Here is a 54,608-nt window from a genome sequence, read left to right on the forward strand (position 1 = left end):
GATGTCGTCCTGGTGGGGCACAGCTACGGCGGAATGGTGGTGGCCGGTGTCGCAGGCCGTGTTCCGGAGCGGATCGCGGGGATCGTGTATGTGGATGCATTCGTCCCAAAGCCGGGGCAGTCCGCCCTGGACATCTTGCCGTCGCTCCGCGACGCCTTTGCGAGCCTGGCTCTGCCCGAGCGTCCATGGCTGTTTGCGCCATTCCCGCTCGAGGCACTCGGAGTCGAGGACCCGCAGGTACGGGAGTGGGCCGCGCCGCTGCTCACACCCATGCTGTGGAAGGCCGTCGACGAAAAGCTTCCCGACGATGCAGGAGATCTGAGCACCGTGCGAATCGTCTTTGTGCACTGCGCGCGCGGGCAGTTCTTCGATGACACCGCCATCGACTTACGGTCCCAGGGGATCCCCGTCCTGACCCTGGACGAGGGGCACATGGTACACCTCACGAACCCAGGGCGCCTTGCCGCAACGCTCATGGAGGCAGAGCATGAGCTCGGCAGCCTGACGGAGTGAGGTGGTCCCGCTCGTCGTTGAATTCGGTGGACCGGGTGGGCCCTAGAAACACTGGCTAACTCATGACACGGGGTCCGGTCGGGCCCCACAGCGCGCGGTCGCATGTCGGGAGTCGCGTGGGCGAACAAGCGTGTGCAGTCGGGGACGCAAAAAAGAGCCCCGGGAAATCTGAACTGGTCCCCGGAAGTTGGACTGGTTTAGATAAAGCCTAGGCCGCGAGAGCCTGAGTTCGGTATTGCACCGGGCTCAGGCCCTCGAGCTTTGTCGAGATCCGTTCGGTGTTGTACCAACGGATGTACTCGTGCAGCGCTGATTCAAGTGCATCGGTGCTGAGGAACCTGACGTGGTGGAAGAGCTCTTCCTAGAGGTGGCCAAAGAAATTCTCCATCACCGCGTTGTCATAGCAGTTGCCCTTGCGGGACATTGACTGGACCGCGCCGGCGGGCGCTGCTCAGTCCTCGAGGTAGGCCGGTGTGAACAGCAATGTCAGGCCCTCGGCCATGGTGGGGTGGGTGATGATGGCGTCGCGCACGGCGGTGTATTCGGCTCCGGCGAGCATCGCCATCTGGATCACGGCAATGGTTTCGCTGGCTTCGGTGCCCAGCAGCGCCGCACCAAGAATCCGGTTGGTGTCCTTGTCGATCACCGCCTTCCAGATCCCGTCGAGATGTCCCACGGTCCGGGCCCGGGGAATGGCCGTGACGGGCATTTTCGCGAGGCGCACGCTGTACCCGGCATCCCGGGCCTGCCGCTCGCTCAGACCCACGCGGCCCAGCTCAGGGGTGGTGAAGACGCAGTAGGGGATGAGTCGCCCGGCGGTGCTCCGCAGCTGCCCCACGCCCCGGTGGGCCTCGAGGTTGGTCTGCAGCACCCGGTAGTCGTCGTAGGAGGCATGCGTAAACTGCGGGCTGCCGGCGGCGTCCCCGGCGGCCCACACGCTCCCGGCGGTGGTGCGAAGCGAGTCGTCGACCTTGATAAATCCCCGGTCGTCGAGTTCCACGCCGGCAGCCTCGAGGTTCAGGCCGTCGGTCATGGGCCTGCGGCCTACCGCCACCAGAATGTCATCGGCATACACGGTCTCCCCCGAGGAGAGCGTGAGCATGACGGTGCCGTCGGTGGCGCGCGTGACCGCTTGCGCCCTGTCCCCGAGCCGCACGGTGATGCCGGCGCGGGTGAAGTTCTGTTCGATGGCAGCGGCGATGTCCGCGTCCTCGCGGGCCAGCAACTGGGCGCCGGACTGGACGATGGTGACTTTGACGCCGATGGTGTTGAGCAGGTCCGCGAATTCGCAGCCGACGTAGCCGCCGCCGAGGATGATGATGCTCTCCGGCAGGGATTCCAGCTCCAGCAGGGTGTTGCTGGTCTGCACGCCGGACGCCGCCAGGCCCTTGAGCGGCGGCAGCAGCGGTTCGGTGCCCAGGTTCAGCACGACGTCGGTGCCGCGCAGGGCGCGCAGCCCGCCGTCGTTCAGGGTCACCTCCACAGTCCGGGGTCCGGTGAACTTCGCCTCGCCGAGGATGAAGTCCATGCCCGAACCGGTGAAGGCGGCGAACTGGCCCTTCACCATGGTCTCCACGACGTCCTCCTTGCGGTGGCGCAGCAGTTTGAGGTCCATCCGCGGATCTTTGGCCCCGGAGATGCCGAATTCAGCAGCCCTGCGGACAGCGTTCAGGACCCGGCCACTGTTGATGAGGGTCTTGGTGGGGATGCACGCCACGTTGATGCAGGTCCCGCCGATCATCGAGCGTTCCACCATCGCGACTTTCCGGCCGGATCTGGCCAGGTCCATCGCCAGGGTCTTCCCGGCCTTCCCGCCGCCGATGACGAGCAGGTCAACATCCTCTATCTCCATGCGTTCCTCCTGTAGACGGTGCCCGGACCTGGCGGCCGGGTTCGTGCCTGATTCCCTGGCCACGACCGCAATACGGCCGTCGGATTCAGGGTACCGCCGAGGGCGCGGACTCGGTCCCGCATGGCCGGACCGCTGGCGGCTCCCGCTCCCGGTGCCCGGGGTCCAGGCTATCTGGCCGCCGGGGACACGGCAGCCAGGTGCTCTGGCCGTACCGGTGTCGTGTGCTGCCGGGGTGCTGCGGCCTCACCGATCGAGAGCGCCGCCCGCTCGAGATCCGTGAAGAGTTCCGTTTCCCGCCACACCGGCATGCTCTATATAGGATCCAACGTCCGCAAAACCCCATGACCCACCCCCCGACTCGAATTTCGTACAGACCGTCCAGCTAGCGCACTACCTCTCGGACGGTGATTCGACCGTCAGTGCAAAGGACTTCCGGCAATGACCTCGTCCTTTACCCGCCGGGGCCTGGGCGGCGCTGCCGCTGGACTCTGTCCATTCCCCTGGGCCGCCGGTAGACTCCCGGCGTCAGGACACCGACCCTGACCGAGAGTCCCAGGGCCGGGCCAAACGCTGTTAATACACAGAACGGAGGGGCTCATGGCAGAGGACCAGGTCCAACGCAACCTCAAGGGCATGGACGATCTCGACTTCACCGGCTGGAACAACGCCGACTGGAACGGGGTCTTCGCCCATCACCACACCGACGACGTCCTGGTGGACTGGAAGGGCCAGCAACCCACCCACGGCATCCAGGAACACATCGACGCCATGAAGGCCTATGTCGAATCCGCCGGCGGCACCCCGCCACAGATCACGTCCCACCCGATCGCCTTCGGATCCGGCGACTGGACCTGCGTCATCGGCGAATTCGAAGGCGGCGGCCGCATGGTCACCGTCGCCAAATGGAAGGACGGAGCAATCGCCGAGGAATACATCTGGGCCTAGCCCGGCCTAGACCGCGTCTCCAGCGAGTCACGGTGTCGGCCATTCCATCCTCTCCGTCTCATCAAAAGGGTCTTCTCTGCGCTGTCGACAACACGGTGAGACAAATTGATGAGACGGAGCAGGACCCGCGGCCCCGAGGCGGGGCTGTGAACTGCAACGCTATCTGGCCCTGATTTGGCGACGCTATGTGGCCTGGAAACCTCGTTAGAGGATTCCATCACCGCAAGCTTGTACCGGTCCAGGTAAGGTCCCTGCGATTCACAGTCCACGGAACCCGGGGAGACTGTCTTTTTCGATCGTTTGGGATCTGCGCCAGGCGCCATCCGTCAGGTATTTACTCCTTCGAGGGAGCGTCCATCGGGGTTTGACGGAATTGGCTGATCATGACCTGTTCAGCGGCGGTGGCCTGCCGGGTGGCGGAGCGGGCCAGTTGGATGCGCCACATCAGGGTCGTGGGAATGGCCCGGATGTCTTCCCCATGGTCGTGCTGCAGGGCCGACGCGGGCAGGAAGGCGACGCCCAGGCCTTCCCGAACCAGTTCGATGGCCATGGTGAAGGACACGACTTCGGTGTGGACTGTTCGGTTCAGTCCGGCCGCGGCGAAGGCTGCGTCCACGGTGGTGCGGTTTCCCCAGCCTTCGGGAAAGTCGATGAAAGGCTCGTCCGCGAGCTCAGCCAGGCTGACTCGCTTCCTGCCTGCCAGATGGTGGGTGTCCGGGCAAACAAAGACGATTCCCTCGGTGTGCAGCGGGTACAGCTCGAGGCCGGGCGCTGCCTCTTCGGGCACGGACACCAAGGCCAGATCCAGGGCGCCCGAGCGGACGTCGGCCAGGCTGGTGCGGGTTCCCTGAACGGTCTGGCGCAGCTTGATGACGATGCCCGGATAGTCCCGCCGGACCGTCCGCAGGATCTGCGGCACGTCGACGGAGGCGGAGTGGGCCAGCGTGCCCACGGCGACCGTCCCGCGGACCGTCCCGCGGACAGCGTCGACGGCGTCCCGCGCGGCCTGCACCTCGGCAAGGATGGCGCGGGCGCGCGGGAGCATGGCCTCCCCCGCGGGGGTGAGGCGAATACTGCGGCCCTGACGGATGAACAGATCGGAGCCCAGATCGTGTTCGAGCAGGCGGATTCCCGCGGAGACGGCGGACTGGACGATATTGACCCGCTGGGCCCCCCTGGTAAAGCTGAGCGCCTCGGCCACCGCGATGAAGTACTCAACCTGAAAAAGCTGCATAAACTCTAGTATCGCCGATGACGATGGTTATCAGCGTCAATAAACGTTGGACGCGATGTTTCCGGAAGCCAATACTGAAGCAATGACGCAGACTACAACTTCCCCCTCCCTTCGGGCCGACGCATCCCGCCAGGCGCACCGGCGCCGGCATGGACGCGGGTTCTGGATCGTCACGTTCGTCTTCATGATCACCATGGCGTTTGCTGCCGCGCCGGCCCCGCTCTATGTGCTTTACCAGCAGCGGGGCGGGTTCAGTGCCTTCACCATCACGGTCATCTTCGCTGCCTATGCTGTGGGTGTGGTGGTGAGCCTGTTCCTGGCCGGGCACATTTCCGACAGGTTCGGCCGCCGCCGCGTGATCGCGCCGGCCGTGCTGCTCAACGTCGTCGCGGCGCTCATCTTCCTGGTCTGGCCCAACCTGCCCGGCCTGATGCTGGCCCGTTTCATTTCCGGTCTCGGCATCGGCATGCTGACCGCCACCGCCACCGCCCACATGACCGAACTGCACAGTGCGGCACGCCCCGGCACAGGCTCCCGGCGCGCGGAAGTCATCTCCACCGCAGCCAATATCGGCGGACTGGGCCTGGGCCCGCTCATCACGGGCTTCCTCGCCGAGTATGTGCCGATGCCGCTGTACACCCCGTACGTGGTGTTCGCGTTCCTGCTGCTCGCCGGTCTTATGCTGATCGTCACCGTCCCCGAAACCGTCAACAACGCCGACGAAACCTGGGTCTACTGGCCGCAGCGCGTCGTCGTCCCCCACGCCGCACGCGGACAGTATGTGGCCGCGGCCATGATGGCCTTCGTCGGGTTCGCCATGTTCGGCTTCTTCACCTCCCTCGCACCGTCCTTCGTGGCCCGGCAACTGGGCATCACCTCCCATCTGATGGCCGGATTTGTAGCCTTCGTCGTCTTCGCCTCCTCGGCAGCGTTCCAGGTGCTGTCCTCCCGATGGGCACGCACCACGCAGTTCGTCGTCGGCCTGATCCTGCTGGGCGCAGGACTGGTCCTGGTCACCATATCCATCGCCGCATCCTCGTTGCCCCTGCTGATCGCCGGCGGCATCGTCGCCGGGTCCGGGGTCGGCGTGAGCTTCAAGTCCGCGATCGGCACCGTCATCGCCATCTCCGCTCCGGAGACCCGCGGCGAGGCTCTGGCCGGACTGTTCCTGGTCGGGTATGTGGGCATGGCAGTGCCGGTTGTGCTGCTGGGGCTGATCCTGCAGACGACCGCCCTGGTGCCGTCCGTAGTGATGTTCGGCGTGGTCATGCTGGCACTGATCGTCATCACCGCCCTGACCCTGGCGCGCACTTACGGCCGGGATCGGTCCCTGCCCGCCGGTTCGCCCGTATCCTCGAAGTAGCGATCCAAAGGAGAACGCATCATGGCTGACTGGCAGGACACCCTCCCTCTCTGGGCCGCCGCCTTGGCCGCCGTCCGCGGGCAAACCTCAGCGCCGAAGGACTCCGGAGTGGTCACCGCAGCGGCGGTGGAACACGCCCATCCGGAGTACATCCTCGCCTGGCCTGGCGCCAGCGCGGACCGTGCGGCGGAGACTGTCCGACAGCACCCCGGGGCGGTCCTGACCCTGGTCACCGCCGACTCCGGAGCTGCTCTGAGCTACGCCGCCGCCCAAGGCCTGACTCCCGTGGGCCAAGCCGTGTTGCTCACCGCCCCCACGGACGAGCTGAACGCTGCGCCGAATCTGCCCGAGAACGCCGAACTTGCCCAGGCACCCCTGGAGCTTTACGACGTCGTGGAAATATCCGTTTTCGACCATCCGGTCGCCAGCGGCCGCATCAGGATCGGGGACGGCGTGGCCTTCGTCGGCAGCCTGAGGACCGAGGCGCCGGCAGCCGGGAAAGGCTTCGAATCGGCAGTTCTGGCGGCGCTGGCCGACGAGGCCTACGTGCACGGCGCGGACACCCTATACACGGTCCTCGACCCGCAGGAGGTGGAACCCTTCACCGCGTCGGGATGGACAGTGGCCGCCCATATCGTCAGCCTCGGTGCCCCCAACTGAACCTTGAATCCCGACGGCCCGGCCCGCACCGGAAGACGCGAGCCGGAAACCCGACGAGTGCAGGGCCGCCCCCTACCGGCGTCGGGTAACGATCGTTGGTCGAGGTCTGTCGCGCTGTGGATGCTCAGGTCCGTGCCTTTCGGGAAGTACTGACGCAGCAGGCCATTCGTGTTTTCGTTGATGCCGCGCTGCCAGGGTGAGTGCGGGTCGCAGAAGTAGATGTCGATGCCGGCGTCTACTTTCACGCTCTTCCAGTCCTGCATTTCGATGCCTTGGTCCCAGGTGAGGGAATGCCTCAGCGCGTCGCGGAGCGTCTTGATCTTTGCTGCCAGGGCGTCGCGCATTTGTTCTGCTTTGTATCCATCCGGCAGATGAACGAGCATCGTGTAGTTGGTGGTTCTCTCCACGAGGGTCCCGATCGCGGACTGGTTGCCCTTGCCGATGATGAGGTCGCCCTCCCAATGCCCCGGCACCGCACGGTCCTGAACCTCGGCGGGACGCTCGGAGATATTGATCATCCCCGGGATCCGGTTCTTCCGCTGGCCGGCCTTCCTGCAGGGCTGCCTGAGTGCACGTCCGGTGCGTAAACACGCGGCCAGATCGCGGTTCAGCGCTCCGCGGGACTGAACGCAGAGGGACTGGTAAATGGTCTCAGGTGACACCCGCATCTCCGGCTCATCGGGAAACTCGACCCGCAGTCGTCCTGCAATCTGCTCCGGCGAGTACTTCTTTTTCAGGTCCTCTTCCACCTTCGCACGCAACACCCTGTTCGTGTGCAGTTTCGACGGTTTCGGCCGCGAAGCCCGCTCATACGCCAGCGCGTGAGCCGACGTCGCCCGGTAAGGCAACCCGGCCACCGAATTGCGCCGCAGCTCCCGGGACACCGTCGAGGCAGATCGGTCGATCACGACCCCGATCCGGCGCAGCGAGAGTCCTTGGGCGCGCATCACCGCGATCTCTTCACGCTGGGCGAAGGTCAGGCACCTGCCCTTCAGATCCCGGCCCCGGCGTGGCCTGACACCCCGGCCTCGACCAGGACCCGGCGCCCGGTCCGCCTGCTCGTATTGATCGGCACAACGGCATCGGTGATTAAATTACCGGCCTGCATCCCGGCCCAAAACAGCTGCAGAAGATCCGGTCTTACGTAAATTGAATACCGCGCCACGACAACACCCATCCGCTAAGTGTTGCAATCAGCGCAAGAACCCAAGGATCCGCTAACGGGACGGGCTAAAATAGCGCGTACGCCAAATAGCGCTGTGAAATACGAGCCATATAACCCTGCGACTCACGCGTTCACAGGATTGGCAGCCCCCGGCTTTTGTAGCGAAAACTCAGTGCTGGATTCTATCTGTGACTGTTGTCCCGGAATGGCGACTAAATCACGGTTTGAAATGGCGGTTCTGCCGTTCCGTTCTTGCGGATGAGTTCAGGTACTGCGTTCTCCTGTGTGTGCTGTGAGGTGCGGTGTCTCGACCGGGGTGTCGGGGCGAAGGCCCCATTCGGCCCAGGATCCGTCGTAGACCCGGATACGCTCGCGTCCGAGAATTTCGGTTAGCACGTACCATGCGGTGGCGGCGCGGCCCCCGACGGTGCAGTAGGTGATCAGCTCGTCGTCTCCTTCGAGCTCCGGCACGGGCATCGCCCGGCGCAGCTCGTCGACCGGGCGGAATGCGCCTTTCTGGTCGTAGAGATTGCTGAACGGCCGGTGGACAGCCGTCGGGATGCGGCCGGCGCGCCCTCCCGGCTCCATTCCGCCGGAGGGCCAGAACCGCTCACCGGCGTACTCGGACTCGGAGCGGACATCCAGAATCGTTGTTCCGGCGCGCCCGATGGCTTGCCGCACGGCCCTCATGTCGGCGAACAGCCGCTGGTCCCGTTCGTTGAGCTGGTACGGTGCCGCCTCCACAGGGATTGGTGACGTGCCGTGGGGATGTCCTTCGACGCACCAGGCGTCGCGGGAGCAGTTCAGGATGCGGACGTCGGCGTGCCCGTACAGCTTGAGCAGCCAGTAGCCGAGTGCCGGGGCGTAACCGTAGAAAACGACCGTCGATGCCGGGCCGATGCCTGACCGAGCCAACAGCCGTTCGATGGTTTGTCTGCCGACCGGGCGATACCGGTCGTCTTTAAGGTCGGCGTAGACGTTCCACAGCACGGCTCCGTCGATGTGCCATTGATTGAAGGCGGCCGCGGAAACATCCACTTCGACGACGCGGACCGCAGGATCGTACAGGTGATTTGCCAGCCAGATGGGTTCGATGAGCATGTCCACAGTCTGCCCGCTCGTCGTTGGAGCAGAGTTGGCACAACGTTGGCGCTACATTGGCGTCGGAGCGTCTGCCTATTCCACCTGGATCCAGCCCAGCAGATCCTCGCGGCTGACGGACCGGAGGAGCGCCGGGTGGTCGCTGGCGATGTGGCCGCGGATCCCTCCGATCACTTCCTCGTCGGTGTCGCCGCGGACGACGAACCCGCATTCGCACCGGATGAGCTTCGCCATAACGACCTCCCAAAACCTGGTGGGGCCCACTCCGGAATGAGGACCCATGCGATCATGGTGTCATGACCGGGCAGTCAGCGCTGCGTCTCCAGATCTGCGGGCCGCTGGTTGTGGAGCGGGACGGGCTCAGGCTCGATCACGGCCTGCCCGGCCGTCAAGGGCGCCTGCTGTTCACCTACCTCGTCGTCAACCGGCACCGTCAGGTGGCCCGCGACGAACTCGTCGAGGCGCTCTGGCGCTCCCCCGATTCCGTCGGGATCGACGCGCGCCTCAACTCGTTGATCTCTAAGCTTCGCCACGTTTTCGGCCCGGACGCGGTGGGTGGACGCGTCACTGTCCAGCTTCACCTTCCCGACGCGTGGATCGACCTCGAAGCTGCCGTGGAGGCAATTCACCGTGCCGAGTCCGCCGTTGCTCAGCAGGACTGGACCCGTGCCTGGGGACCGGTTCTGGTCGCCTTGTTCGTCGCCGAACGCGGATTCCTGCCTGGGGAGGATGCCGATTGGATCGACCAGACCCGCAACCAGCTCGCCGAGATCCGGCTGCGGGCCCTGGAATGTTACGCCGCCACCGAGCTCGGCATCGGCGGCGCCGAACTCACCGGTGCGCTGCGTGCCGGCCGCCGGCTCATCGCCCTGGACCCTCTGCGCGAAAGCGGCCATCGCTACCTGATGCAGGCTCACGCAGCCCAGGGCAACCTGGCCGAGGCGCTGACCGTGTACGGCCTGCTGTCCGACCTTCTCCGCGACCAGCTCGGCGTCTCGCCCAGTCCGAGGACCCGAGCGCTCTACCAGCAACTCCTCGAACAGACTTGACTTCCGGGGAAACCCTCCACTTTAGGACACCTTAGGACAGGCGTTCACCGAATACGGCCGAGGCTAGGAGAAGGGTGCCCCCTAGTGGCGCGGTGCCGAATGCGACCCACGTTGTGGCCAAAGGTTCGTCAAGTGCCACTTATTAGGCAATCGACATGTGCCCCGGTCAGGGATTCTTTACCGGACACAACCTGAACCGTAAATCAAACCGAAGCCCGCGATGCTCAACCGGTGCTCCTATTCCGGGTAAGGGTCTGCCCCGGCAACGTGGGATCGGGCCGGTTCCGCGGCGGCGTAAAGGGCGTTGAGCTGACGGTAGAGCGTTCGGGCGATGTAGCGCTTGAGGGATCTGCGGATTTCGCGGTAGCTTCGGCCTTCTTGGGTGCGTTTGGTCACGTAGTCCCGTGTTCCGGGGTCGTGGGTCATCCGGGTCATGGTGATGGTGTGCAGAGCTCGGTTAAGGCGTCTATCACCGCCCCGGTTGAGCCTGTGCCGGACAGTGTTGCCGCTTGAGGCTGGCAAGGGATTCACCCCTGCCAGTGAGGCGAAGGCAGCTTCGCTGCGAACCCTTCCTGGATGCGACCATGCTGTCAGGACGGTGGCGACTGTGACAGCCCCGGCGCCCACCATCTCCAGCAGCGGCGCCGCGGGGCTTGCTGGATCAGCTCTGTCATGCGCTTCTGGTTCGCAGCCAGCTGGATGGTCACTTCGAGAACGCGGCGCGCCAACCGAACTGCTTCCTCGCGCGCGATCGATAGTTCGATCTGCTTCTGTCGTTCCCGCCATCTCGTGATCGTGGCGATCTGGGCGGGAACCAGCGGTTTACGAGCATCGATTCCGAGATCGTGTGCCCGGAGTAAGGCGATGAGTGCATTGACATTGGCTGCCGGCAGGGATGGCCAACGAGGATTTGATCCCAAGTCGCAGCAAGTCATGCAGTTCCAAGCGCCCCCGGCCATGAAGGAGTACCCAGCAACACCGCTGTCCAAGCCAAGAGAAGGAGCCGCCAAACCGTAACGGCCACCAACAAATATGGGCCCATAAGGGAGATTTGTACACATTCAGAGGCCAACAAGCCCCTGAACAGGGAAAACACGTGCCCGAGGTGGGACTCGAACTGCATTCCCTCCCCCGCAAGCACTGGGCTCCCCCGGAAACATGCGGAATACGGGCCGATCCGGCACCAGTACGACCGAGTCCGAAGCCCAAAGTGTGTACTTTGTACACACCCCGAAATCAGCCAGTTCAACTCGTTGCGATCACCACCGACACGACCGTGGCGTCAAGCTAGCCGCAGCACGCCGCGCATCTGTAGTGGCCACGGAGAGGGCCTTTGCGGAAGTCAAGGGTGCCCCCTCGTGCGCGGCGGCCTAAGCCCGCCTGACCACGGGCAGGCTCAGACGGCAACGCTACAGGACTGCACAATCAGTGGTCGGCGCCCTGGAAGTCAGCATCGGCGCCCAGTTGGCTTTCCAGGCCCATGATGATCGTGTCCAGCGTCAGGCGGAAGACGCGGACGTCGTGGCCTGGAGGGGTGAGCCCGTCTTCGCCGACAGTGGGGGGTTTGAGGCTCGACCACCGGTGGAGCGCTCCGTTGAGTTCGGCCGTGACCACACCGGTGATGACGACACCCCCGAGAGCGGTGAACTGCGGGAGCTCCGAGTGCGGCACCCCTGCGGCGTCCAGGATCGCGGTGAGCGCAACCAGGAACGGGTCTTCGGGCTGGATGAAGTCCGCCTGGTGGCTGAACGAGTAGCCCATGAGCTTGGGGTGGCGGTGCGCCAGCGTCCGGAAATCCGTGGCGAGCTGGCGGATGCGCTCCTGCCAGGGAGCGTCCTCGAGCGTCACGGTGCGGAACTGGGTGCCGACCGTCCTGGCCACGCCGCGCAGCACGGCGGCCTTGTTCGGCACATGGTGATACAGCGACATCGGGTTCGCATCGACCGCCGTCGCGAGTTTGCGCATGGTGAGCGCCTCGACCCCGTCCGCGTCGATAAGCCGCAGGGCGGCGGCATAGATCCCGGCCTCGGTCAGAGGCACCTCCCTCTTCCTGGTGCCCCGCGGGGAGCTCTTCATCTTGTCCATACGGGGACGCTATCAGATTCATACGTTGTATGAAAAACGGCCTCGGTCGCAGGGTCGAATGGCAGTCGGCCGCACGGCTACCGATTGCGGTCAACTTTCATACACTGTATGTTTAAGCTTCCATACACCGTATGTTTCGGTGGCGCACCCCGCATCGGGGGCGCCGTCGCCCGTACTGCCTGTACCCAAGGAGCACCCATGACCGTACACACCACCGACCCGCCAACCAGCCCCTCTCCGCGCATCCACGGCATAGCCACCCCGTCGCCTCGAAAGAACCCCGTCAAAGCGCTGCTGTGTGTCGCCTGCGGCCAACTGCCCCATCCGTCGAAAGCCCGTCTTGCCCTGGCTAACGTCACAGCGATGCTGCCGATTGAGCTTTTGGTGCATGCCGCTGTGGTGAACGCGACACTCCCTTATGTTCTGAAGGTACTGATCCTGACGCTGACGGCCACAGTACTGGTGATCTGGGTCGCCGAGCCCTCCGTCCGGCGCGCATTGCGGGGCTGGCTGCACGCACCTGCCCTGCGCCACCGGCGCCGGCTGCACAACTCTGCTGCCCTGTGGCGGGTCCGCACTCTAATCGATTACAGCAACGAAGCCCAGGAGAAACTCGTAGAGGCCATCTCCCGTGTCGACGCCGAGATCCTCGTGTGCCGGAATCACACCGTCGCCGGCGGGATGCTGGACGAGCTGGTTGTCTCCGCGCCCGATCATGTCACCCACGCGGAACTGCTCGCTGCGGCCGCGGGCGGCGGAGGACGGGATGTCCGAGCGTGGCCGGCGGCAGCCCCGACCGTGGCGGACGGGCAGACCGAGGCCCTTGCGCTGGCCCTGCAGGTCGTGGAGGACCCGGGCGAACTCCAACTCGCGGTCGCCGAACTGCTCGACGCCGAACCCGTCGCGGCTCCCACGGGCGACAGCACCTCACCGGCGGCCAGCAAACCGGCATGTGATGGGACCGTCCTGAAAATACCATCCCCGCGGCATGGACCCCTCGGCTTCTCCCGCCCCAGGGCGCCGTTCACTCCGGCCGAATCCGCCCGGGCGCATCGGCTAGCCGAGCTCGCCGAGCTCACTGAATTGACCCGAAAACACCCAGTAAGGCCCCGGCAATAGAAAACCGGGAGGTGTCGTCCCCGCAGCGGGAACCGCATCGAAAGGAGTCAACCATGGAGACAGCCCAGTCCTCGCTTATCCGCTCATGCTCGGAACTTTCCTACGGAGACGAGATCGAAGCCTGGTGCTTCGGCAAGCTCCTGCACCGAGGAAGGGTGAACCGGACCCTGCCGTCCGTGGAGATGTTCTGGATCATTTGCTCAAGGACCGGAACATGCAAGCTTGTGGACATGGAGGGCGCCGCCATTCTCCGGATTCCGGCAGCGCCCCGAGATGCGAGATCCGCGGGACCGCCGTCGTCATCAACCTGGCGTGAGCCCCCCAGATCGGGCCGCAATATGTGCCAGCGAGCGCAAACAGACACCGTTGGGGCCAGCCAAAAGGCGATCCATGGGCAGATACAGGACGGAAATGACAATCTGCGGTATCCAGCCTCGCAGGAAAGGGCAGGAGACAACGTCCAATGTTAATCCACAAGAAGCCTTGCGGTGCCCAGTCGGCTCTTGGGCTGTATGGGAGCTCTGTTGCTCCGTGAATCATTCCCAACACCACCGTTCCAGCTCCTACTTTCCCCACTCGTCCCACAGGGATCTGCGGCTCAACGTAGTCGTCCGACTAGACGCCGTCGACGAGACAGCCAAAGTCAACGTTCGAGGCGTCGTGACGCACACCAACCTCCGGGCCCTCTACGTCGTCTGCCGCCGGGTCGTCACCAGGTTTCCGGGGTATGAGGTGGTGGTTAATCTCGCGCATGCCGGGGTGACGGCCGCGGCCTTCGATGAACTCCGCGAGCATGCCCGCCAGTCCAGTCTTTCCTCTGGCATCGACCCCTCGGCGACTCCCTGCCGGCTGCGGATCGTGGAGCCACCGGTCACCCTCAAAGTCCACGAACACGCCTATGCATTACCGAGCGCCTGATCACGGGCCACGCATTGCCGATATACAGCGACCGTTCGTCAGCTCCCTGATCAGAGGTACGGCTAAAGGGTTTCGCGGCTGCTGCCGAACTCCCCCAGCCATGCCGGCCTTGTGCCCCCTATCCCGCAGCTCCTCCGCCTGGCCCCGGGGCGGGTCCTTCGCCGAAGGCAGGCCACCGTCCCGATCAAGCAATCGGCGGTGCAATCAAGGGTGTCCATCGAGGCCACGAGCACCCGCAGACTTAGCCTCTTCGGCTTCTCCGCAGCCAGCCGGTAGATCTGGATGGCCGACAGGTGGACGACATGTTCGTTCAGGAGCGGGATCATCTTCGTGGTGCTGAAGAGTCCGCGCGAGGCCATGACCCCCTGCAGCCTTCCATTCCTAACGAGTTGCCGCCTGGGCTCGGCCAACCCACGGGCGCCCTCAGGCCGGAACGCTACAGGACCGCGCAATCAATGGCCGGCACCCTGGCTCTCAACAAAGGCGGCAAGTTGGCCTTCCAGACCCATGATGATCGTGTCCAGCGCCAGGTGGAAGACGCGGTTCTCGTCACGGTCTGGAGGGGTGAGCCCGTCTTCGCCGGCACTGGGCGGGTTAAGGCTCGACCACCGGTAGAGCGCGCCAGTGAGTTCGGCGGTGAGGACACCGTTCATGGCGAAGCCCACGAGAGCGGTGAAATGAGAGAGCTCCGAGTGCGGCACCCCTGCGGCGTCGAGGATCGCGGTGAGCTCACTCCAGAACGGGTCGTCGGGCTGAATGAAGTCCGACTGGAGGCTGAACGAGTAGCCCATGAACCGGGGGTGCCTATGGGCCAGCGTTCGGAATTCCGTGGCGAGCAGGCGGATGCGCTCCTGCCAGGGAGCGTCCTCCAGCGTCACGGTGCGGAACTGGGCGCCGACCATTCTCGCCACACCACGCAGCACGGCGTCCTTGTTCGGCACATGGTAGTAGAGCGACATCGGGTTCGCATCGAGCGCGGTGGCAAGTTTGCGCATCGTGAGCGCCTCAACTCCGTCCGCGTCGATGAGCCGCAGGGCTGCGGCGTAGATCCCGGCCTCGGTCAGAGGCACCTCTCTCTTCCTGGTCCCCCGCGGGGAACTCTTCGTCTTTTCCATACTCGGACACTATCAAATTCGTACAGCGTATGGAAATAACTTCGGCTTTGCGGCGGATTGAAGCCACCCGACATTCAGGGTTGCAATCGATCTTCCGTACGCTGTATGGTTACATTTCCGTACAGCGTATGTTTCGCCGGTGCATCTCCGCATCGCCGGTGCAACAGCCCATCCACGCCCTGCACAAAGGAACAAACTCATGACCACTCAGTTCAAGAACGAATCGCGACCCATCAGGTCTCCGCGCGGGGTTCCGCTCTTCGGCCACACGCCGCAAATCCCCAGCACCAACCCGGTGGAGTACTTCGGCGAACTGTCCAAGCAGTTCCCCGAGGGGCTCTACAGCATGGAGATCGCCGGCATCGAGCAGGTCTTCGTCTGGGACCCGGACCTGGTGGCCGAGGTTTGCGACGAGTCGCGGTTCTTCAAGCAGATCGACAAGACACCGCTGGCCCATGTCCGGGACTTCACTGGCGCCGGCCTGTTCACGGCCCACCAGCACGAGGAGGAATGGGGCATGGCGCACCGAGTCCTTCTCCCGGCCTTCAGCCAGCGGGCAATGAAGGGCTACTACGGGCAGATGCTGGAGATAGCCCAGAATCTTGTGGGCAAGTGGGAACGCAGGGAGGGCCAGCCGGTCAACATCACCGACGACTACACCCGGCTGACCCTGGACACCATCGCCCTGTCTGGGTTCGGTTACCGGTTCGACTCTTTCGCCAAGGAGGATCTGCACCCCTTCCTCAATGCGCTGCTGGAGTCGCTGGTTGAGTCGCTGCGGCGCACGCAGGAGCTGCCGATGATGACCAAATTGCGCAAGGCCGATGACAAGAAGTACCGCGCGAACATTCAGCAGATGCGGGACCTGGTCGAGAGTGTGATCAGGGAGCGTCGTGAGGGGAAGGGCACTGCTGAGGATGACCTGCTGGGTCTGATGCTGGAGGCTACCGACCCGGAGTCCGGCAAGGGGCTGGAAGATGACAACGTCCGTGACCAGGTGGTGACGTTCCTGATCGCCGGTCACGAGACCACCAGCGGCCTGCTGGCGTTCGCCACGTACTCGCTGATGCGCAACCCGCACGTGCTGGCCCAGGCCTACGCCGAAGTGGACCGACTGCTGCCGGGCGACACGGTCCCGGACTACGACACGATCATGCAGATGGACGTGATCCCGCGCATCCTCGAAGAGACCCTGCGCCTGTGGGCTCCCATCCCCATGATCGGCAAGTCCCCTCTGGAGGACACCGTCATCGGCGGGTGCTACGAGCTGAAGAAGGGAGCGAGGGTCAACATCCTCGAGGGCCCGCTGCACACCCACCCTAAGGCGTGGGACCGGCCGGAAGAGTTCGACATCAACCGGTGGCTGCCGCAGAACCGGGTCAACCATCACCCGCACGCCTACAAGCCGTTCGGCAATGGTGTGCGTGCGTGTATCGGCCGGCAGTTTGCGCTCACCGAGGCCCGTCTGGCCCTGGCGCTGGCGCTGCAGAAGTTTAAGTTCGCCGACACCAACGACTACAAGATGGACGTCAAGGAGGCGCTGACGCGCAAGCCCGGGGGCTTCGAACTGGAAGTGCGGTCCCGTCAGGAGCACGAGCGGACCGTGTTCGGCGCAGTAGACCTGCAGACCGGCGACACGCGGGCGCCGGCCGCGGTCAGCGGTGTCGGGGTGAACCTGACCGTCGCCTACGGCTCCAGCCTCGGCTCGTGCGAGGACCTGGCGCGCACTATCGCCGACCGCAGTGAGCGCTCCGGCTTCGGCACCACGCTGGTCGGTCTGGACGAGCTGGGCGACAACCTGCCCACCGAGGGACTGCTTGTCGTGGTGGCCTCCAGCTACAACGGCAAGGCCCCGGACAACGCGCAGCGTTTCGACGACCTTCTCGCCGCCGGACTCCCGGAGGGTTCGCTGTCGGACGTGCGGTTCGCGCTGCTGGGGGCCGGCAACACCCAGTGGGTGGCCACATACCAGGGCTTCCCCAAGCGGATCGAAGGAGGCCTGCTGGCCGCCGGCGCCACCCCCGTCATCGAGCGCGGCGCCGCGGATGCCGCCGGTGACTTCGACGGCATGGCCACCCGCTGGATGGAAACCCTGTGGGCCACGCTGGCAGAGGAGTACGCCGCCGACACCTCCGAGGCGAGCAGCCCGCGCTTCCAGGTGCAGTTGCTCACCGAGGCGGACGTGCGCCCCGCGATCGTCTCCGAGCAGGCCTACGCCCTCCCGGTGGTGGCCAACGAGGAACTCGTGGCCGACGCCACCGGCCTGTGGGACTTCAACCTCGAGCCACCGCGCCCGTCGGCGAAGTCCATCACCATCGGCCTGCCAGAGGGTGTCACCTACGAGACCGGCAACCACCTGGCCGTCTTCGCCAAGAACGAACCGGCCCTGGTGAACCGCGCCCTCGCGGCGCTCGGCGTCGACCGCGATCAGGTCCTGCGCCTGGAGCTGCCCGCCGGCGGCCGCACCCACCTCCCTGTGGGCACCCCTGTGACGGCAGGACTGCTGCTCACCGATTTCCTGGAGCTGCAGGACGTGGCCACCCGCTCTCAGATGCAGACGCTTGCTGAGCACACGGAGTGCCCGTGGACCCGACCGCAGCTGCAGGCCTACACGGCCGATACCGCCGAAGCCGAGGAGCGCTATCAGACTGAGATCCTGGGCAAGCGGGTCTCCGTACTGGGCCTGCTGGAGCGCTTCCGGGCGGTCGAGCTGCCGCTGGCGGTCTTCCTGGACATGATGGGCCCGATCCGCCCGCGGTTCTACTCCATCTCCTCCGCCCCGCTGGCCAACCCCCGCCACGTGCGCCTGACCGTGGGCCTGCTGGAAGGCCCGGCCCTGTCCGGTGACGGCCAGTACCGGGGCACCTGCTCGTCCTACATCGGCGGCCTTGAGCCCGGGGACGTCTTCTACGGCTACGTGCGCGTGCCCTCCCCGACCTTCGCCCCGCCGGCCGACCCCGCCACGCCGCTGATCCTCATCGGTCCCGGCACCGGCATCGCGCCACTGCGCGGCTTCCTGGAGGAACGCGCGGCGCAGCACGAGAACGGCACCGAGGTGGGTCTGTCGCAGGTCTTCGTCGGCTGCCGCCACCCGGAACACGACTACTTCTACCGGCAGGAGATGCAGGACTGGGAGCAGGCCGGGATCGCCCAAGTGCACACCGCCTACTCCGCGGTGACAGGCCACCCGGCCCGGTTCGTCCAGAACGCCATCGCCAACGCCGCCGACACAGTGTGGCAAGCCATCGAAGACGGCGCGCACATCTACGTCTGCGGCGACGGCCGCCGCATGGCGCCCGCCGTCCGCGAGGCCCTCGCAGCGATCTACCGCGAGCGGACCGACAGCGACGACGAGGCCGCCCAGCATTGGCTCGCCCAGCTCGAGGCCGATGCGCGCTACCAGCAGGACGTCTTCGCCTGATCCGCCAGACGCCGGAGGGTGCGGCGGTCCCAACAACCCCGCACCCTCCCGGCCACCACCCAGCAAACCAACAAAGGAGTCACCATGGCGACGGAAACCCAGGCCGCGGCCGCCTCTCAAGGCGGCATCCTGACAGCCACCGGCAAAACCGATGCAACGACATTACCGCCACCGCAACTTCCGCCTGCTCACCTTGAGCACCGGACGTGCGAGCTGACCCATACCCCATGGGCCGGCTGGTACTGCGAGACCGCAACTGACTGAACTCGCGGCGGTGCCCACACATTCGACTGAACCCCCACACGCCGGGAGTGCGGCCGACCCGACACCGCGCCCTCCGGCACCACCCGCTTGCGAAACACCACAACCACACGGCAGCCATTGGCCCGAACCGCCAGGAAATGCCGCTTAGAGAAAGCAGATCCCCATGAATACCATGCTCGCCGCACGCTTCCACTTGAACAGCAAGAAGTTCGCCGTGGAGGAGGTCCCCATCCCCGTTCCCGGTCCGGGTGAAATCCTGATTGAGGTGAAGGCCGCAGGCGTCTGCCTATCGGACGTCCACCTGCTCGACGGTTCACTCGTCCCGCTGTTCGCCACCTCCGACGCGGTCACCGTCGGCCACGAGGTCGCCGGTGTGATCCACACCCTCGGCCCGGACCTCAAGCGCGGCCTGACCGTCGGCACCCGCGTTACCCTAGAGGCCGGCAAGACCTGCGGCCAGTGCGCCGGCTGCGTACGCCGCCGCCCCTGTACCCAGATGCTCACCGCCGGCATCGACTACGACGGCGGCTGGGCCCAGTACACCCTCGCCCGCGAGGACACGCTCATCCCCATCCCCGACAACCTCCCCTTCGACCAGGCAGCGATCATCCCCGACGCGGTTTCCACCCCCTACGCCGCCGTCGTTGCCACCGCAGGGGTGCGCCCCGCACAGTCCGTCGGCATCTGGGGCGTCGGCGGAGTCGGCGCCCACAACGTCCGCGTCGCCCGCATGGCCGGCGCCGCGCCGGTCATCGCCGTCGACCCGCTGCCCAGCGCCCGCGAACGTGCGCTGGCCTTCGGTGCGGACTTCGCGTTGGACCCCGCCGCCGACGACTTCGCCGACCACATCCGCACGGCAACGGGCGGACGAGGCCTGGACTTCGCCTTCGACTGCGCCGGCGTGCCCGCCGTCCGGGAGCAGGCCGCCTCCGTACTCGGCCTCAACGGCGCCCTCATCCTCGTCGGCATCAGCCCCAGGCCCCTCACCATCACCGAGGGCCTGACCTTCAACTACCTCGGCAAGCAAGTGCGCGGCCACTACGGCGGCACGCCCGAGTCCGTCAGCGAACTTGTCCGGCTGGCCGAGGTTGGCCGTCTCGACCTCGCGCCCTCGATCACCGACCACTTCCCGCTCGCCGAAGCCGCTGACGCGGTGAATCGGCTGGCGAACAAGATCGGCGACCCGATCCGCTTCATCCTGGTGCCCTGACACCTGAACAGAAGTTCATCAAGACCACCTCGGTAGGAGCGAGTGGGCGCCAGTGCTTGAGGGAGCACTGGCGCCGGCCTGTCGTGGACTGTCAGTTTCATTCCGGGTCTTCGGACTCACACAAGCGTCACTGACGCACCAACGAACCTTGTTCAGCGCACCTATTAACCTTGTGATCTAGGTCGGCATCCCTAGATCGGGCAATTCAGCGGACAGCCCCGTTCGCTGTCACCTCGTCGTCACCGCGCAACCCTGCAGTACGGAGTTCGGGGAGTGGACTGCGACATATTGCACGCGCCTCGTCGGCAGACACACCCAGCATTCGCAGCATCGCCTCGGTCGCCTGATCCGTCGTCTCGGCGTCGTCGCGGTCCGGTTCGGCATGGATGAGCTGTCCGAGAAAGGTTGCCGCCCCGACGGCGCACACCACGGCGACGTCGACGTCTGTCATTGTGAACCGACCGGATTCGACGCCAACCTCGATGTCACGCCGGACACGCGGCGTCAGTCCTTTCTGCGCGCCAAGGAGGTCAAGGGCGCTGTGCAGGATTACTTTGCTGAGCTGAGGTTCACGGCGGTGGAAGCGACCGGTCAACCGGAAGCTGGTCGCAAACGCGACGGCGGGGTCGTCGACGTCCGTGGTGAGCCCGTCGAGGACCGCGCCTAGGAGATCCATGACGTGCTCGACCGCTGCCTCGAACAGCTGGTCTTTCGACTCAAAGTGGTTATAGAAGGAGCCGATCCCAACATCCGCGGCCTGAGTGATCTCCAGCACCGGCGTGTTGGTCTGTCCTTGAGCCAGGAAGGACTGTGCCGCGCGGACCAACGCGGCCCGAGTCTGCGCCTTCCGTCGATGCGACCGGGTTGGTTCCGGGGACGAGGGTGGGGCTTGGGTCATCGCTGGCTCCTTGAAGTCATCCGGTCATAGGAATCTTACCAGCGCCCCATCAAGACTGAAGAAATCTTCAACTGCCCTTGACTGACGATATCTTCATAACCGAATATATATTCAGAAAGTGAGGCCATCCATGAACGACCACCATGACCACCCTGGGACCCACGGCGACCTGCACACTGACCTGCACAGCGAGCAAGGGGCGCTGCGAGGCGAGCACCGCGGACGGGCGGCGAACCCGATCATCAAGGTGCATGACATCGCCTGGCTCGAGTTCCAGAAGCCAGACCTGCTAGCTGCAGAGACCTTCGCGCACGCCTTCGGCTTCGCCACGAGCCTGCGCACCACTGACGAGCTGCACCTCCGGGGCACCGACACCGGAGCGCCGTGCGTGATCGTACGGCGCGGACCGAGATCGAAATACCTGGGGGCTGCGTTCACCGCGGCCGAGGCCTCGGACGTCCTTCGCCTGGCTAACGCGACAGGCAAGACCCCGAAAAAACTACCGGAGACCATCGGGGGCATAGGAGTCGACCTCGTGGATCCGAGCGGCGCCGCGATTCGCGTCGTCGCAGACACGCACAAACTTCCTTCGCTGCCGGCCCAGACGCCCCTCACGTTCAACGTCGGCCACGAGCTGACGCGGACCAACCAGACCCAGCGGCCACTGCTTCAACCCGCGACGGTTCAGCGCCTCGGTCACGTCGTGCTGCAGAGCACCAAGTACCGTGAAACGCTCGACTGGTACCTGGAGCACCTCGGCCTGATCGTCAGCGACTTCCTCTACTACCCCGGCCAGCGCGAGCGCGGTCCGACAATGAGCTTCATCCGCTGCGACCGGGGTTCCACACCAACCGATCATCACACCATCGCCATGACGCTGGGCCCGACGAATCGCTACGTGCACTCGGCGTATCAGGTCGCTGATATCGATGCCCTCGCCGCCGGCGGTGAACTTCTGCACGACCTTGGCTACCACCGTTCGTGGGGGATCGGCCGCCATATCCAGGGCAGCCAAATCTTCGACTACTGGCGCGATCCCAACGGCTTCCTGGTCGAACACTTCACCGATGGGGACATGTTCGACTGCACCCTCGAGCCCGGTTGGGCACAAATGTCCGCCTCCAATCTCGCCCAGTGGGGCCCTCCGGCGAGCAAGGACTTCCTCGGTATCTCCCCTGGCCGAGAGTCGCTGCGTGAGCTGGCCGCGATGGTCACCGCCCTCCGCGACGACAACGAGTTCGATTTCGCGCGCCTGCGCGGCCTGATGAAAGTAGTTTCCTCATGACCGTCTCCATCCTGCGTACCGCCGACGATTGGTGGGTCCACACGCCCACCGGTGCCGCCCGTATCGCCACTCCTGCGACTACCACGGGCGAGCTGATCGCCGATCGGGCGGCCATCCAAGCCGCGATCGGCGGCAGCGAAACTGTGCCGGTGGAAAACCTGGACCTCATCTCGCCGATCACAGTGCCGTGCCGCGTGGTGGCCCAGATGACGAACTTCGCCTCGCACGTGAAGGACGCCGGCATGGATCCCAAGAAAATCCCACTGACCTTCTTCCGCAAGTCCTCGGGCTCGATCAGCGGGCCCCATGACGACATCGTCCGGCCCGCGCACGTGCGGTTCCTCGACTACGAGGCTGAGATCGGCCTCGTGTTGGGCCAAGAGACCCCGGTCGGCTCGGTCATCACCGATGAGACGATCGCCGACTACGTCGCTGGGCTCGTGATCACCAACGACGTCTCGGCCCGCGACCTGCAACTCCCAAAGACCCAGTTCTACGAGTCCAAGTCCTACCCGAGCTTTACGCCCACCGGACCGACGCTCGTGCTCTTCGACGCCGAGGACTGGAACCGCTTTGGTGAGCTTCGGTTACGGCTGTGGGTAAACGGCGAGATCCGTCAGGACATGACGGTGGCCGACATGATCTACCTGCCCGTCGAGGCGTTGCGGGCACTCACCCGCTTCCAGCACCTCTCCCCCGGCGATCTGCTCCTGACGGGCACCCCTGTCGGCACCGCACTGAGCGCACCACCGAAGCCAGTCGAGATCATCAGCAATCTGCTCCCCCGGGCTACTAAGTGGCGCCTGTTCTTCAAGGCCCAGGGCCGCAATCGGAAGTACCTCAAGAGCGGTGACGTCATCGAGATCGCCATCAGCACCGACGACGGGAAGATCGACCTGGGGCGCCAGCGCACGACGGTGAGGGAAGCCCGGTGAACGGCATGCCTCTCTGGCCGCGGTACTCGAGCCCAGATGACGTCGTCGACATCGAGAGGACCCCCCTCTCCGAACGCGGACTTCCGGCGTCGACGTACGAGTTGCTGTGTCGAGCCGCCCGGCTCTGGCCGGACCGGACGGCGGCGGCCGTACTTGCAAACACCGAGCGCTGGCAGGAACCCGTCAAGCTGACGTTCGCTGAGCTTCTCGCCAATGTGAACCGGATAGCGAACCTGCTGAGAGAAATCGGGGTCGGCCGCCAGGACACCGTGGCCTTGCTCTCGCCCAACTGCCAGGAGCTCATCTGCGCGACCCTGGCCGCCCAGGCTGCCGGAATCGCCGTCCCGATCAACCCCGGTTTGTCCGAGGACCACATCGCCGAGTTGCTTCAGCGCTCAGGGGCGCGTGTGCTGGTGGCGGCCGGGCCCGATCTCGATCCCGTCGTCACCGAGGCCGCTTTCAGCCTCGCGAAGAAGGGCCTGGTGGACCATGTGCTTCTCATGTCACCGACCGGGCAGGCACCCGCCGGCCCGGCCTCGACCGTCGGATACGCAAGCGTGGACTACCTGGCACGCCGGGCAGCAAACGCGTCGTCCGAGCAGTTCCACGGCCATCGGTCCGGACCAGGCGATCTGGCGGCACTCTTCCACACTGGCGGCACGACAGGCACCCCCAAGCTGGCGGCACACACCCAGGCCAACGAGGTCGCCGACGCCTGGATGCTGGCAGCCAACGACCTCGTCGACGAGAACGCCGTGTACTTCGCCGCCCTGCCGCTGTTCCACGTCAATGCCCTCGTGGTAACCGTCCTCGCTCCCCTTTTCAAGGGCCAGACGGTCGTGTGGTCCGGACCGCTGGGCTACCGCGACCCTGCCCTCTACGGCGTCTTCTGGAAGCTGGTCGAGCACCACCGGCTTACCGCCATGAGCGCCGTCCCTACCGTCTACGCCACGCTCGCCGCGTCTCCCGTGAACGCCGACATCAGCAGCCTGCGCCACGCCATGGTCGGAGCCAGCCCCTTGCCCGCGGCCGTGCGTGCCTGCTTCGAGACAGCCACCGGCGTCACCCTGATCGAAGGGTACGGACTGACGGAAGCGACGTGCGTAAGCGTCCGGAGCTTCCCAGGCGCCACTAACAGTTCGCTCGGCTGCCGACTGCCCTACCAACAGATCAAGGCGGTGCACGTCGACGACGCCGGACACTGGCATGATGTCGGACCAGGCGTAACAGGCCGGCTGGTGATCAAGGGCCCGACGGTCTTTCCGGGCTATGTCATCGGTAACGGCCCCGACGGCCTCTTGCTCGACGGCCTCGGCAAAGTGCGGGACGGCTGGCTCGACACCGGCGACCTCGGGCAGGTTGATGAGGACGGATTCGTCCAGCTCACCGGTCGTGCCAAGGATCTGATCATCCGAGGCGGCCACAACATCGACCCGGCAATCGTCGAGGATGCCCTCCTCACCCACCCGGACGTAACGGGAGCAGCGGCGGTCGGCAGACCCGACCGGTATGCGGGAGAGGTACCTGTGGCCTACGTAACGTTGGCTGAGGGTGCGACCACCAGGACCGAGGACCTGATCCGGTGGGCGGAGGACCGGGTCGGGGAACGGGCGTCCTCGCCGAAATCGGTCACAATCGTCGACCAGCTTCCGGTCACTGCCGTCGGCAAACTCTACAAGCTCGCGCTTCGGGCGGACGCCACCAGGGTAGCGCTGAGCGCGGCCCTGCGGGAGATGGCCGCAGTCCACGCCGTGGAGACCGATATCGAGGACGGCACGATAGTCGTCACCGTGCGTGCTGACGAGGCGTCGCATGCAGCCGTCAAGTGCGCCCTCGACGAGTACGGCGTCCGATGGCGGATCACGCATAGGCCAGCACGAAAGGCGGAACGATGATCATCGTCCTCACGATAGCGCTGGTTGGATGCTTCACGATGCTCGGCCTGGCAAAAGTGGTCGGCGCAGCGGGGATGCCGGCCCGCGCCGCAGCTGTGGGCTTCACCAGCGACGCCTACAAGCGCATCGGCGCCTTGGAGCTTCTTGCCGTCCTCGGCCTCCTGCTCGGGCTGGTCTTGCCGTGGATCGGCCTAGCCGCGGCCGTCGGTCTCCTGCTTCTAATGACGGGAGCCTGCATTACCCATCTCAGGAAGGGCGACGGTCCACGTGAGATCGCCCCGGCGGTGGTCATGATGGCTGGACTCGTCGGCTATCTTGTTCTCGTTACGGCGGCAATAGTATGAGCGCCCACAACGACGGCACGGCGCCGGTGGTCGTGGTCGGCGCTGGCCCGTCCGGGCTGGCTGTCGCCACCCTACTCGGCCAGTACGGCGTCGAGTGCCTCGTCCTGGACCGCTGGGAGGGTGTCTACCCGCTACCACGGGCGGTGCATCTCGACGACGAGGTCTATCGCATCCTCAACCGTCTAGGCGTGGGGACGCAATTCGCTGGGCTCAGCCGCCCTGCACACGGGCTACGTTTGCTCGCCCCCGACCACCGGGTGCTCGCGGAGTTCCAGCGACCGGCCGATGGCGGCGCCCACGGTTATCCCCTAGCGAACATGTTTGACCAGCCGGACCTCGAGCAGCTCATGCGCAACAACCTCCGGAACATGCCTTCGGTGACCCTGCGCGGAAATATCGAGGTTCTCCGTGTGACCCAAGGCAACGCGGCAGTCCAGGTGGACTTCACGGATCGTGCCACGGGGGCACGCGAGTCGGTCCATGCCAGCCACGTCCTCGGCTGCGACGGCGCCAACAGCATGGTGAGGGGGGCCATCGGCGCGGAGATGGAGGACCTGGGCTTCGAACAGCGCTGGCTGGTTGTCGACGTCGACACTTCGGCGCAACTGAACCAGTGGGAAGGCATCCACCAACTGTGCGACTCCCACCGCGCCGGTACCTACATGCGCGTCGGAGAGGTCCGCTACCGCTGGGAGTTTCGACTGCTGCCCGACGAGACCGCCGCCGACTTTGCGACGATAGATGCCCTCCATCCGCTGATCAAGCCGTGGACCGGCGACGTCCCGTTGGACGATCTGCGCGTGATCCGGGTCGCCGACTACACCTTCCGCGCCCAAGTCGCCAACAAATGGCGCGACCGCCGGGTCTTTCTCCTCGGCGACGCCGCTCACCTGAGCCCTCCCTTTATAGGTCAGGGCATGGGGGCGGGACTCCGAGACGCGATGAACCTGGCCTGGAAGCTCGCCGGTGTGCTTGCCGGCGACCTCCCCGCAACCACGCTGGCCAGCTACCAGACCGAGCGCAAGCGGCACGCGAGAAGAACCATCACCGTCGCAAAACTGTTCGGCCTCACCATGACCGCGGGTGGTCGCGTCGGTATGGCCCTGCGGAGGTTCCTCGCACCGGGCCTGCACCTCGTGGCAGGCCTTCCCGCACAGTCAGGGACAGCCACACCCCTCGGCTCTCGGCGCTCGGCGCTCGTCCGCACCTCCGCCGTCGGACGTCTCTGCCCCAACTCCCGCACCTCCGTCACCCCGGACGCCAGGCGATTCGATGACGTCGCCAGAGACGGATTCGCGCTGCTAGCTCTCGCGATCACTCCCGAGGAGCACGAACAGATCCTGCACATGGGCGCGGCGCCGATCGCCCCCGAGCCCGGGTCTGAGCTCCACCAGTGGCTCGTCCGGCATCGGATCGCTGCAGCGGTCATCCGCCCTGATCGCGTCGTTATGTTCACCTCCGACACCGTCGCCGGAAGCCTGACCCGCCTGCCGTCGTTCAACTCAACCGCCTCCCATACCCGAAAACTAAAGGAACACCATGAGCCCCACGACAACTCAAGCCAGGATCGACGACATTCTCGCCATCGACTCCGACAGCACCCAAGGGCTGTTCCTCGAAGCGCGAACCGCCAATAGCTTCGCCTCCACACCGGTCTCAGCCGACACGTTGGCCGCGATCTACGAGTTGACGAAGATGAGCCCCACGATGATGAACAACCAGCCGCTGCGCATCACCTGGGTCCAGTCACCCGAAGCCCGCGAACGCCTCACCTCACATCTGGCCGAAGGCAACCAGGAGAAGACCCGCACCGCCCCGGCAGTCGCGGTGCTGTCCTATGACAGCGACTGGCACGAACATTTCCCGACGTTCTTCCCACCCTCACCCGAACGCAAAGCAATGTTCGACGGCGACAGAATCACACGCGCCGAAATCGGCAAGAACAACGTCTGGCTCCAATCCGGGATTTTCATCATGGCGGTACGCGCAGTCGGACTCCATGCAGGCCCCATGGGTGGATTCGACGCCGCCGGCGTCGACGCTGACTTCAACGCCGGCACGACACACCGGGCGTTCATGGTGGTCAACGTCGGGAAACCAGGCGAGGACGCCTGGTTCCCACGCCTGCCCCGCCTCTCCGCCGACATCGCCGTACGAACCATCTAACAGACCGCATGCCACAACAGGCAGGGTTTCCTCCTTCGACTCAGCGAAGGAGGAAACCCTGCCTTTTGCCGTGAATAGGTCCCCTCGGGGAGCACGTGCTTTGCCGCAGGACGTGCCTCTCGCCTTAAACCGGTGGCTCCTCACAGGCATCCTGCAAAAAGAATCGCGCTTGCGCGGAGCCGTCATCTCGGACTGGTGCGCCGTCAGCAACCGCATAGCCGCCTTGAAGGCGGGACTTGACCTGGAAATGCCCGGCACCGACGGCACGGCGCTTACCTGGCGGCTCCCCCGCCGGCCAAGCGATACGACTCCTGCAGCAGCTCGTCCAGTTCCTCGACGTCGATCCTTTCCAAGCGGACCAGCACCAGTTTCGGGGACCGTTCGTGGTGGGGCGTCCAGAAGTAGGTGTCGGGGCTGGTCCCTACGAGTGCTTCCCGTTCCTCGGTTTTCACGGTGAGGACGCCATCTTCCCAGATGCGTGCCATCAGGGTTTTCCCGAACCATGCCGGCTGGCCCCAACTGGGCCGCTCGCTGACCCCCGGCAGTCCACGGCAGATCTGCCGGACATCTTCCTCTGTGGCCATGGTTCACTGTGGCACCGGAGCCCCGACCAGGCAACGGCTGTCCTCCCTCGCGAGACTTCCAAAAATTGCTTCGACCACACGCGGTCGGTATTGCGGACGACCTTCCATACGTTGTATGGTTTAACTTCCATACGGCGTATGTTTCTGCGGTGCATCCCGCATCGTCGTTGCCCACACCCCCTGAACAGAGGAGCAACCCATGACCGTGCACTCCACGGACAACCTGCCAGCCAGCCCGGCTGACATCGACCCAGTCAAACCCCAAAGACACGGCGCCGGTCGACGTTCGCGCTTGGACCTCAGCACTCTGCGCGAGCTGTGGCGCTTCAAGGACTACGGCCGGCCCGAGCGGAAGTCGCTGGTCCTGGGTGTACTCATGAATGGTGGGCAAATGGCCGCCAATCTTGCCGCCCCCTGGCCGCTGGCGCTGGTCATCAACGACCTACTCCAGGACAAGGGACAAGGCAACGGCCAGGGCCAAGGCAAGAGCGGGATCCTGCACGCCGTCGCCGGGTGGTTCGGCGGTTCGTCGATGGCGATGCTCCTGGTCGCGGCGAGCGCCGTGGTGGTGATCACCGCTGCCGCTGGGATGTTCTCCTACCTGGGCGACATGTACATGAACGGGTCCGGCCAGCGGATCACCTCGCGCATCCGCGCGGATGTGTTCGCCTACACCCAGCGGCTGCCCATGGCCTTCCACGACCGGCAGAACGTCGGCGAGCTGACCAGCAGGGTTGTCTCCGACACGTCAACGGTGGAATCGACCCTGCGGGATGTGGGCACCGACCTCGTCCCGTCCGTGCTCACCCTGGCCGGTACCGCCGCCGTGATGGTCACTGTGGACTGGCGCCTCGGGCTGATCGGGCTCGTCGTCGCCCCGCTGGTATTCCTGACCGCCAACCACTTCGCCGGCCTGACCCGGCAGTACGCCCGTCGCAAGCGCGCCGCCACCGGATACCTGACCGGACTCGTCACTGAGTCCCTGATGGGCATCCGCACCGTGCACGCGTTCGGCAGCCAGCGGGTGCAGGACCAGCGGTTCGCCACGCAGAATGACAACGTGCTCAGCCTGTCGCTGCGCTCGGTCAAGGTCAGCGCCAAGTTCTCCCCCACCCTGCAGCTGGTCGCCGCCGTGGGCACCGCGCTGGTGTTGTTCGTCGGCGGATACGGAGCGCTGAACGGCTGGTGGCAGGTCGGGGTGCTGGTGGTCGTCACCAGCTACCTCAAGACCATGCTCTCGCCGATGAAGTCCCTGGCCAAGCTTGCACCTAGCTTCACCCAGGGCGCCGCCTCCGCCCAACGGATCGCCGACATCCTCGACCAGCCCACCGACCACCAGGGCACCGGGGAGCCGCTGCCGGCCCGCGTTGACGGCCGCATTGAGCTGCGCAAGGTCATGTTGGACTACGGCACCGGTCGCGGCCCGGTCTTCACCGACGTCGACCTGACGGTCACCCCTGGCGAGCGGATCGCCTTGGTCGGTGACAACGGCGCCGGCAAGTCGACCCTCCTGTCCGTGATCGGCGGCCTCTACCGTCCCACCACCGGCCAGGTCCTGCTCGACGGGCTCTCGGTCCCCGACGTCCCGGAGCACTGGCTGCACCAGCAGGTGGCCATGGTTCTGCAGGACACCTTCCTGTTCTCCGGCACACTGGTCGACAACATCCGTTACGGCCGCCCAGACGCCACGGACGCCGAGGTGGCTGCCGCCGCCGAGGCTGCCCTGGTCAGCGAGTTCGCCGATGACCTCCCCGACGGGCTCGACACGCCAGTCGGTACCGGCGGGACCGGGCTGTCCGGCGGGCAGCGCCAACGCGTCGGCATCGCCCGCGCACTGCTCGTCGACGCCCCCGTCGTGCTCCTCGACGAACCCACCGCCGGACTGGACGTTCACGCCGAGGAACTCGTTGTCCAGGCGCTGGGCCGGCTCGTCGAAGGTCGCACGATCATCGCAACGACGCATCGGCCCGCGGTCACTGCGCTGGCCACCCGCACCGTCTACCTGCGCCAGGGTGGCGTCCTTGACACCGAGCTGCCCGAGATCGTTCCGGCAGACTCTTCCGCCGACCGCACCCGCCTAACCACCATCGGAGCCTTCTAATGTCCATCACCGCGACGAACACCCGAGAGACGTCCAGCCGCTGCACCAAGTCGTCGAAGAACCAGACGGCGACCGCGGCCCCGCCCACGGCCGGCGAGGTGGTGCTGCAGGCCCTCCTCACCCAAACCAAGGCGCTTCGGGAGGCCGAGCGCAAGGTGCGGGACGGCGACCCGAAGGGGGTCACCAAGATGCGGGTCACCATCCGCCAGCTACGTTCCACACTTCGCGGCTTCTCCCGCATCCTCGATCGGCAGGTCACTCGACCGGTCTGCGCCGAGCTGGCCTGGCTGGGCCGCCAGCTTGGTGAGGAGAACGACACCCAGAGGACGCTCATCGAGCTGAAACGACAGCACGATGCCCTGCCGTCGGAGTTGATCGTAGGCCCGGTGGTCGACGACGCCAGGACCCAGCTGGACCAGCTCGCCGTCAGTAGCAGCCAGACCACCTATGCCACGCTTGACAGCGATCGCTACGCCGCGCTCCGTCAGGTGCTGGATTGGCCGCCGGCCGACCCGCCCTTCACCGAGCGCGCGGTGCGGCCCGCGGCGGAGGAGCTGCCAAAGAGCATCGCCAAGGCGCTGCGCACGCTCGACCGTCACCTCGTGGCCGCCCAGGCGCTTCCGGCGGGGACGGAGCTGGATGAGGCGCTGCACGACGCCCGCAAGGCCGACAAGCAACTCCGCTACTTGATCGACGTCGCCGCCCCCGTAGTTGGCAAACCCGCCCGGCGGCTGGGCCGGCAGGCCAAGAAGCTCCAGGACCTGCTCGGCGATTACCAGGACGCGGTCGTGACCCGCCCAGTGGTGCAGGAGCTCGGGTCCGCCGCGTCGGCCAAAGGTCATCCGGCCAGCACGTACTACCTGGTGGACGCTCTGGAGCAGGTCCGCACCGACCGTGTTCTGGAGAAGCTTCCGCATCGGCTAATCAGCCTCTACGACGAGGCCGACTGGCTGCCCAACGCCGACTTCCTCCAGTACCACCCGGGGACGTCAGCCGCGCGGACCGGGAGCGGGAACTGACACGCACCAGAGCTGCCAAAGCTCCGGTCGCGTAGCCTGACCCCGCGACGCGGCCAGAACCGGGGCGCCCTGTCTGGGGTTCAGAAATCGTCGTCGAACGAGACGGGACCGGTGATTCCGACCTGGTAGGCCCGTCGACCAGAGCGTTACCGGCAGGAGAGGGCACGGCCCGGACTGAACGAAAGTCAGGCAGTTCCAAGCGCTCCCGGCCATGAAGAAGTAAGCAGCTACACCGCTGTCCCAGTCAAGAGAAGGAGCCGCCAGACCGCAACGGCCACTAAAAAATGGGCCCCTAGGGGCCCATAAAGGAGATTTGTACACACAGTCAGTGGCTCACAAGCCCCTGAACAGGGAAAACACGTGCCCGAGGTGGGACTCGAACTGCATTCCAGGCCTCGAAAACACAAAGAACTCCAGAAAACATAGGCAATCCGAGCCGGTCCGGCCGATGTACGACCCAATCCGGCGCCCAAAGTGTTGACACTGTCAACACTTCTACTTTTGCCTCCTCGTTCGGCTATCTCGCCCCCTTACGCACTGCCTCGCTTGAGCGCCCTCCAGAGTCAGGCCCGCACGAGCCCGTGTGCACCTGTCACCATTCAGTGACATGGACTGGATGGATGTTGTCCTCCCGGCATCCCTGACCCTCCAGTAGGCAGCAGGAGATGCAATGTCGCGCCCTAGTTGTGCCAGTCGTACTTCAGGTCGCCGGTCAGGAAGCCGGTCTCCAGGGCAATGCCCACCGTCTCCTTCTTCAAGTAAGCCATTTCCCGTCGTGACTCCTTGACGGCGGGTCGGCTCGTGAGGATCATCTGGGAGCAGGGGGTCGCCAGCTGATCACTCTCAACGCAAGCCAGGGGGCAGGCCATGTCGCATTCGATCCGCCTTATCTACCGCAATATGAAGGGCCGGTCACGGCAAAACTACAACTGGGACTCCATCAACCGGAGATCGTCAGTCATCATTACCGCAGCCGAATGGATGCCAGTAAGTCCACCAAATCCGGAGGACGTCATCGGCCGGCCCCACCTGGGTGAGGCTAATGTTTATGTCACGAACATCGGACCCCATGACGACGAGGGCGGCGGTGGCGGCGTCGAGTTTCACCTCCATGTCGACTACGACACTCCCCTGAATGTTCAGGTCACGATCACCGTTCTCGACGAGTTCGAAGACTTCAAGGTCGTCAACTAGGCAGCATGAACCAAGTGTGCCGTTTGTCCGTCGACCGAATCCTGAGCGCGTGACCCAGGCGGAAGCGGCCTGGCCAGTTGCTCGGAATCTTAGCCGTTCGGGAACTCCTGAGAGTACCAGTCGTCAACGACGCCGTGTCCATCATTGATCTACGATCCCCTGCCCTCTACAGCGCAGCTCAGGCGCTAACGCCCAGGCAAGTCGTGAACGCGCTTAACTCGAGCCTGGCATCGCCGTGCTACTTCAGTTGTCCTTGAGCCGTCGACCCCCGGGAATGCTCTCGGCCCAGGACGGGTACATCACCCCGTCATTGTGTTCGGCTTCGCGGCGGTCCGACTCTGCTTTGATGGCTTTCGCCACGAAGTGACTTCAGGTGTTGTCCCCTTCGGCGTAATTGGTCGCCTTGTACGCGGCCCGCGCCCGGTTGCCCTCGGGGCAACGGGGCGGATCCGCCGGGGCGACGGCAGCCATGTCCGGCTCCTCGTAGGCCCTGTCGGTCGGCCCCTCGGTGTCCAGGTCGCCTGTGAGATTCTCAGCGGTGGCGGAAGCGGCGCCGGTCAAGGCAATGAGGGCGGCGGCCGGCAGCAGGAGGGCCAGGGCCGCTGCCTTGCGTAGCGGATTCATGATGTTCTTCATGGCTGCGCGGCAGCCGGGACGGACCGGCCAAAGTCCCCGGGCCACGTCATGCCGCGCACCCGGGGAAGCCGTTAGTCAGCGGCCTGTATCATCGTGCGATGGTCACTGTGCGATGCGCGCCGCGCTGGTTGTGGTGACGGTCGTGTAGCCAAGCCGGGAGCCCGTGACGCGGACGGTGAGCTTGGTGCCCTTGTCGGCGGTCCGGACCTTGTAGGTCGGCTCCGTGGCTCCTGAGATCGGGACGCCGTTGCGCAGCCAGCGGTACGTGAAGGCAGTACCCCAAGTCCAGGTGCCCCGCTTCACGGTCAGGAATTTCCCGGCCAGTACGGTGCCGGCTATCGTCGGCGTGGCCGAAATCAAGGGCAGACCCGCCACCCTCGCCGTAGGCGAGCTCTTCTGGGCCTTCAGGATCCTGCCGTCCAGCGAGGGGGTGACTTTCATCGAGATTTTCTTGCCGACGTCGGCGCCCACGAGGGTGTACTCCAAGCCGGTGGCCCCGGGAATCGGGACGTCGTCGCGCAGCCACTGGACTGCCCTTTTCACCTCCTGGTCACGATAGGACCAGGAGCCGGTCTTGGCGGTTAGCTTCATCTTCACAGTCGCTGTCCCGTAAACGGTCGGCAATGCGAGCAGGGTCGGGGAATTTCCGTAGATGGGCTTGGGCGCCGTGACCCGCACCCGGGCCGGGGCGTAGCCCGGAGCCGAGGCGGTCACGACGACCGTGGCGGTCTCACCGACGTAGGTCGGGCCGACGTAGGCCGCGGGGCGGGGCGTGAAGGTCCGGCCGCTGCCCCACACCCCGTCTTTGGACAGCCAGTCGTAGGTGAACGTCAGCTTCTCGACCGGTTCAGACCAGGTGCCGGACGTCACCTTCATCGCAGAGCCAATCACGAAGGTCCCCGTCACGACCGGCTTGGTGATATTCGTCAACTGCTTCAGCTCGACGTCCGCGGCCGCCGGCACAGCTACCCGGTTGGAGCAGGCGTGACCGGAGAAGAACCCCGAAACACCGGACTCAAGGACCAGTGTGTGCCCCTGATCCTCGGCAGTGATCGTGTAGGTCAGCCCGGTGGCTCCGGGAATGACAATGCCGTCACGCAGCCACCGGTACTCGTGCTCCTGGTCGTTAAAAGCCCAGGGAACATCATCAACGCCGGTGAGGACGTCCCCCAGACCGGTGCCGCCGGTTACCACGGCGCCGGGCGTTTGGTTGTAAGAGGAAACGTCGCGCTGTGTAGAGGTCGCAGTGACCGGGCTGAATCCGGCAGCGTGGCCTGTGACCCTGACACTGAGCAGCCCCTTCGAACCCCAGCCCGTCGTGTCGAACATTTTCCCGGTGGCACCCGCGATGGGCGCGCCGTCGCGAAGCCATTGGTACTGGAAATACATGCCCGTAGCGCCCCGAAAATTCCCCGGCGTAGCGATCACGAGGCGGCTGGGCCTATGCAGGTTGATGCTCGCGGATACGAAGCTCACGTACCCGGGAAGGAAAGAGGGGACGGCGCCGCCGGCGTTCGTGACAAGGGCGGTTATGCGGGACTGCCCCTTCGTCGTTGCATAGCCCGGGGCCCTCACCGTCGTCTTGACCCGGATGCTCTTACCGAGGTCCGCCTCGGTCAGCAGGTAGGTGAGGCCGGTGGCGCCCGGGACGGGCTCATCGTTGCGCAGCCATTGATGGTGTCAGCGTGGTGTCCCCGGGACCCCAGGTGGCGTCCCGGGGACCCCAGGTGCCGTCAATAACGGTCAGGGTGCTGCCGACCTGGATGGCACCACTGATGCCGGGCCGCGGCCCCGTCACGGCGGCGCTGTCGACCAGCACGGGATAGACCGATCCGTTGTCGGCCGTGCAGAATATGACGGAATCAACGGGCGGGCCGCAGGGATCCGTCGTTACAGCCTGCGCCGGAAGCGCGAGACCGACCAGCGACAGAGCGGCGAGTGCCCCGGCGGCGCCGAGACGGATGGTCTTGTTTTTCAATTGTTCCCCCAAAAGGCTTCGGGCCGGTCATCCGGGCCCATGCTGATAGTAACGCCCAGGACCGGTTTGCGATTACGTCGCTGCAGGTCAGGGTGCAGAACTGATGGGAGCGGCCTCTTCGGTTCGCCCGGCACCACACGGTCGGCAAGGCCAGCCGGGTCGCCACCCGCAATGCGGAACTGGGCGCCGTCCTCCGCCACGACTACAGCTGAGCCGGGGCTCACAGTCGAGCAGAACGGGTCGGAACTTGTTGCCGACATCGCCTGGGTTATTTCACCAATCCATCAGGGCCAGGGGATGGCGTCCGAAGCCACCAAGGAGATGACCGGTTGGTTGCGATCCAAAGGCGTGAGCAGCTTCGTGGCGTTTGTGCATCCCGAGCATTACGCCTCTATGGGTGTCGCCCGAAATCAAGGCCTTCATCCGACGCCCATGATGGAGGCCGGCGAACCGCTGGGAATCCTAGCAATCGCCACGGGACCCTGATGAAGCGCAGATATGGGCGGCGCATAGAACCCTCCCTGGGCGCCTATCCACATGGCCCGTGCCCTGCGGTCGTTGCCTTCTTGTTCCCCGGTCCACGCGGCTGCGAAGCGGACCGGCCTCCGAAGGGTGGCTTCATGGCCGGTTAGTGGGGAATGTCCCGTCAATAATCCCGGAACCGGAGCCGCTACTGACCCTTTCCGTGGATGGCCGTGCCAGCGTCAAGGTCCTCTAGTTCGGGGCGCGACGGGTGCTTGTCCAGCACTGGGAGGTGGGTGTCGAGTCCTTCCGGCCGCGGCGCCGGCCTGCCCAGCAGGTAGCCCTGCCCGGCCAGCACAGTCTCCGGTGCCGGGCCAGACCGTCCGGGGTCCAGCAGGGCTGTGAGCATCCGCTGTTCTTCGATGCCCTCCGCGACGACCCGCCCTCCTGCCGGTTCGACGAATCTCATGGCCGCGGCCACAGTCGCCGCCGACGAGGGCTCCGTGCCGAGCCGGGAGATGACTTCCGTTGATAGTCCAAAGCATCCCCAAAAAAGCCCCCAGCCTGCCCCGCCGGGTCCCGCGACGGATACCCCCAACATGGCCGGACAACGCCCGGGAAGAGCCCACGCCGCATCACCCGCGAGGGGCGCCAGATCATCCCTTGCGGGGAAGAGGCAACATCCCGCCGACAGGCCTTTGGGCTCTCTCTCCGGGTGGAACCTGAGGGCCCGAACCCGGGCCATTCGGAACGCCCGTTCCTCGCCCGTTTCAATCTTTTATCCACGGGCATGGGCTGAACTGGACAGAGTTGTCTCTCTGGCATAAATTCAACTCTGGCAGCGGGCAATGGCACGTCGCCAAAGCTTCGACGGCGGAGCATCCTGGCGATGCAGATGGCATGAAGGAACAGACATGAGCGCGCATTTTGACCGGTTTCTTGCAGAGGCCTTGACCAGTCACCGGGAGACTGACAGCGGGTTGGCCAAGGAAGAGTTGTACGGTCTGTACACCAGCTGGTGCCTGATAAACCACACCCAGCCGGAGCCCGCAGAGGCCCTTTGGGCGGCCCTCGAGAGCCGCCAGATCAAGCCTGAGGACAACACCCTCGCCATGTCCGGGCCCGCCGCCTTGGATTACATCGTCAGCAGCTCACCCGACCTGGCATAACTGGCGCGACAACAATTGGGGCGGAGGCCTCTCAACGGCCTGCGCCGGACACACCGCGGCGTTGACTCGCCTGCCAAGTTCCGGGCGGCCTGCATGGTCCGCGCGACGACGGGGGCCGCTGGGCATAAGCAGCGGCTCGCGGTCAGCTCAACTCAGGGCGACAACGAATGCGAGGCCAGCCAGCACAAGCGACACCGGGACCATAACGCGCCGTTCGTACTTGCTCTTTGACGCAAGGTTCGGCAGCACGCTGAGCAACAGATAGGCCGCAATCACCCACATCGCAACCACAGCAACAAAGGGGGCCGGGAAGATCGAAATCAACGCGGCACGCTCCAGAGCAACCACTGCAAAAGCCGCGTAGACCACGATTGAGACTGCACTTCCGACGCGGTGCCTCGCCGGAAGCACCGGGTTTTGGCCTCCCCACGCGAAACGGCCGAAGGGAAGCCCGATGATGAGCATCAATTGGAACACGGCAAGGACGCCGAGCACTGTACAGAAGGCCAAGGCGCTTTGCGGTGTCATGACTTGAAGCGTACCGGGTCGCACAAGCCGGTCCCCCGCAGTAGACACTGCGCGTCCCGCACCCGGTCCGGCGCCAAAGACGGCAATGTACGTAAGACCCGCTTGCCGAAATGCACTGTGAGGGGGCGCTAACAGCAACCTAGATTCGGACGGAGCCCGACGTCCTGGCTGTCACAATAAACAACAGATTTTCTAGACACCGACTTCGTGTTGTGGAGGATCGAAGGGATCGGCGTAGTGCCGGGCCGCGAGCCTGGCCATGGCCGCTCGCTGTTCTCTTAATCCCGATCAATTTGCCGTTGTGAGAGCATCTGTTGTTGGACGGGTTTTGGGACAGCGGAGGTCTGTGTCGAACCGCGAAATCCCTGCAACGCTGAAGCTCCCTGAGAAATGGCTCGACCGTCTCAGCAAGGGATCGTATTCGATCGTGTCCCCCGGTAATCCGCGTCGCAAATTCCGTGCGGCATTCAAAACCTTCCGTACCGGGCGCGGGCCATCGAGTACATGCCGTAGCAGACCAGCCCTGCCGCGGCTGCGGCGAGCATGAAAACCCCGTAGGGCTGGGATCCAAGGGTCTTCAGACTCCCGTCCAAGCCGGAGGATTTCGACGGATCAGCAGTGGCCGCGGCGATGATGATCAGGATGCCGAGGAAGCCGAGCACCGCGCCCTTAGCGGCGTAACCGATGGTGCCGATCCATTTGACCGCTGGGTGCGCACTGCCAAGGTCCTGCAAATCCTTCATGAACTTGCGCGTGACGCCCCGGTAGACGTAGATGGCACCGGAAATGATGATCGCGAGACCGACCGCGATGAGCAGCAAAATGCCGGCAGGGGAACCCATTAACCTCGCGGTGAAGTCACTGGCCGACTGGCTGGAGTTCTGGCTGCCGCCCGAGGCGAACACCGAGAAGGTGTAAGCCAGAAAGCCGTAAAGCACGGCCTTCAACACGGGTTCCCCCGCCTCTTGCACCTTCTTCTTCGAGTCGGTTCCTGAACGGGCCTCGAAGACGGCCTCACTGAGCATCCAGAGTGCCAGCGCGGCGCAACCCGCGAACCCTGCCCAAAGCAGGAGCGGACCGCCCGGCTTTGAGGCTAGCGTTCCGATCGCGCCGGATTGGTCGGCCTGGCCACCCTGTCCTCTGTCAATCTGGAGGGCAATGAATCCGATAAGAATGTGCACCAGGCCGACGAAGACAAATCCGGCGCGGGCCAGGATTCGCATCGCTGGGCTTCGGGTTGCCGACGCCGCTTCGTTTACCGCCCGACCGGCTTTCTGCGAGGCATCGCCCATGACTCGACCTTCCAGATTGGACTTGACCTTCGGTTACCCGCTCAACGGCGGTCGCCCGCCAGCGTCGCGGAATGCTTCAGTTTAAGTCTGTCCGAGAGTTCCTGAAAGGCCCCGGTGAACTACCTCAACGAGGAAAGCGCTGCCATGACGGTCAACACGATGCCAGTTCGACGTATTGAGCTGCGCGGTCAGCCAGCTGAGATGCTGGCCGATGCCGAGGTAGCCAGCTGCCACTTACATACGTCCAGTCCTGGCGGTTACTCACTGCTGCTCGGGATCCTTACGATCGCCTTCCTCGACTACGCCACGCCCAACTTGAAACAGCCCAGGTTCCGCTGGATGAGCCTGGGGTCAGCGATCGCCTTAGTGATCTTCCTGCTGGCCTCGGCGGCCTTCGCCTTCTACGCCGCCAACTTCAGCAGCGACAACAAGACCGACGGTGCAATCGCCGGGGTCATCATCTCGCTGCTGTTGCTTTGGATCCTGAACATGTCGCTGCTGTTCGGGCCGACTTCGACACCTAGACGGAGGTCGGCCGCCAACTGCAGGCCGGAATCGACGCCGAGGAGACCATCCAGCTGCCGCCCCGAAAGACGAAACAAAGCGACATGCTGCAGGCCAAGGTTGAAGAAGACATCCGGCCCGGCCGAGAACTGCCCGTCCAGCACAGGAATGAACATGACCGCCAAGCACGCGACAACTCTCCGGCGACACCTATGACGTGAACCGTTCATAGCTCAGGACACCGGTCCCGTCCTCCTAGCACCGGGACCCGTTACCAGCGCGTCTCATCGCCCCGATGACGGGCTTGTCAGCCGTGGATTTAAGCACATTTCTCGACGGCGTTGCACCGCCGTTCAACGCCTGCTGCAGGGCAGGCACGGCTTTCCGGAAGAGCCTCTGCACCCGGACGAACCTATCCCGGCGAAGTAACTAATTCCTGCCTGAACCGCAATTTCGTCAGCAGTATTAGTACCGGCTTGTTTTTGGCAACTCTCAAGCATAGGTTGAAGGTGCCGCACGCTGCGGCCGGCTCACGTGGTTGCAGGATGGCGAGGAGGAACCCCATGACAGGCCCCGTGGCGCCGAAGGATGACGGCAGGGACGAATCCCGTGCTGAGCGTATGGATCGCAACTGGGCCGAACTGCTGCAGGAACTGCGGGTTCTCCAGACCGGGGTTCAGCTCCTCGCCGGCTTCCTCCTGACTCTGCCGTTCCAGGCGCGCTTCGCGACGCTCGATGATTACCAGACACGCCTGTACCTCGCCACCGTCGTCCTGGCTGCCCTAACGACTGCCACCATCCTGCTGCCCGTGAGCGTGCATCGTCGGCTGTTCCGACAGGGCTTGAAGGCCACGCTCGTGGCCAGCGCCGACACCATCGCGAAGTTCTCACTGGCCGGCGTCGGGCTCCTGAGTGTGGGTACCACGTCCCTCATCTTCGACGTCACCCTAGGCCGGACGGCAGGGGTGATCGCCGGCGTCGGGCTGCTGGCCGCGCTGGTGCTGCTGCTGATCGTTGTTCCCGCAAGACTACGGCGGCAGGGCCGCGCGGAGGAGCCGCACTGACGGACGATTCGCAGGAGCGGCACGCCGCAGATACTGGAAGAACCATAAGTAAGTGGGTCATGGAACATGGACTGCTGCTGGCCAACATCGGTTGTTCGCGCTGTTTTTCGGCGGCATGATCCTCAGCGGGGCGAGCAGCTACAGCGAGGACTAACTGGCCCACGGACAACCGGGCGAACAGCATCCAGGAGTATCTGGGCACCAGGGCCTTTGTGGAGGCTACGTTCGAGAACTGGGAATCAGAATTCCTGAGGATGAGCATGTACGTCATCCTGACCGGCATCCTTTTCCAGAAGGGTCCTCGGAGTCCAAACCAATGGGCCGCACCGCACGAGGAGGATCCACGGCGTGCCTCGCTCAGGGCGCACACTCCGCGGGCCACCGGCGCGGCGGCTGAGTGCTCAAGCTCTTCGGACACTCGCTCTCCGTCATGTTCGTCCTGCTCTCCTCATGTCGTTTGCCCTGCATGCAGTCGGCGGAGCGGACGACTACAACTGCCACCAGCAAGCGCACGGACAGCCCCCGGTCTTGTAGTGTGGCTCGGCAGGCGGCGCCGGAGTGCCGTCTCTGGAAATAGGAGCCGCCATCCCGGCCGTTTCACTTGATGGGTGCGCGCGAGCCGGAGAAGAGCCATTGATTCAGCCCGGGGCCGGCCCTCGATATCAGCTGCGGTCCTGTCTTCTGGCTCCGCCGGGTGGAGCGCTTCTGTTCGCGTAGTTCGGCTGGTCCTCGTCGGGGCCGCCGTTCTGTTCCCGCAGTTCCCGCCCGCGGCGGACGTCCTCTTCCTCGCGGGCCTGGAGCTTGTCGCTCTGTTTCGTGTCCCGTGGTGGCAGCTGGATGGTCTCTTCGGCCGCGATGCCGGCCTGAAGCTGCCGTCCACGCTCCATCTCGGCGTCGAACTCGGCACCAAAGAGCAGCGACATGTTCAGGATCCAGAGCCACAGCAGCGAGATGATGACGCCGCCGATCGCCCCATAGGTCTTCTCATAGCTGTTGAAGTTGGCCACGTAGAAGGCGAAGGCCAGGGACGCGAGCAGGAAGATCACCAGGGCGATGGTGGATCCCAGGCTCATCCAGCGGAACTTGGGCTGCTGTACGTTCGGGGTGGCGTAGTAGAGGATCGCGATGGCAAGGATCACGAGCAGCAGTATCACCGGCCACTTGAGAATGTTCCACGATGTCAGGACGGCTCCGCCCAGGCCGATTGCTTTGCCTATCGCTTCGGCCACCGGCCCGCTCAGGACCAGCATGGCGGAGAGCACGAGGACGATGAGCACAGTGGCAATCGTGACCAGGAGCATGGTGCCCCGAAGTTTGATGAAGGGCCGGCCCTCGTCGATTTCGTAGATCCGGTTCATGGCCCGGCCGAACGCACCGACGTAGCCCGACGCGGACCAGAGAGCGGTGAGGATGCCGAGTACCAGGGTGAGTCCGGCAGCGGAGGAGCTGCTGAGCTGCTCGATTGGCTGCCGGATGGCGTTCACAGTATCAGGAGGCGCGATGCGCTGGACGATCTCGAGGAGCGCGGAGGTGGTCTTCTCGGCCTGTCCGAAAATGCCCAGCAAGGACACGATGGCCAGCAGCGCCGGGAAAATGGAGAGGACCGAGTAGTACGTCAGGGCCGCGGCGAGATCCGGGCACTGGTCCTTCGTGAATTCACGCAGGGTCTTCTTGGCGATGTACTTCCAGGATGGCTTGGTGACGTCGGCTGGGCTGTCCGGTTTGCGGGAGTCATCCGGGGCGGGCGCCGTGCGGGCCTTAGCGGTGCTGCTCTCGTCCGTTTCGGCGTCGGTCATGGAGTCTATTTCTGCCTTGGCAGGGTTCTTGGCCATGGAAAATCCTTCCTGGGTTAAGCGAAGTGGCCGGCCGCCCCAGCGCGTGAGCGGGGCGGCCGGCCGGATTCAGATGGGGCCTCAGGCCTGCTGAACGTTGTCCTTGGCTTCGGCGGTCCGGTCCTTGATGTCCGCCACAGCCGTTTGGCCTTCTGCCTTGAGGTGATCGGTGGCGTCGACTGCGGTTGCCTTGACGTTTTCCATGGCTTCCTGGGCAGGTTCCTTGAGTCCTTCGGCCACGCGCTTTGCAGTGTCCGTCAGTTCCGTCGTGAGCGGCTCGGCGGCGGTCTTCAGCGCATCGGCGGCTTCACGCTCCTTCTGGCTGGCAGGGAACAGGGAGGAAGCCAGCAGGCCGGCGCCGAAGGCGATCAGGCCGGCAGCGAGGGGGTTTCCCTGGGTTTTGGTCTTCAGCTGTGCCGGCGCGGCGGCGACGGAGGAACCCGCGTCACCTACATGAGCTCCGGCGTGTCCAGCGGCGGAGTGGACGTTGCCGGCGGTGTCCTCGGCGGCTCCCATGACCCTCTCCTTTACTCCGAAGACGGCGTCCTTGACGTTCTCTTTGACTCGGTCAGTTTGCCGGTGAACAATGTGCGACGGCGTGACCTTGTCGGCAACGGCGTCCACGTTGGTGCCCAGGCGGGCGCGGGTTGCTTCAATATCTGCTCGGATGACATCCGGGTTTTCACTCATCGTGTTTCCTCGCTGGATTTAGGTGTTGGGTTTAAGCGTGGGTGGGATTTCCTGCAGGGTCTGGGCGGTCTGCGGCATGCCCTTAATCGCGTTGAGTTCCCTGCGGCCCATGGTTGCCAGGACGGCGCCGGCAATTGCCCAGATGACGGCGACAACGACGGCGGACCAGCCCAGGCCCGTCACGTTCCCCAGCGCCCACCAGAGTGCCACCGACAGGAACAGGAGCACGAAGTGGCCAGCGACGCCGGCGCCGGCCAGCATGCCGGCGCCTTTGCCGGCACGGGTGGCGGACTGCTTGAGTTCGACCTTGGCAAGTTCCACTTCCTGCCGCATCAGGGTGGACATGTCCCGCGTGACCTCACCCAGCAGGTCGCCGAGGGAAGAGGTTTCCGCTTTCGCGTGGGCGGCGGTGGGAGGGACTTCGCTGCTCATCGACGGCCGCCGTTAAAGGGGTCATCGCGCAGCGGATCAGTCAGCCCCTGCGGCGCGGCGGCTCGGCGGCCTGCCCCGGCATCCAAGAGCGGATCAGTCGTGCCCAACTCGGAGTCCAGCGGATTCGGAGGGTAGGTGTCCGCGAAGCCTGCCCTGGTCGTTTCCGGAGCCGGCATCTGAACCGGCGGCGGTGGGACAGCTACCCCCGTGTCGGGGATCCGGCCTGCGGCGGACGTTCCGAGAGCAGCGGTGCCAGTCGTTGCGGGAGCCCCGGCGCTCAGGCTGCGGCTGAGACGTCCGGCCAGCACACCGGCCCCGGCCGCGAGCAGGAGGAAGGTGCCGGGCCGTTGGCGGGCAAAGGACTTGACCTCCGTCAACAAGGAACCCGGATCCCGGCCATCGAGCCAGGACGCGACAGCGGAGGAACGTTCGGCGGCCTGGCGGACAAGGTCCGTGGCCACTCCCGGCTGCTCGGAGGCAGCGGCCATGGAATGCAGTTCACCGGCGACGGATCGCAGGCCCACGGCGACCTTCTGCTGCTGCATTCCTGCCTGCTCGGTCAGATCCGATTTGGCCTGGTGCAGCAGGTCGCGGGCATTGGTCTTGACCTCGGTGGCCACGTTGGCTGCCTCAGTCCTGGCCGTCTCCGCGACGTTCTGGGCCGCGGCCGTGGCCTCGTGCCTGACCTCTATGGCTTCTTCCTTCGCAGTCTCCTGTTTAGACGACGGGTTTTCCGCGCCGGCGGGACGTCCGACGGCGTACTCGTCCGTTGAGGCCCGGGGTGCTGCCTGGTTCCATGGGTTCTGGGTCATCGTTGCTCTCTTTCAGAAAGGGTCCGCGTGGGATCGTGACTGCGGTACCGGATGAGATTAGTAAGCACGGTTACTAATTAGATGGTAAGCACACTTCTTATCGAAGCCAAGGCTTTTCGCGAAATTAGTAAGCATGCTTGCAAAAGCGGTGGGTGTGGGTAGGGTGGGCTTTCAGTGGCGGCGTATTGTGGCGCCGTCCTGAACGCGTGACCGTCATTGCCCACAGCAGGAAGGCTCTCCACGTGCCCCTCCCCCGCGAGCCCGACGCCCGGGACGGCTACCGGCTCCTGACCGCGGCGGCCCGCATTATCCAGCGGCTTCACGACGAGGCGCTTGCCCCGCTGGGACTGACCCGCGCCGCCGTCATCGCCCTCGAAGCCGCCGCCCCGCGGCCCATGAACCAGGAACAGCTTGCCGCCAAGGTTCATGTCCAAAGCCAGACACTCGGCCGCGTCCTGGCCCGGCTGGAGGCGGAAGGACTGGTCACCAGGACCCGGAATCCGGCCGACCGGCGGCAATTTCAGGTCGAGATCACCCCGGCCGGCAATGCCGCCCTGCAGGCGGCCCGCCGGGCCGAGCGTGCGGCCGTGCCCGCAGACTTCGACGGATGGGAAACCCTGTCGGAACAGCTCGCCCGGTTTGTAGACTTCTTCCGAACCCGACACCAGGCTTCTCCCGGCTCCGGCCCCCTCCGGCAGTCAAAGCCGCCCTCCGCCTGGCAGGAACCATGACCAGCATGTCGAACGAGAACGTATCAGGGGCGAGGAGGTTGGAGTGGTCTCATATTTGGCATTGGCGGATTCGCTGGACAATGGTGATCGCGTTCTGACGGTGGTTGCCGGGTATCTTCCGGACCTCGGGCCCGAAGAATCCGTGATGGTGTGGGATGGTGCGGGTACGGCGTTCGCGGGCGCTCTCAACCTAAGGTGGGGTAACAGTGGTATCAGGGTCAAAATCCGGAAAGAAACGCGGTGTCCTGTTCGATGTCGATGGGACCTTGATTGACTCCAGCTATTTCCACGCTCTTGCGTGGTGGCAGGCGTTCCGGCGGGAGGGTCTGGACATCCAGGTCTCCGCCATCCACCGCTGCGTCGGCATGGGCGGCGACAAACTCATCGAACATCTGGTTCCCGAGTGGACCAGGGACATGCAGGAAGACCTGAAATCCGCGCACGGTGCCGTGTTCTCCACGTTCTGGCCTTCGCTGCGGCCCTTCGACTGTGCCCGGGACCTCCTGGCCGCCTGCTCTGACGCCGGGCTGGCTGTCGGCTTGGCATCATCAGCGCAGGAGCGGGACCTGGACGTCGCCCGGCGCCTCTTGGACGCCGGCAAGTCCATCGACGCCTGGACCAGCTCCCATGACGCCGACGAGAGCAAGCCCTCCCCCGACATTCTCCTTGCGTGCTTGGAAAAGCTTGCCCTCAGCCCGTCGGACGTTGTCTTTGTTGGCGATGCCGTCTGGGACGTGAAGGCCGCCGCGGCAATCGGAATTCCCTGTATTGCCCTGACCTGCGGCGGAATCAGCGAAGGTGAACTGCGGGATGCCGGTGCCGCGGAGGTGTACGACAATCCGCGGCACCTGTTGGAACGCCTTGAGGGCAGCGCCATCGGAAAGCTGAGCGCCTGAGACATGGGCACCTAATCGCAGGGGGCCAAGAGCCGTTCCCACCGGCTTTCTTGTTCCACCCCCCACGAACTGTGCGATGACAATGATCCGGGCAGCTCGACCCCCCACCACCTTCTCACCGGTCCAAAACCGAACTCACCCTGGCACTCCGTGGCTTGTTCGCGTCGATGTGGCGACACACGAGCAGGGACGGCTCCGGGTCGTTCAGCCGGCATTTTGTCCGGTTGCCCTTGCGCCTTGCGGACCGCTGCCGGGCTAGCGGGCTGGATGGGCGTCGACTGCTCGGCCGTGCCACGAGTCGTCGCTCCAGATCCCGCTACACAGTTCGCGGCGATGGCAAAGGCAACCCACCGGTCCAGGTAACAACAACAGGGCTGACGCACACAGCGGGGGGCGCCCGGTTGCTCGGGGCATCGGGCTCTCGGTCCGGCGGCTACATCCCGTTCGCCGCGAGCGTCGCCGCTTTCCTGGTGCCCCGGCCTTCGACTTCATCCGAATGGCAGCCGTCTCCCAGACCAGCATTCGGCTCGTCGGCATGCACGCCGGAGTCGAAATCGGCCAGGACGGCCCGCCGCAAACGGCGCTGGAGGACTTCGCCGCCATGCGGGCCGCGCCATTGATTGACTGCCGTGCCTTTGAACCACCGCCCCGTCAAGATGCTAAGTATGCTTAGAATGAAACGGCCGGACGGTCCTGTCCTGCTTGCCTGCACTGGAGTAAGTAATGAAAGCTTCACCGACCCTTGCCAGCAATCTTCAGAAGGTCCTCACGGACCTGATCGAGCTGCACCTGCAGGGCAAGCAGGCACACTGGAACATCGTGGGTACCAACTTCCGCGATCTCCACCTGCAGTTGGACGAAGTTATCACCAACGTCCGGCTGTTCGCGGACGAAACCGCCGAGCGTATGCGCGCCCTGCACGCCCTTCCGGATGGCCGAAGCGCCACGGTCTCCGCGCAGACCAGGCTAGGGCAGTTCCCCGACGGAATCATCTCCACCAAGGACGCCGTCAAGCTGATTACCGCGCGGCTGGAGCGCACCGTTAAGACAATGCGTGAGGTCCATGACGAGGTGGACGAAGAAGATCCCACCAGCGCTGACCTGCTCCACGCCGGCATTTCCCGCCTGGAACAGCTGACCTGGATGGTGAACGCCGAAACCATGACCGCATCAGCCGCTGTCACCGCGCCCGAACACGGCTGACGGCCAGAACGGCAGACGGAATGGATCCCCGCCCGCGGCCGGTGCAGATCAGTTCGGCGCCCGGCCGGCTTGAAGCAACAATCCCGCAACTTGAATCGGTGCGCGACGCCGTCGGAAATATCCCGGCGCTGCTGGCTCTGGCACAGAATATCGGGCAGAACGCTCCGCGGCCCGGCGACGGCGACACCGCCCACCTGTGGGAACTGCTGGCGTCCGTGACAGCGGTGGATGTGGCTGCCGGACGGGTGCTCGAACCGCACCTTGACGCCATCGCCATCCTCGCACAGGCACGTTCCGGCGCCGGCACTCGGGCCACGACCGGCTCCTGGTCGGAGCTGCCTGGCCCAGCCCCCGACGCGGCGGACGGAGCCTGGGGGGTGTTCGCCGCCGAAGGTGCCGGTCTGCGGCTCAACGCGACGCCGGACGGCCCCGGCCGTTACGTCCTGAACGGATCCAAGCCGTGGTGTTCGCTTGCCGCGCAGCTGGACGGGGCTGTCCTGACTGCACGCCTTGGTGCGGGAAACACCGAGAACCCCGGGACAGGCGCCCGGGCGGCCTTCGCCGTCAATCTCCGTGACCCAGGGGTTTCCTGCGAAACACCGCCGTGGTCCAGCCGCGGCCTGCGGGAAATCCCCAGCGGGACCGTGCACTTTGAGGGTGTCCGTGCCGTGCCGGTGGGAGGTCCGGGCTGGTACTTCGAACGGCCCGGCTTCGCCTGGGGCGGCATGGGCGTGGCGGCCTGTTGGCTGGGCGGGGCCGTTGCCGTGGCACGTGACTTTAGCTCCGCACTGAAAAAGGCCGCTGAGGGCGGGCGTGAACCGGATCAGATTGCCCTGGCTCACCTTGGCGAAACGGACCGGATCATCGCATCCCTGACGGGCTATTTCGCGCGGACAGCGGAGCGGATTGACGGCGGGGACCTGTCCGGCTCCGGTGCGTGGAGCGAGGCGCTCCGCGTGCGCGGCGCCGTTGCCGCCGCCGTCGAACGCATCCAGAGCATGGTGGCCCAGAATCTGGGGCCGGGCCCCTTGGCCTTTAACGAACCCTACGGAAAACGGATGGCGGACCTGTCGCTCTACATCCGCCAGCACCACGCCATGCGGGACGACGCCCAGCTTGGCGCCCTGACCCTGAAGGGGGACCGCTCATGGTGACCTTCTCGCACGCGGATACCGGCACTGCCGAGACCGAATGGGAGGCCAGCGGGCTGTCCCTCCTTCCGGAGCTTCCGCTCGGTTCGGCCGAGCTGGCAGCCATGACCTTCATAGTGCTGGCGGCACATCCGGATGATGAAACCCTGGGTGCCGGCGGATTGCTCTCCTTGTTGCACGCCGCGGGAGCCGGCATTGAGGTGCTGCTGTGTACCGGAGGGGAAGCATCCCACCCCGAATCGAGAACCACGACGCCGGAGCAGCTCGCCGCCGTGCGGCTCGGTGAATTCGATGCGGCAATACATGAACTGGCACCCGGCTCCCCCTGGCGGTTCCTGCACCTGCCGGACGGCCAGCTTGCCGCACGAAGTGACAGCATCGCTGCAGCGGTCAGGGACTCGATTGCAGCCTCAGGCCGCCCGGCGAACCGCGTGGTCATCGTGGCACCGTACCGCTCCGACGGGCACACAGACCACGACACCCTGGGTTCGGTGGCGGCCGAGGCTGCCGCAGCCGGCGGCCACGGGCTGCTCGAATACCCCGTCTGGTACTGGCTGTGGGCCGTGCCCGAAGACACCGCCTGGCGGTCCTGGGTTCGCGTGCCGCTGACACCCGAGCAGCAGGACGCCAAGGCCTCGGCCATGCGGGCCCATGGCTCGCAGACCAAAGCGCTGTCAGCCCAGCCCGGCGACGAAGTGCTGCTTGCCGGGAGTTTCCTCGAACACTTTTCCCGCCCCTGGGAAACGTTCGCATGGCACGCGCCCGCCGGCGGGAGCAATGGCGCCAATGACGCCGGGCGCGTCTTCGACGCCGTGCACAACCGGAACGGTGACCCGTGGGGCTATGCCACGAGCTGGTACGAAAAGCGAAAACGGGCGCTGACACTCGCCATCCTGCCAGCGGAAACCTACGGCTCCGGGCTGGAAGTTGGGTGTTCCATAGGGACGCTCAGCGCTGACCTTGCCCAGCGCTGCAGGCAATTCCTGGCAGTCGATGCCAGCAGCGCCGCGCTCGCCCAAGCGACGCAGCGATTGTCCGGCCACGCCTCCGCGCAAACGCGGCATCTCACGGTTCCGCATGAGTGGCCCAAGGGAGCCTTCGACCTGGTCGCAGTCTCCGAGATGGGCTATTACCTGACGCCCGGCGAACTGGCCCGGCTGTTCACCCGCGTGCAAGCCTCCATAAAGCCCGGCGGAACCCTGCTCCTCTGCCACTGGCGGCACCCGGTGGAAGGCTGGGAACTCGACGGGGACACGGTCCATGAACTTGCCCGCCGGCAACTCCGCTGGCCGACCGCGGCCCTCCACCGCGAGAAAGACTTCGTCCTTGAAGTTTTGGTGGCCCCGGAAAAAGTCCCGGCCGCAGCCCAGCAACCCGCAGAAATCCGCGAGCGGGCGTGGGTCCGGGAACCGGACCGCGGATCCGGAAGCCCGCTGGCATGACCGAACCTGCGCCGGACCGCTCGGAAGGAGATTCCCTTCCGTCGCGGCCAAGAGTCGGCCGGGTGGCGGTGGTCATGCCGGCCCACAACGAAGACCGGCACCTCCACCGTGCGCTGACCGCCCTACGCGCGGCCGCCGACGCATTGGAACGGTGCCATCCCGAGGTGACGACCTCCATCACGGTGGTGCTGGACAGCTGCACGGATCAATCGGCAGAAATCACGGCCCGGCATGTCTCTGCCGACCCACGACTGTCGGCGGTAGAAGTCCGGCTGCGCAGCATCGGCGCCAGCCGGGCGGCCGGGGTCAATGCCGCCCTGACCCCTCCCAACCTCACCAACGGCCGCATCTGGTTGGCCAATACCGATGCCGACTCCGCCGTTCCAGAGCACTGGCTGGTGCGTCAGGTTGAACTGGCCGACGCCGGAACGGACGTCATTCTGGGTTCCGTGGAACCGGACCCCGCCGGAATGGACCCGCTGATCCTGCGCCGCTGGCTGGCGCGGCACCCGTTCCGCGAGGACCACCCCCACATTTACGGCGCCAACTTTGGCGTCCGGGCGTCCGCCTACTTCGCCGTCGGCGGGTTTCCTCGGCTCCACGCACACGAGGACCGGACCCTCGCGGAACGCCTGCGACTCCACGACTTTGCCGTGACAGCTACGGACTCTGTCCGGGTCCTGACGTCCGGTCGGACGCACGCCCGCGCACCACAAGGGTTCGGAACCTACCTGCGGGCCCTCGGAAGGGAACTGCCCGCCGCAGCCGGCCTGCTGGAAGCCAAAGACCTTTGACGACGTCGGCCCCGTTGCCTTCTTGAGCCGGAACGCGCAGACCGACACGCCCGCACGATCTACTGCCGCACTGCGCAACGGATCGGCCCCCGGATGGACCGTGGCGTTCTACTCGCTGGGAGAAGTGTCTGTTGTCAGGCCCCGCGTATCCGGGAATTCGCTGTCTCGGTCCCCGGCCGGGCCGGGGGCTCTGGTCACATCGTCTGGCGCACCCGAGCCATCCGACGCCCCTGGCACCTCCGGATACGACACGACCGCCCCCGCCGCACCACACACCACCACACCAGGCCGCAGCACCACCGCAGGCGAGCCATCCGAGCTCCCTAGCGCCGCCGCGTACGACACCACCGCCCCCGCCACCGACGAGACCCGGACCCCCGTCGCACAAAACACCACCGTGCCGGGCCGCACCACCGCAGGCGAGCCATCCGAGGCCCCGGTGCCCCCGGCACTGGCGGCGCCGGATACGACACCGCCGCCCCCGCCACCGACGAGACCCGGGCCCCCGCCGCACAAAACACCACCATGCCGGGCCGCACCACCGCAGGCGAGCCATCCGAGGCCACCGGATACGACACCACCGCCCCCGCCACCGACGACACCCAGGTCCGATCTCAGCCGCGCCCGGACGCGGGTACCGAACAGCCGCCCGCCGGCCAGGGCCGCCTTCGCAAGTACGTCACCACGGAATATGTAACCAGGACGGTTCCAGTGCAGCGCGAAGAAGTGCGGGTCGAGCGAGAACCGATTGCAGAGGAGAACCGCGGCGAGGTGGCGGACCGTGCGGACGATGAGAACGAGATCATCCTCCATGAGGAACGATCATCGTCACCAAGGAGACCGTCCCGGTCGAACGGGTCCGCATCGGCACGGAAACGGTCACGGAAGACGTGACCATCAAGGAGAAAGTCCGCAAAGAACACCTCGACACCGACGGACCCGAAGAGAGCCGCAGCTAAACCTCAAAACCAGCAAATGCCCCGGGCACGGTCCGTTCACCGAAGCGTAGGGGTTCGTCCCCCGCCCGGCTGGTCCTCCTGACGCGGGAGACTCCGCGTTTCATGCCGATGTCGGAGGCGCTGATTTCTTGTTCCTCTGAAACCCAGGACCTCTCCGACCTCTTGGGGGCCGAACGACCCTACAGATGATCGCGGGCCGCCATATACAACCCCGGGCTGCACGGCGTAGCTTCAGTACAGGCTCCTGCGTACCGGTTGCTCTTCTCAGGGACCTTCTTCCGGCTTTGTGCACGCTTGGAGGTAACGCTGCTGTAGCCACATGGCGGCCCGGCACGCACCCTGAGGAAAGAGCCTGACCATGGCCACCTCGCATTTCCAGCAGTTCCTTCATGACGCCACTTCCCCTGCCCCCGACACCGACAACCCCCTGGGCCCGGACTGTCTCTACGGCCTGTACACGAGCTGGTGCCTGCTTCAGGGCAGGACACCCAGGCCCGGGGCGGCCGTCCGGGCCGGACGGCCACCAGACGTGCTGCCGGTGATATGCAGCAGCTGCGGCACGGACCGCCATCTCACCCTCAGATCAGTGACCCACCTTCCTGACCGTCCGTCCGATATCGTGCTGGTTTCCCACACCTGCGGCCGATGCCGGCGCTTCAGTGAACATCCTGCGTGGGTCGCTGACCTCTCCCCGCTCCTGGCTCGACTGGAGCAAACCGGCGACGTGCTGATACTCGGCGGCCACTACATGCACTGCGGACAACCAATGGAAAACGCCGGCACCGAACTCCGCCGGTTGTCCGTGCCCTTGTCCACCCAACGCACGTCCGACGACACCCTGGAGGTGTACCTGTCCACCCGGGTCCTCAGATGCGTCTGCGGCTTCCAGATGGAACTGCCCGAATGATCCTCTCCACTGCAGCCGACATCCCGCTCTGTAAGGGAAACGACCGCTCAATTCCGTGGGAATGTCTTGTGTGGGGCTTCTCCCACCCGAGTTGGGCCACCGGACGGGGCGCCCAAGCCAGATGGCCGTCTGCTCCCTGCTTCGTGCGCGTCCAGGCCCGGATGCACCGCAGCATTGCCTAGACTCGATGGATGTCTGAGACTGCAAACCTGAAAGACGGCGCCGAACACCGCTGGCCGGCCGTAATCGGGCTGCTCATCGCGCTGGGCCTCTATGCGGCCCTTCCCAGCGCCTTCCTGCCGGTCGTACGCTACACGGTGGTGGTAATCGGACTCGTGATGCTGATTCCCCTGCTGATCCTCAACCCCCGCCGGCTGCACAAAGAGACACGCTGGTCCAAACGACTAGCCACGGGCCAGGCCCTTCTCCTCGTCGCCGCGAACGGCGTCGCCCTGGTGCAGCTGATCATTCTGCTGACGGCCTCCGGCAGCGGTGACGGGCGCACGCTCCTTCTGGCAGCACTGCAGATCTGGGTAACAAACATCATCGCCTTCGCCCTGGTCTTCTGGGAACTGGACCGCGGCGGACCGGTCGCACGGCGGAACACCCACCGGGAAAACCTCCCGGCTGCCGACTTCCGGTTCCCCCAGGACGAAGACCACGACGCCGTCACGGAAGTTGCGACGCGCTCCTCAGTCAAGAGCGGCTGGGTCGCCTCCTTCGTCGACTACACCTATTTCTCCCTGTCCAACTCCATGGCCTTCAGCCCCACCGACACCATGCCCCTGTCACCCCGGGCCAAGATGATGATGGGACTCGAAGCCGCCGGAGGATTCGTCCTCCTGGCCCTCGTGATCGCCCACGCCGTCTCCCTGCTCGGCTAAGCGCCCCAGGCGCTTCCCGCCCCCGCGCTGGAGTCGGGAGTTGGCCGCGCCAGTAGAGACGCCAGCGCGAAGGCAGCGCTTCGTGCGGCCCGCTGGGCGTGTAGGTTTTGCAAGTTATTCCCAATGTCTCTGGAATAGGTTCTGTGAATAACCGGGATTCGACTCTCGTCTGCGTTCAGGGAGTACTCGCGATGGAAAAGGAAATGCCGCGCGACGTCTTGGATCTGGGGCTGGCACTTCTCACGACCTTCGTCCACGATGACCCGCAGGGATATACCGGCCGCACCACCGTGACTGTCGCCGTCGACGTAAACAACCCCGCGGCGATGGCACTGTACCTCTCCAGAGACTTCCGCCGCCTCACGGACGATGACACGGACACCGACTATGACTGAAAAACTCGTGACTGTGACGGGTTTGGATGACCCCGGCACGGCAGTTATTTCTGACCCGAGCCGTGGTTGCGAAGGTTTGGCGCAGCCACTGCTGGCGATGCACATGGCGCCCGGTAGAACACGTTCGGCGCCACTGCGAGGAACCCCTCGCTGGCCAGCCAGTCCGCCTGCCCGCGGGTATCGCGACTCAGGCCAGTGCATCATGGACGACGACCACGCCGGGCCAGGACCCCTGCCGGCCGGTAGTAAGAGGTAGGCAGGCATTTCCCCGCGTTCAGTGCTAATGCTCACCTCGGCCACAAGGCCCCCCGAAATGCTTGGATTGGTCACACGTGGTTATCGGTCTACCAGCGTCACACCCGTTACCGACAGAGTCGTTCAGCACGGCAGTACGTTGCCGCAGCTAAGTGGGGAATGCCGGCCTGACAAACCTTCCGGACTCATCACATGATCCACCGATGGCAAGGGAACCGAAAGCCTGCCAATCACCCTGCGCCAAACCGCGCGAACGGCCCGTTATGGAACTCGGCGCTTATCTTCGTCCGTTCTCCGCGCACGGCCTGATCATCCCCGATCCGTGCGCACCAAACACACAGCTCTTCACCAACCTCTCGGCGTCGGAGACGTCCCGGCCGGACTTCACCTTGGCCAGGGCATCGGCAAGCCCTTGGGTCGATGGGTCAAGCCCTTCGACGCCGGACAGTTTCCAGGGGGTGGCAGCGGTCTGGTCCGCTGTGCGGGGTGGTGTGGTTGGTCAGGGTGGCCGAGTACTTCGTGGTTTGAGCGGGCGGGTAGCTTGGGTTCACGGGCCGGCGGGTACATCCATTTGAAAACCGCATCTGCACCGCAGCACGGAGTACGGAAGATGGTCCGCGGGATGAACCGGTGACCCGGGCTGCCAGGCGCCGGCGGTTTCGGGTCCTGATTCCACCAGGGACATAGGTTCCCTGCAATGGACGGCGGCCGGGGCGGGCCGGGTGACGTCGCCGTTCATGCCTGCCCTGCCCAGGATGGCAGCGGCGAAGGTTGCCGTGGTTGCCAGAACCCGGGAGCCACTGCATCTGGTGCAGGTGACGGCGAGGGCAAGGGTTTCCTCTCGGGAGTCCAGGACCGTGACAGGGCCGGCAACGAGATGCCGGTCGGTGCGGCAATTGCTGCACCACGGCTGGCGCCCTCTGGGCTGGTGGGCGCTCCGCGGACGGTATGTTCCGGACGTAACGGTCACCGGGCTCAGACCAGCCCGGGGTAGCTGGACACGATGTAGTCTGCGGCCGCGGGGCCCTTCATGCGAAGGTGCGCGTGTCCAGGCCGGATCTTTTTCTCTTTCATGGCCGCCCAGAAGGCGTCTTCGGGCCGGGGCACCGTCTGGGACAGGAAACACCAACTGGTGTAGAGGCCGTAGAGACAGTCTT

General features: G+C 65.2%; 54 protein-coding genes and 4 pseudogenes (1 of these 58 running past the window's edge). 35 read left to right on the forward strand and 23 right to left on the reverse strand.

Features of this window, described 5'->3' with window-relative positions; translation table 11 throughout:
• On the forward strand, window positions 1-513 hold a 513-nt coding region (locus AC1DDO_RS13850), incomplete at its 5' end, for an alpha/beta fold hydrolase (protein ID WP_476972074.1).
• 208 nt (window positions 514-721) lie between these two features.
• Here the strand turns inward: AC1DDO_RS13850 and AC1DDO_RS13855 are convergent.
• Together AC1DDO_RS13855 and AC1DDO_RS13860 are read right to left on the reverse strand one after the other, a co-directional pair.
• Window positions 722-946 (reverse strand): annotated as a pseudogene (locus AC1DDO_RS13855) (transposase); the annotation flags it as partial.
• A gap of 18 nt (window positions 947-964) precedes the next feature.
• Entirely contained in the window at window positions 965-2,365 is a 1,401-nt protein-coding gene (locus tag AC1DDO_RS13860) for a dihydrolipoyl dehydrogenase family protein (RefSeq protein WP_476972075.1), read from the reverse strand.
• 597 nt (window positions 2,366-2,962) lie between these two features.
• Here AC1DDO_RS13860 and AC1DDO_RS13865 point away from each other — a divergent pair.
• Complete coding sequence (locus AC1DDO_RS13865; RefSeq protein WP_476869162.1) at window positions 2,963-3,310, forward strand: nuclear transport factor 2 family protein; 348 nt, start codon at window positions 2,963-2,965, stop codon at window positions 3,308-3,310.
• Window positions 3,311-3,644: 334 nt separating this feature from the next.
• On the opposite strand, the gene AC1DDO_RS13870 is transcribed toward AC1DDO_RS13865, so the two are convergent.
• Window positions 3,645-4,544, reverse strand: coding sequence for a LysR family transcriptional regulator (locus AC1DDO_RS13870; protein WP_476869163.1), 900 nt, complete (start codon window positions 4,542-4,544; stop codon window positions 3,645-3,647).
• 82 nt (window positions 4,545-4,626) lie between these two features.
• On the opposite strand from AC1DDO_RS13870, the gene AC1DDO_RS13875 reads away from it, so the two are divergent.
• Both AC1DDO_RS13875 and AC1DDO_RS13880 read left to right on the forward strand, forming a co-directional pair.
• Window positions 4,627-5,907, forward strand: a complete 1,281-nt coding sequence (locus AC1DDO_RS13875; RefSeq protein WP_476869164.1) for an MFS transporter — start codon at window positions 4,627-4,629, stop codon at window positions 5,905-5,907.
• A 21-nt stretch (window positions 5,908-5,928) separates the two neighbouring features.
• The gene (locus AC1DDO_RS13880; protein ID WP_476972076.1) at window positions 5,929-6,567 is read left to right on the forward strand and encodes a hypothetical protein; all 639 of its coding nucleotides are present in this window, start codon (window positions 5,929-5,931) and stop codon (window positions 6,565-6,567) included.
• A 98-nt stretch (window positions 6,568-6,665) separates the two neighbouring features.
• On the opposite strand, the pseudogene AC1DDO_RS13885 reads toward AC1DDO_RS13880, so the two are convergent.
• The 3 genes and pseudogenes from AC1DDO_RS13885 to AC1DDO_RS13895 all read right to left on the reverse strand — a co-directional run.
• Window positions 6,666-7,744 (reverse strand): annotated as a pseudogene (locus AC1DDO_RS13885) (IS30 family transposase); the annotation flags it as partial.
• Between the two features lie 252 nt (window positions 7,745-7,996).
• The gene (locus AC1DDO_RS13890) at window positions 7,997-8,833 is read right to left on the reverse strand and encodes a sulfurtransferase (RefSeq protein WP_476869166.1); all 837 of its coding nucleotides are present in this window, start codon (window positions 8,831-8,833) and stop codon (window positions 7,997-7,999) included.
• 75 nt (window positions 8,834-8,908) lie between these two features.
• Window positions 8,909-9,067 carry a DUF1059 domain-containing protein gene (locus AC1DDO_RS13895; RefSeq protein WP_162159048.1) on the reverse strand — a complete coding sequence of 53 codons (159 nt, stop codon included), beginning with the start codon at window positions 9,065-9,067 and terminating at the stop codon, window positions 8,909-8,911.
• Window positions 9,068-9,129: 62 nt separating this feature from the next.
• On the opposite strand from AC1DDO_RS13895, the gene AC1DDO_RS13900 reads away from it, so the two are divergent.
• Window positions 9,130-9,882 carry an AfsR/SARP family transcriptional regulator gene (locus AC1DDO_RS13900; protein WP_476869167.1) on the forward strand — a complete coding sequence of 251 codons (753 nt, stop codon included), beginning with the start codon at window positions 9,130-9,132 and terminating at the stop codon, window positions 9,880-9,882.
• Window positions 9,883-10,119: 237 nt separating this feature from the next.
• Here the strand turns inward: AC1DDO_RS13900 and AC1DDO_RS13905 are convergent.
• Both AC1DDO_RS13905 and AC1DDO_RS13910 read right to left on the reverse strand, forming a co-directional pair.
• A pseudogene (locus AC1DDO_RS13905) lies at window positions 10,120-10,760 on the reverse strand (transposase); the annotation flags it as partial.
• A 547-nt stretch (window positions 10,761-11,307) separates the two neighbouring features.
• The gene (locus AC1DDO_RS13910; RefSeq protein WP_476869168.1) at window positions 11,308-11,967 is read right to left on the reverse strand and encodes a TetR/AcrR family transcriptional regulator; all 660 of its coding nucleotides are present in this window, start codon (window positions 11,965-11,967) and stop codon (window positions 11,308-11,310) included.
• Window positions 11,968-12,165: 198 nt separating this feature from the next.
• Here AC1DDO_RS13910 and AC1DDO_RS13915 point away from each other — a divergent pair, with 198 nt between their 5' ends.
• Window positions 12,166-13,086 carry a putative antibiotic biosynthesis monooxygenase gene (locus AC1DDO_RS13915; protein WP_476869169.1) on the forward strand — a complete coding sequence of 307 codons (921 nt, stop codon included), beginning with the start codon at window positions 12,166-12,168 and terminating at the stop codon, window positions 13,084-13,086.
• A 531-nt stretch (window positions 13,087-13,617) separates the two neighbouring features.
• Window positions 13,618-14,004, forward strand: coding sequence for a hypothetical protein (locus AC1DDO_RS13920; protein ID WP_476869170.1), 387 nt, complete (start codon window positions 13,618-13,620; stop codon window positions 14,002-14,004).
• Between the two features lie 452 nt (window positions 14,005-14,456).
• Here the strand turns inward: AC1DDO_RS13920 and AC1DDO_RS13925 are convergent, their stop codons facing one another.
• The gene (locus AC1DDO_RS13925; RefSeq protein ID WP_476869171.1) at window positions 14,457-15,074 is read right to left on the reverse strand and encodes a TetR/AcrR family transcriptional regulator; all 618 of its coding nucleotides are present in this window, start codon (window positions 15,072-15,074) and stop codon (window positions 14,457-14,459) included.
• Between the two features lie 244 nt (window positions 15,075-15,318).
• Between AC1DDO_RS13925 and AC1DDO_RS13930 the strand changes: the two genes are divergently transcribed.
• From AC1DDO_RS13930 to AC1DDO_RS13940, 3 genes are all read left to right on the forward strand, one after another.
• Complete coding sequence (locus tag AC1DDO_RS13930; RefSeq protein ID WP_476869172.1) at window positions 15,319-18,540, forward strand: bifunctional cytochrome P450/NADPH--P450 reductase; 3,222 nt, start codon at window positions 15,319-15,321, stop codon at window positions 18,538-18,540.
• Between the two features lie 84 nt (window positions 18,541-18,624).
• Complete coding sequence (locus AC1DDO_RS13935; RefSeq protein ID WP_476869173.1) at window positions 18,625-18,804, forward strand: hypothetical protein; 180 nt, start codon at window positions 18,625-18,627, stop codon at window positions 18,802-18,804.
• A gap of 163 nt (window positions 18,805-18,967) precedes the next feature.
• Window positions 18,968-20,014 carry a zinc-binding dehydrogenase gene (locus AC1DDO_RS13940; RefSeq protein ID WP_476869174.1) on the forward strand — a complete coding sequence of 349 codons (1,047 nt, stop codon included), beginning with the start codon at window positions 18,968-18,970 and terminating at the stop codon, window positions 20,012-20,014.
• Between the two features lie 205 nt (window positions 20,015-20,219).
• Here the strand turns inward: AC1DDO_RS13940 and AC1DDO_RS13945 are convergent, their stop codons facing one another.
• A complete protein-coding gene (locus AC1DDO_RS13945) occupies window positions 20,220-20,912 on the reverse strand; it encodes a TetR/AcrR family transcriptional regulator (protein WP_476972077.1) in 693 nt (230 codons plus the stop codon).
• 130 nt (window positions 20,913-21,042) lie between these two features.
• Between AC1DDO_RS13945 and AC1DDO_RS13950 the strand changes: the two genes are divergently transcribed.
• Genes AC1DDO_RS13950 through AC1DDO_RS13975 form a run of 6 tightly spaced genes read left to right on the forward strand, consistent with a single transcriptional unit; the run spans window position 21,043 to window position 27,537 of the window.
• On the forward strand, window positions 21,043-22,197 hold the full coding sequence (locus AC1DDO_RS13950) for a VOC family protein (protein ID WP_476869176.1): 1,155 nt from the start codon (window positions 21,043-21,045) through the stop codon (window positions 22,195-22,197).
• On the forward strand, window positions 22,194-23,132 hold the full coding sequence (locus AC1DDO_RS13955; protein ID WP_476869177.1) for a fumarylacetoacetate hydrolase family protein: 939 nt from the start codon (window positions 22,194-22,196) through the stop codon (window positions 23,130-23,132). Before AC1DDO_RS13950 ends, AC1DDO_RS13955 begins: the two co-directional genes overlap by 4 nt.
• 5 nt (window positions 23,133-23,137) lie before the next feature.
• Window positions 23,138-25,027 carry an acyl-CoA synthetase gene (locus tag AC1DDO_RS13960; protein WP_476869204.1) on the forward strand — a complete coding sequence of 630 codons (1,890 nt, stop codon included), beginning with the start codon at window positions 23,138-23,140 and terminating at the stop codon, window positions 25,025-25,027.
• Window positions 25,024-25,371, forward strand: coding sequence for a DoxX family protein (locus AC1DDO_RS13965; RefSeq protein WP_476869178.1), 348 nt, complete (start codon window positions 25,024-25,026; stop codon window positions 25,369-25,371). Before AC1DDO_RS13960 ends, AC1DDO_RS13965 begins: the two co-directional genes overlap by 4 nt.
• Window positions 25,368-27,008: a bifunctional 3-(3-hydroxy-phenyl)propionate/3-hydroxycinnamic acid hydroxylase MhpA gene (gene mhpA, locus AC1DDO_RS13970; RefSeq protein WP_476972078.1), complete on the forward strand. Its 1,641-nt coding sequence runs from the start codon at window positions 25,368-25,370 to the stop codon at window positions 27,006-27,008. Before AC1DDO_RS13965 ends, mhpA begins: the two co-directional genes overlap by 4 nt.
• Window positions 26,911-27,537 (forward strand): malonic semialdehyde reductase, encoded by a 627-nt coding sequence (locus tag AC1DDO_RS13975; protein WP_476972079.1) that lies wholly within the window; start codon window positions 26,911-26,913, stop codon window positions 27,535-27,537. Before mhpA ends, AC1DDO_RS13975 begins: the two co-directional genes overlap by 98 nt.
• Window positions 27,538-27,809: 272 nt before the next feature.
• On the opposite strand, the gene AC1DDO_RS13980 is transcribed toward AC1DDO_RS13975, so the two are convergent.
• Window positions 27,810-28,121 (reverse strand): MmcQ/YjbR family DNA-binding protein, encoded by a 312-nt coding sequence (locus tag AC1DDO_RS13980; RefSeq protein ID WP_476869181.1) that lies wholly within the window; start codon window positions 28,119-28,121, stop codon window positions 27,810-27,812.
• A 199-nt stretch (window positions 28,122-28,320) separates the two neighbouring features.
• Here AC1DDO_RS13980 and AC1DDO_RS13985 point away from each other — a divergent pair, with 199 nt between their 5' ends.
• Complete coding sequence (locus AC1DDO_RS13985) at window positions 28,321-30,222, forward strand: ABC transporter ATP-binding protein (protein ID WP_476869182.1); 1,902 nt, start codon at window positions 28,321-28,323, stop codon at window positions 30,220-30,222.
• On the forward strand, window positions 30,222-31,241 hold the full coding sequence (locus tag AC1DDO_RS13990) for a CHAD domain-containing protein (protein ID WP_476869183.1): 1,020 nt from the start codon (window positions 30,222-30,224) through the stop codon (window positions 31,239-31,241). Before AC1DDO_RS13985 ends, AC1DDO_RS13990 begins: the two co-directional genes overlap by 1 nt.
• Before the next feature lie 680 nt (window positions 31,242-31,921).
• Here AC1DDO_RS13990 and AC1DDO_RS13995 read toward each other — a convergent pair.
• Window positions 31,922-32,053 (reverse strand): hypothetical protein, encoded by a 132-nt coding sequence (locus AC1DDO_RS13995; protein ID WP_476972080.1) that lies wholly within the window; start codon window positions 32,051-32,053, stop codon window positions 31,922-31,924.
• A gap of 55 nt (window positions 32,054-32,108) precedes the next feature.
• Between AC1DDO_RS13995 and AC1DDO_RS14000 the strand changes: the two genes are divergently transcribed.
• Window positions 32,109-32,435 (forward strand): hypothetical protein, encoded by a 327-nt coding sequence (locus tag AC1DDO_RS14000; protein WP_476972081.1) that lies wholly within the window; start codon window positions 32,109-32,111, stop codon window positions 32,433-32,435.
• 369 nt (window positions 32,436-32,804) lie between these two features.
• Here the strand turns inward: AC1DDO_RS14000 and AC1DDO_RS14005 are convergent, their stop codons facing one another.
• The 3 genes from AC1DDO_RS14005 to AC1DDO_RS14015 form a co-directional block, all read right to left on the reverse strand.
• Window positions 32,805-33,059 carry a hypothetical protein gene (locus AC1DDO_RS14005; RefSeq protein ID WP_476870069.1) on the reverse strand — a complete coding sequence of 85 codons (255 nt, stop codon included), beginning with the start codon at window positions 33,057-33,059 and terminating at the stop codon, window positions 32,805-32,807.
• Window positions 33,060-33,173: 114 nt separating this feature from the next.
• Window positions 33,174-34,460: a hypothetical protein gene (locus AC1DDO_RS14010; protein WP_476972082.1), complete on the reverse strand. Its 1,287-nt coding sequence runs from the start codon at window positions 34,458-34,460 to the stop codon at window positions 33,174-33,176.
• A gap of 265 nt (window positions 34,461-34,725) precedes the next feature.
• The gene (locus AC1DDO_RS14015; RefSeq protein ID WP_476870126.1) at window positions 34,726-35,049 is read right to left on the reverse strand and encodes a hypothetical protein; all 324 of its coding nucleotides are present in this window, start codon (window positions 35,047-35,049) and stop codon (window positions 34,726-34,728) included.
• A 171-nt stretch (window positions 35,050-35,220) separates the two neighbouring features.
• Between AC1DDO_RS14015 and AC1DDO_RS14020 the strand changes: the two genes are divergently transcribed.
• Window positions 35,221-35,535: a GNAT family N-acetyltransferase gene (locus AC1DDO_RS14020; protein WP_476870127.1), complete on the forward strand. Its 315-nt coding sequence runs from the start codon at window positions 35,221-35,223 to the stop codon at window positions 35,533-35,535.
• A 184-nt stretch (window positions 35,536-35,719) separates the two neighbouring features.
• Here the strand turns inward: AC1DDO_RS14020 and AC1DDO_RS14025 are convergent, their stop codons facing one another.
• Entirely contained in the window at window positions 35,720-35,980 is a 261-nt protein-coding gene (locus AC1DDO_RS14025) for a hypothetical protein (RefSeq protein ID WP_476972083.1), read from the reverse strand.
• Window positions 35,981-36,425: 445 nt separating this feature from the next.
• Between AC1DDO_RS14025 and AC1DDO_RS14030 the strand changes: the two genes are divergently transcribed.
• Window positions 36,426-36,680 (forward strand): hypothetical protein, encoded by a 255-nt coding sequence (locus tag AC1DDO_RS14030; protein ID WP_476972084.1) that lies wholly within the window; start codon window positions 36,426-36,428, stop codon window positions 36,678-36,680.
• Between the two features lie 147 nt (window positions 36,681-36,827).
• On the opposite strand, the gene AC1DDO_RS14035 is transcribed toward AC1DDO_RS14030, so the two are convergent.
• A complete protein-coding gene (locus tag AC1DDO_RS14035) occupies window positions 36,828-37,208 on the reverse strand; it encodes a hypothetical protein (RefSeq protein ID WP_476972085.1) in 381 nt (126 codons plus the stop codon).
• Window positions 37,209-37,675: 467 nt separating this feature from the next.
• Entirely contained in the window at window positions 37,676-38,500 is an 825-nt protein-coding gene (locus tag AC1DDO_RS14040; protein WP_476869968.1) for a DUF1206 domain-containing protein, read from the reverse strand.
• A 201-nt stretch (window positions 38,501-38,701) separates the two neighbouring features.
• On the opposite strand from AC1DDO_RS14040, the gene AC1DDO_RS14045 reads away from it, so the two are divergent.
• The 3 genes from AC1DDO_RS14045 to AC1DDO_RS14055 all read left to right on the forward strand — a co-directional run bounded on the left by AC1DDO_RS14045 (window position 38,702) and on the right by AC1DDO_RS14055 (window position 40,673).
• Complete coding sequence (locus tag AC1DDO_RS14045) at window positions 38,702-39,220, forward strand: YhjD/YihY/BrkB family envelope integrity protein (RefSeq protein WP_476869970.1); 519 nt, start codon at window positions 38,702-38,704, stop codon at window positions 39,218-39,220.
• A 347-nt stretch (window positions 39,221-39,567) separates the two neighbouring features.
• Window positions 39,568-40,068: a DUF6328 family protein gene (locus AC1DDO_RS14050; RefSeq protein WP_476869969.1), complete on the forward strand. Its 501-nt coding sequence runs from the start codon at window positions 39,568-39,570 to the stop codon at window positions 40,066-40,068.
• A 182-nt stretch (window positions 40,069-40,250) separates the two neighbouring features.
• Window positions 40,251-40,673 (forward strand): DUF6766 family protein, encoded by a 423-nt coding sequence (locus AC1DDO_RS14055; RefSeq protein WP_476869971.1) that lies wholly within the window; start codon window positions 40,251-40,253, stop codon window positions 40,671-40,673.
• Between the two features lie 57 nt (window positions 40,674-40,730).
• Here the strand turns inward: AC1DDO_RS14055 and AC1DDO_RS14060 are convergent, their stop codons facing one another.
• The 4 genes from AC1DDO_RS14060 to AC1DDO_RS14075 all read right to left on the reverse strand — a co-directional run bounded on the left by AC1DDO_RS14060 (window position 40,731) and on the right by AC1DDO_RS14075 (window position 43,834).
• Window positions 40,731-41,900, reverse strand: coding sequence for a YihY/virulence factor BrkB family protein (locus tag AC1DDO_RS14060; protein ID WP_476972086.1), 1,170 nt, complete (start codon window positions 41,898-41,900; stop codon window positions 40,731-40,733).
• 81 nt (window positions 41,901-41,981) lie between these two features.
• Complete coding sequence (locus AC1DDO_RS14065; RefSeq protein WP_476972087.1) at window positions 41,982-42,590, reverse strand: DUF3618 domain-containing protein; 609 nt, start codon at window positions 42,588-42,590, stop codon at window positions 41,982-41,984.
• Window positions 42,591-42,608: 18 nt separating this feature from the next.
• Window positions 42,609-43,022: a phage holin family protein gene (locus AC1DDO_RS14070; protein WP_476972088.1), complete on the reverse strand. Its 414-nt coding sequence runs from the start codon at window positions 43,020-43,022 to the stop codon at window positions 42,609-42,611.
• Complete coding sequence (locus AC1DDO_RS14075) at window positions 43,019-43,834, reverse strand: hypothetical protein (RefSeq protein ID WP_476972089.1); 816 nt, start codon at window positions 43,832-43,834, stop codon at window positions 43,019-43,021. The genes AC1DDO_RS14070 and AC1DDO_RS14075 overlap by 4 nt, the downstream gene beginning before the upstream one ends.
• Window positions 43,835-44,076: 242 nt before the next feature.
• Here AC1DDO_RS14075 and AC1DDO_RS14080 point away from each other — a divergent pair, with 242 nt between their 5' ends.
• From AC1DDO_RS14080 to AC1DDO_RS14130, 11 genes and pseudogenes are all read left to right on the forward strand, one after another.
• On the forward strand, window positions 44,077-44,565 hold the full coding sequence (locus AC1DDO_RS14080) for a MarR family winged helix-turn-helix transcriptional regulator (protein WP_476972090.1): 489 nt from the start codon (window positions 44,077-44,079) through the stop codon (window positions 44,563-44,565).
• A gap of 206 nt (window positions 44,566-44,771) precedes the next feature.
• Window positions 44,772-45,461, forward strand: a complete 690-nt coding sequence (locus tag AC1DDO_RS14085; protein ID WP_476972091.1) for an HAD family hydrolase — start codon at window positions 44,772-44,774, stop codon at window positions 45,459-45,461.
• A gap of 535 nt (window positions 45,462-45,996) precedes the next feature.
• Window positions 45,997-46,134: a hypothetical protein gene (locus AC1DDO_RS14090; protein WP_476869206.1), complete on the forward strand. Its 138-nt coding sequence runs from the start codon at window positions 45,997-45,999 to the stop codon at window positions 46,132-46,134.
• Between the two features lie 50 nt (window positions 46,135-46,184).
• The gene (locus tag AC1DDO_RS14095) at window positions 46,185-46,664 is read left to right on the forward strand and encodes a Dps family protein (protein ID WP_476869200.1); all 480 of its coding nucleotides are present in this window, start codon (window positions 46,185-46,187) and stop codon (window positions 46,662-46,664) included.
• 20 nt (window positions 46,665-46,684) lie between these two features.
• Window positions 46,685-47,818 (forward strand): acyl-CoA dehydrogenase family protein, encoded by a 1,134-nt coding sequence (locus AC1DDO_RS14100; RefSeq protein ID WP_476972092.1) that lies wholly within the window; start codon window positions 46,685-46,687, stop codon window positions 47,816-47,818.
• Complete coding sequence (locus AC1DDO_RS14105) at window positions 47,812-49,257, forward strand: PIG-L family deacetylase (protein WP_476972093.1); 1,446 nt, start codon at window positions 47,812-47,814, stop codon at window positions 49,255-49,257. The genes AC1DDO_RS14100 and AC1DDO_RS14105 overlap by 7 nt, the downstream gene beginning before the upstream one ends.
• Window positions 49,254-50,051, forward strand: a complete 798-nt coding sequence (locus AC1DDO_RS14110; RefSeq protein WP_476972094.1) for a glycosyltransferase family 2 protein — start codon at window positions 49,254-49,256, stop codon at window positions 50,049-50,051. The genes AC1DDO_RS14105 and AC1DDO_RS14110 overlap by 4 nt, the downstream gene beginning before the upstream one ends.
• A 525-nt stretch (window positions 50,052-50,576) precedes the next feature.
• Window positions 50,577-51,010, forward strand: a pseudogene (locus tag AC1DDO_RS14115) (YsnF/AvaK domain-containing protein).
• 358 nt (window positions 51,011-51,368) lie between these two features.
• Window positions 51,369-51,917, forward strand: a complete 549-nt coding sequence (locus tag AC1DDO_RS14120) for a hypothetical protein (RefSeq protein ID WP_476868300.1) — start codon at window positions 51,369-51,371, stop codon at window positions 51,915-51,917.
• A 191-nt stretch (window positions 51,918-52,108) separates the two neighbouring features.
• Window positions 52,109-52,801, forward strand: a complete 693-nt coding sequence (locus AC1DDO_RS14125) for a hypothetical protein (protein WP_476868299.1) — start codon at window positions 52,109-52,111, stop codon at window positions 52,799-52,801.
• 191 nt (window positions 52,802-52,992) lie between these two features.
• Complete coding sequence (locus AC1DDO_RS14130) at window positions 52,993-53,196, forward strand: hypothetical protein (protein ID WP_476868298.1); 204 nt, start codon at window positions 52,993-52,995, stop codon at window positions 53,194-53,196.
• A gap of 1,230 nt (window positions 53,197-54,426) precedes the next feature.
• On the opposite strand, the gene AC1DDO_RS14135 is transcribed toward AC1DDO_RS14130, so the two are convergent.
• On the reverse strand, window positions 54,427-54,608 hold the 3' portion of the coding sequence (locus tag AC1DDO_RS14135) for a hypothetical protein (protein ID WP_476868297.1). 76 nt of this gene lie beyond the right edge of the window; 182 of the gene's 258 nt are visible here — the last part of the coding sequence; its start codon lies beyond the right edge, outside the window; the stop codon is at window positions 54,427-54,429.

The organism is Arthrobacter sp. 10N43, assembly GCF_056394525.1.

Coding starts and splice junctions, on each gene's coding strand:
- AC1DDO_RS14095 (WP_476869200.1), top strand. CDS start 46,185: ATGAAAGCTTCACCGACCCTTGCCAGCAATCTTCAGAAGGTCCTCACG.
- AC1DDO_RS13995 (WP_476972080.1), bottom strand. CDS start 32,053: ATGATCCTCACGAGCCGACCCGCCGTCAAGGAGTCACGACGGGAAATG.
- AC1DDO_RS14060 (WP_476972086.1), bottom strand. CDS start 41,900: ATGGCCAAGAACCCTGCCAAGGCAGAAATAGACTCCATGACCGACGCC.
- AC1DDO_RS13915 (WP_476869169.1), top strand. CDS start 12,166: ATGACCGTACACACCACCGACCCGCCAACCAGCCCCTCTCCGCGCATC.
- AC1DDO_RS14125 (WP_476868299.1), top strand. CDS start 52,109: ATGTCTGAGACTGCAAACCTGAAAGACGGCGCCGAACACCGCTGGCCG.
- AC1DDO_RS14130 (WP_476868298.1), top strand. CDS start 52,993: ATGGAAAAGGAAATGCCGCGCGACGTCTTGGATCTGGGGCTGGCACTT.
- AC1DDO_RS13965 (WP_476869178.1), top strand. CDS start 25,024: ATGATCATCGTCCTCACGATAGCGCTGGTTGGATGCTTCACGATGCTC.
- AC1DDO_RS13860 (WP_476972075.1), bottom strand. CDS start 2,365: ATGGAGATAGAGGATGTTGACCTGCTCGTCATCGGCGGCGGGAAGGCC.
- AC1DDO_RS14090 (WP_476869206.1), top strand. CDS start 45,997: ATGCACGCCGGAGTCGAAATCGGCCAGGACGGCCCGCCGCAAACGGCG.
- AC1DDO_RS13955 (WP_476869177.1), top strand. CDS start 22,194: ATGACCGTCTCCATCCTGCGTACCGCCGACGATTGGTGGGTCCACACG.
- AC1DDO_RS13950 (WP_476869176.1), top strand. CDS start 21,043: ATGAACGACCACCATGACCACCCTGGGACCCACGGCGACCTGCACACT.
- AC1DDO_RS13890 (WP_476869166.1), bottom strand. CDS start 8,833: ATGCTCATCGAACCCATCTGGCTGGCAAATCACCTGTACGATCCTGCG.
- AC1DDO_RS14025 (WP_476972083.1), bottom strand. CDS start 35,980: ATGAGATTCGTCGAACCGGCAGGAGGGCGGGTCGTCGCGGAGGGCATC.
- AC1DDO_RS14075 (WP_476972089.1), bottom strand. CDS start 43,834: ATGACCCAGAACCCATGGAACCAGGCAGCACCCCGGGCCTCAACGGAC.
- AC1DDO_RS13945 (WP_476972077.1), bottom strand. CDS start 20,912: ATGACCCAAGCCCCACCCTCGTCCCCGGAACCAACCCGGTCGCATCGA.
- AC1DDO_RS13990 (WP_476869183.1), top strand. CDS start 30,222: ATGTCCATCACCGCGACGAACACCCGAGAGACGTCCAGCCGCTGCACC.
- AC1DDO_RS13910 (WP_476869168.1), bottom strand. CDS start 11,967: ATGGACAAGATGAAGAGCTCCCCGCGGGGCACCAGGAAGAGGGAGGTG.
- AC1DDO_RS14020 (WP_476870127.1), top strand. CDS start 35,221: ATGCGGAACTGGGCGCCGTCCTCCGCCACGACTACAGCTGAGCCGGGG.
- AC1DDO_RS13940 (WP_476869174.1), top strand. CDS start 18,968: ATGAATACCATGCTCGCCGCACGCTTCCACTTGAACAGCAAGAAGTTC.
- AC1DDO_RS14010 (WP_476972082.1), bottom strand. CDS start 34,460: ATGTATTTCCAGTACCAATGGCTTCGCGACGGCGCGCCCATCGCGGGT.
- AC1DDO_RS14030 (WP_476972084.1), top strand. CDS start 36,426: ATGAGCGCGCATTTTGACCGGTTTCTTGCAGAGGCCTTGACCAGTCAC.
- AC1DDO_RS13980 (WP_476869181.1), bottom strand. CDS start 28,121: ATGGCCACAGAGGAAGATGTCCGGCAGATCTGCCGTGGACTGCCGGGG.
- AC1DDO_RS14035 (WP_476972085.1), bottom strand. CDS start 37,208: ATGACACCGCAAAGCGCCTTGGCCTTCTGTACAGTGCTCGGCGTCCTT.
- AC1DDO_RS14065 (WP_476972087.1), bottom strand. CDS start 42,590: ATGAGTGAAAACCCGGATGTCATCCGAGCAGATATTGAAGCAACCCGC.
- AC1DDO_RS14110 (WP_476972094.1), top strand. CDS start 49,254: ATGACCGAACCTGCGCCGGACCGCTCGGAAGGAGATTCCCTTCCGTCG.
- AC1DDO_RS13880 (WP_476972076.1), top strand. CDS start 5,929: ATGGCTGACTGGCAGGACACCCTCCCTCTCTGGGCCGCCGCCTTGGCC.
- mhpA (WP_476972078.1), top strand. CDS start 25,368: ATGAGCGCCCACAACGACGGCACGGCGCCGGTGGTCGTGGTCGGCGCT.
- AC1DDO_RS14040 (WP_476869968.1), bottom strand. CDS start 38,500: ATGGGCGATGCCTCGCAGAAAGCCGGTCGGGCGGTAAACGAAGCGGCG.
- AC1DDO_RS13865 (WP_476869162.1), top strand. CDS start 2,963: ATGGCAGAGGACCAGGTCCAACGCAACCTCAAGGGCATGGACGATCTC.
- AC1DDO_RS14100 (WP_476972092.1), top strand. CDS start 46,685: ATGGATCCCCGCCCGCGGCCGGTGCAGATCAGTTCGGCGCCCGGCCGG.
- AC1DDO_RS13930 (WP_476869172.1), top strand. CDS start 15,319: ATGACCACTCAGTTCAAGAACGAATCGCGACCCATCAGGTCTCCGCGC.
- AC1DDO_RS13935 (WP_476869173.1), top strand. CDS start 18,625: ATGGCGACGGAAACCCAGGCCGCGGCCGCCTCTCAAGGCGGCATCCTG.
- AC1DDO_RS13960 (WP_476869204.1), top strand. CDS start 23,138: ATGCCTCTCTGGCCGCGGTACTCGAGCCCAGATGACGTCGTCGACATC.
- AC1DDO_RS13895 (WP_162159048.1), bottom strand. CDS start 9,067: ATGGCGAAGCTCATCCGGTGCGAATGCGGGTTCGTCGTCCGCGGCGAC.
- AC1DDO_RS14105 (WP_476972093.1), top strand. CDS start 47,812: ATGGTGACCTTCTCGCACGCGGATACCGGCACTGCCGAGACCGAATGG.
- AC1DDO_RS13870 (WP_476869163.1), bottom strand. CDS start 4,544: ATGCAGCTTTTTCAGGTTGAGTACTTCATCGCGGTGGCCGAGGCGCTC.
- AC1DDO_RS13975 (WP_476972079.1), top strand. CDS start 26,911: ATGAGCCCCACGACAACTCAAGCCAGGATCGACGACATTCTCGCCATC.
- AC1DDO_RS14000 (WP_476972081.1), top strand. CDS start 32,109: ATGTCGCATTCGATCCGCCTTATCTACCGCAATATGAAGGGCCGGTCA.
- AC1DDO_RS14005 (WP_476870069.1), bottom strand. CDS start 33,059: ATGAATCCGCTACGCAAGGCAGCGGCCCTGGCCCTCCTGCTGCCGGCC.
- AC1DDO_RS14070 (WP_476972088.1), bottom strand. CDS start 43,022: ATGAGCAGCGAAGTCCCTCCCACCGCCGCCCACGCGAAAGCGGAAACC.
- AC1DDO_RS14045 (WP_476869970.1), top strand. CDS start 38,702: ATGCTGGCCGATGCCGAGGTAGCCAGCTGCCACTTACATACGTCCAGT.
- AC1DDO_RS14120 (WP_476868300.1), top strand. CDS start 51,369: ATGGCCACCTCGCATTTCCAGCAGTTCCTTCATGACGCCACTTCCCCT.
- AC1DDO_RS13900 (WP_476869167.1), top strand. CDS start 9,130: ATGACCGGGCAGTCAGCGCTGCGTCTCCAGATCTGCGGGCCGCTGGTT.
- AC1DDO_RS14050 (WP_476869969.1), top strand. CDS start 39,568: ATGACAGGCCCCGTGGCGCCGAAGGATGACGGCAGGGACGAATCCCGT.
- AC1DDO_RS13985 (WP_476869182.1), top strand. CDS start 28,321: ATGACCGTGCACTCCACGGACAACCTGCCAGCCAGCCCGGCTGACATC.
- AC1DDO_RS13875 (WP_476869164.1), top strand. CDS start 4,627: ATGACGCAGACTACAACTTCCCCCTCCCTTCGGGCCGACGCATCCCGC.